At 47.0% G+C, this 56,761-nt stretch carries 50 protein-coding genes, 5 tRNA genes and 1 rRNA gene; 41 read left to right on the top strand and 15 right to left on the bottom strand.

Annotated features, from left to right (window positions below; all coding sequences use genetic code 11):
- The 9 genes from rrf to ASG89_RS25865 all read left to right on the top strand — a co-directional run.
- Nucleotides 1-90, top strand: a 5S ribosomal RNA gene (gene rrf / locus ASG89_RS25905); the annotation flags it as partial.
- A 29-nt stretch (nucleotides 91-119) separates the two neighbouring features.
- Nucleotides 120-196: transfer RNA gene (locus ASG89_RS25900), tRNA-Met, on the top strand.
- A 7-nt stretch (nucleotides 197-203) separates the two neighbouring features.
- Nucleotides 204-279 (top strand) — tRNA-Lys (locus tag ASG89_RS25895).
- A gap of 19 nt (nucleotides 280-298) precedes the next feature.
- Nucleotides 299-378, top strand: a tRNA-Leu gene (locus tag ASG89_RS25890).
- Nucleotides 379-463: 85 nt separating this feature from the next.
- Nucleotides 464-540, top strand: a tRNA-Arg gene (locus ASG89_RS25885).
- A gap of 17 nt (nucleotides 541-557) precedes the next feature.
- A tRNA-Pro gene (locus ASG89_RS25880) sits at nucleotides 558-631 on the top strand.
- A gap of 36 nt (nucleotides 632-667) precedes the next feature.
- Nucleotides 668-1,963: an MFS transporter gene (locus ASG89_RS25875; protein ID WP_082593616.1), complete on the top strand. Its 1,296-nt coding sequence runs from the start codon at nucleotides 668-670 to the stop codon at nucleotides 1,961-1,963.
- A 68-nt stretch (nucleotides 1,964-2,031) separates the two neighbouring features.
- Nucleotides 2,032-2,910 carry an aldo/keto reductase gene (locus ASG89_RS25870; RefSeq protein WP_057313910.1) on the top strand — a complete coding sequence of 293 codons (879 nt, stop codon included), beginning with the start codon at nucleotides 2,032-2,034 and terminating at the stop codon, nucleotides 2,908-2,910.
- Between the two features lie 118 nt (nucleotides 2,911-3,028).
- Nucleotides 3,029-5,053, top strand: coding sequence for a transglycosylase domain-containing protein (locus ASG89_RS25865; protein WP_235549923.1), 2,025 nt, complete (start codon nucleotides 3,029-3,031; stop codon nucleotides 5,051-5,053).
- A 98-nt stretch (nucleotides 5,054-5,151) separates the two neighbouring features.
- Here ASG89_RS25865 and ASG89_RS25860 read toward each other — a convergent pair whose 3' ends face one another.
- Together ASG89_RS25860 and hprK are read right to left on the bottom strand one after the other, a co-directional pair.
- The gene (locus ASG89_RS25860) at nucleotides 5,152-5,964 is read right to left on the bottom strand and encodes a hypothetical protein (RefSeq protein ID WP_057313909.1); all 813 of its coding nucleotides are present in this window, start codon (nucleotides 5,962-5,964) and stop codon (nucleotides 5,152-5,154) included.
- 84 nt (nucleotides 5,965-6,048) lie between these two features.
- A complete protein-coding gene (hprK, locus tag ASG89_RS25855) occupies nucleotides 6,049-6,963 on the bottom strand; it encodes an HPr(Ser) kinase/phosphatase (protein ID WP_057313908.1) in 915 nt (304 codons plus the stop codon).
- Between the two features lie 192 nt (nucleotides 6,964-7,155).
- Between hprK and ASG89_RS25850 the strand changes: the two genes are divergently transcribed.
- The gene (locus ASG89_RS25850; RefSeq protein ID WP_057313907.1) at nucleotides 7,156-7,425 is read left to right on the top strand and encodes a zinc ribbon domain-containing protein; all 270 of its coding nucleotides are present in this window, start codon (nucleotides 7,156-7,158) and stop codon (nucleotides 7,423-7,425) included.
- Between the two features lie 75 nt (nucleotides 7,426-7,500).
- On the opposite strand, the gene ASG89_RS36695 is transcribed toward ASG89_RS25850, so the two are convergent.
- From ASG89_RS36695 to ASG89_RS25835, 4 genes are all read right to left on the bottom strand, one after another.
- A complete protein-coding gene (locus tag ASG89_RS36695) occupies nucleotides 7,501-7,671 on the bottom strand; it encodes a hypothetical protein (protein WP_155993910.1) in 171 nt (56 codons plus the stop codon).
- Between the two features lie 160 nt (nucleotides 7,672-7,831).
- On the bottom strand, nucleotides 7,832-9,217 hold the full coding sequence (locus tag ASG89_RS25845; RefSeq protein ID WP_057313906.1) for a DUF4129 domain-containing protein: 1,386 nt from the start codon (nucleotides 9,215-9,217) through the stop codon (nucleotides 7,832-7,834).
- A complete protein-coding gene (locus ASG89_RS25840; RefSeq protein WP_057313905.1) occupies nucleotides 9,198-10,331 on the bottom strand; it encodes a DUF58 domain-containing protein in 1,134 nt (377 codons plus the stop codon). Before ASG89_RS25840 ends, ASG89_RS25845 begins: the two co-directional genes overlap by 20 nt.
- Nucleotides 10,332-10,338: 7 nt before the next feature.
- The gene (locus tag ASG89_RS25835) at nucleotides 10,339-11,295 is read right to left on the bottom strand and encodes an AAA family ATPase (protein WP_057313904.1); all 957 of its coding nucleotides are present in this window, start codon (nucleotides 11,293-11,295) and stop codon (nucleotides 10,339-10,341) included.
- Between the two features lie 439 nt (nucleotides 11,296-11,734).
- Between ASG89_RS25835 and ASG89_RS25830 the strand changes: the two genes are divergently transcribed.
- The 13 genes from ASG89_RS25830 to ASG89_RS25770 all read left to right on the top strand — a co-directional run bounded on the left by ASG89_RS25830 (nucleotide 11,735) and on the right by ASG89_RS25770 (nucleotide 27,044).
- Nucleotides 11,735-13,393, top strand: a complete 1,659-nt coding sequence (locus tag ASG89_RS25830) for a response regulator (RefSeq protein WP_057313903.1) — start codon at nucleotides 11,735-11,737, stop codon at nucleotides 13,391-13,393.
- A 68-nt stretch (nucleotides 13,394-13,461) separates the two neighbouring features.
- The gene (locus ASG89_RS25825; RefSeq protein ID WP_082593617.1) at nucleotides 13,462-15,216 is read left to right on the top strand and encodes a sensor histidine kinase; all 1,755 of its coding nucleotides are present in this window, start codon (nucleotides 13,462-13,464) and stop codon (nucleotides 15,214-15,216) included.
- A complete protein-coding gene (locus tag ASG89_RS25820) occupies nucleotides 15,213-16,181 on the top strand; it encodes a substrate-binding domain-containing protein (RefSeq protein ID WP_235549922.1) in 969 nt (322 codons plus the stop codon). Before ASG89_RS25825 ends, ASG89_RS25820 begins: the two co-directional genes overlap by 4 nt.
- A gap of 117 nt (nucleotides 16,182-16,298) precedes the next feature.
- Complete coding sequence (locus ASG89_RS25815) at nucleotides 16,299-17,375, top strand: galactose ABC transporter substrate-binding protein (RefSeq protein WP_414813287.1); 1,077 nt, start codon at nucleotides 16,299-16,301, stop codon at nucleotides 17,373-17,375.
- A 147-nt stretch (nucleotides 17,376-17,522) separates the two neighbouring features.
- Nucleotides 17,523-19,040: a sugar ABC transporter ATP-binding protein gene (locus ASG89_RS25810; protein WP_057313900.1), complete on the top strand. Its 1,518-nt coding sequence runs from the start codon at nucleotides 17,523-17,525 to the stop codon at nucleotides 19,038-19,040.
- A gap of 17 nt (nucleotides 19,041-19,057) precedes the next feature.
- Nucleotides 19,058-20,089, top strand: coding sequence for a galactose/methyl galactoside ABC transporter permease MglC (gene mglC, locus ASG89_RS25805; RefSeq protein ID WP_057313899.1), 1,032 nt, complete (start codon nucleotides 19,058-19,060; stop codon nucleotides 20,087-20,089).
- A gap of 86 nt (nucleotides 20,090-20,175) precedes the next feature.
- Nucleotides 20,176-21,909, top strand: coding sequence for a methyl-accepting chemotaxis protein (locus ASG89_RS25800; protein ID WP_057313898.1), 1,734 nt, complete (start codon nucleotides 20,176-20,178; stop codon nucleotides 21,907-21,909).
- 276 nt (nucleotides 21,910-22,185) lie between these two features.
- Nucleotides 22,186-22,548: a type II toxin-antitoxin system RelE/ParE family toxin gene (locus ASG89_RS25795; protein ID WP_057313897.1), complete on the top strand. Its 363-nt coding sequence runs from the start codon at nucleotides 22,186-22,188 to the stop codon at nucleotides 22,546-22,548.
- A 43-nt stretch (nucleotides 22,549-22,591) separates the two neighbouring features.
- Nucleotides 22,592-22,891 carry a helix-turn-helix domain-containing protein gene (locus ASG89_RS25790; RefSeq protein WP_057313896.1) on the top strand — a complete coding sequence of 100 codons (300 nt, stop codon included), beginning with the start codon at nucleotides 22,592-22,594 and terminating at the stop codon, nucleotides 22,889-22,891.
- 39 nt (nucleotides 22,892-22,930) lie between these two features.
- Nucleotides 22,931-23,185 carry a hypothetical protein gene (locus ASG89_RS25785; protein ID WP_057313895.1) on the top strand — a complete coding sequence of 85 codons (255 nt, stop codon included), beginning with the start codon at nucleotides 22,931-22,933 and terminating at the stop codon, nucleotides 23,183-23,185.
- Nucleotides 23,186-23,431: 246 nt separating this feature from the next.
- Nucleotides 23,432-24,172, top strand: coding sequence for a hypothetical protein (locus ASG89_RS25780; protein WP_057313894.1), 741 nt, complete (start codon nucleotides 23,432-23,434; stop codon nucleotides 24,170-24,172).
- A gap of 16 nt (nucleotides 24,173-24,188) precedes the next feature.
- The gene (locus tag ASG89_RS25775) at nucleotides 24,189-25,874 is read left to right on the top strand and encodes a vWA domain-containing protein (protein WP_057313893.1); all 1,686 of its coding nucleotides are present in this window, start codon (nucleotides 24,189-24,191) and stop codon (nucleotides 25,872-25,874) included.
- 30 nt (nucleotides 25,875-25,904) lie between these two features.
- Nucleotides 25,905-27,044: a toxic anion resistance protein gene (locus ASG89_RS25770; protein ID WP_057313892.1), complete on the top strand. Its 1,140-nt coding sequence runs from the start codon at nucleotides 25,905-25,907 to the stop codon at nucleotides 27,042-27,044.
- A gap of 286 nt (nucleotides 27,045-27,330) precedes the next feature.
- Here ASG89_RS25770 and ASG89_RS25765 read toward each other — a convergent pair whose 3' ends face one another.
- From ASG89_RS25765 to ASG89_RS25750, 4 genes are read right to left on the bottom strand one after another with little or no spacing between them, the layout of a single operon-like run.
- Complete coding sequence (locus ASG89_RS25765; RefSeq protein ID WP_057313891.1) at nucleotides 27,331-27,795, bottom strand: RidA family protein; 465 nt, start codon at nucleotides 27,793-27,795, stop codon at nucleotides 27,331-27,333.
- 47 nt (nucleotides 27,796-27,842) lie between these two features.
- A complete protein-coding gene (locus ASG89_RS25760; RefSeq protein ID WP_057313890.1) occupies nucleotides 27,843-29,447 on the bottom strand; it encodes an N-acyl-D-amino-acid deacylase family protein in 1,605 nt (534 codons plus the stop codon).
- A 46-nt stretch (nucleotides 29,448-29,493) separates the two neighbouring features.
- Complete coding sequence (locus tag ASG89_RS25755) at nucleotides 29,494-30,600, bottom strand: alanine racemase (protein ID WP_057313889.1); 1,107 nt, start codon at nucleotides 30,598-30,600, stop codon at nucleotides 29,494-29,496.
- A complete protein-coding gene (locus ASG89_RS25750) occupies nucleotides 30,597-31,265 on the bottom strand; it encodes a transcriptional regulator (RefSeq protein ID WP_057313888.1) in 669 nt (222 codons plus the stop codon). The genes ASG89_RS25755 and ASG89_RS25750 overlap by 4 nt, the downstream gene beginning before the upstream one ends.
- A 203-nt stretch (nucleotides 31,266-31,468) precedes the next feature.
- On the opposite strand from ASG89_RS25750, the gene ASG89_RS25745 reads away from it, so the two are divergent.
- From ASG89_RS25745 to ASG89_RS25725, 5 genes are all read left to right on the top strand, one after another.
- On the top strand, nucleotides 31,469-33,265 hold the full coding sequence (locus ASG89_RS25745) for a sensor histidine kinase (RefSeq protein ID WP_057313887.1): 1,797 nt from the start codon (nucleotides 31,469-31,471) through the stop codon (nucleotides 33,263-33,265).
- Complete coding sequence (locus ASG89_RS25740; protein WP_057313886.1) at nucleotides 33,262-34,815, top strand: response regulator transcription factor; 1,554 nt, start codon at nucleotides 33,262-33,264, stop codon at nucleotides 34,813-34,815. Before ASG89_RS25745 ends, ASG89_RS25740 begins: the two co-directional genes overlap by 4 nt.
- Before the next feature lie 132 nt (nucleotides 34,816-34,947).
- Entirely contained in the window at nucleotides 34,948-36,294 is a 1,347-nt protein-coding gene (locus ASG89_RS25735) for an extracellular solute-binding protein (protein WP_057313885.1), read from the top strand.
- Between the two features lie 75 nt (nucleotides 36,295-36,369).
- Entirely contained in the window at nucleotides 36,370-37,245 is an 876-nt protein-coding gene (locus tag ASG89_RS25730; RefSeq protein WP_057313884.1) for a carbohydrate ABC transporter permease, read from the top strand.
- A gap of 72 nt (nucleotides 37,246-37,317) precedes the next feature.
- Entirely contained in the window at nucleotides 37,318-38,172 is an 855-nt protein-coding gene (locus ASG89_RS25725; RefSeq protein WP_057313914.1) for a carbohydrate ABC transporter permease, read from the top strand.
- A 604-nt stretch (nucleotides 38,173-38,776) separates the two neighbouring features.
- Here the strand turns inward: ASG89_RS25725 and ASG89_RS25720 are convergent.
- Nucleotides 38,777-39,628, bottom strand: coding sequence for an SDR family oxidoreductase (locus ASG89_RS25720; protein ID WP_057313883.1), 852 nt, complete (start codon nucleotides 39,626-39,628; stop codon nucleotides 38,777-38,779).
- A 266-nt stretch (nucleotides 39,629-39,894) separates the two neighbouring features.
- Between ASG89_RS25720 and ASG89_RS25715 the strand changes: the two genes are divergently transcribed.
- Nucleotides 39,895-40,350: a GNAT family N-acetyltransferase gene (locus ASG89_RS25715; protein WP_057313882.1), complete on the top strand. Its 456-nt coding sequence runs from the start codon at nucleotides 39,895-39,897 to the stop codon at nucleotides 40,348-40,350.
- Between the two features lie 351 nt (nucleotides 40,351-40,701).
- Here the strand turns inward: ASG89_RS25715 and ASG89_RS25710 are convergent, their stop codons facing one another.
- Nucleotides 40,702-41,499 (bottom strand): Cof-type HAD-IIB family hydrolase, encoded by a 798-nt coding sequence (locus ASG89_RS25710; protein ID WP_057313881.1) that lies wholly within the window; start codon nucleotides 41,497-41,499, stop codon nucleotides 40,702-40,704.
- Between the two features lie 118 nt (nucleotides 41,500-41,617).
- Here ASG89_RS25710 and ASG89_RS25705 point away from each other — a divergent pair, with 118 nt between their 5' ends.
- The 8 genes from ASG89_RS25705 (at nucleotide 41,618) to ASG89_RS25670 (ending at nucleotide 49,726) form a co-directional block, all read left to right on the top strand.
- Complete coding sequence (locus ASG89_RS25705; RefSeq protein ID WP_057313880.1) at nucleotides 41,618-42,313, top strand: DNA alkylation repair protein; 696 nt, start codon at nucleotides 41,618-41,620, stop codon at nucleotides 42,311-42,313.
- An 86-nt stretch (nucleotides 42,314-42,399) separates the two neighbouring features.
- On the top strand, nucleotides 42,400-43,410 hold the full coding sequence (locus ASG89_RS25700; protein WP_057313879.1) for an ABC transporter substrate-binding protein: 1,011 nt from the start codon (nucleotides 42,400-42,402) through the stop codon (nucleotides 43,408-43,410).
- A gap of 14 nt (nucleotides 43,411-43,424) precedes the next feature.
- Nucleotides 43,425-44,465 carry a FecCD family ABC transporter permease gene (locus ASG89_RS25695; protein WP_057313878.1) on the top strand — a complete coding sequence of 347 codons (1,041 nt, stop codon included), beginning with the start codon at nucleotides 43,425-43,427 and terminating at the stop codon, nucleotides 44,463-44,465.
- A 12-nt stretch (nucleotides 44,466-44,477) separates the two neighbouring features.
- Nucleotides 44,478-45,506 carry a FecCD family ABC transporter permease gene (locus tag ASG89_RS25690; RefSeq protein ID WP_057313913.1) on the top strand — a complete coding sequence of 343 codons (1,029 nt, stop codon included), beginning with the start codon at nucleotides 44,478-44,480 and terminating at the stop codon, nucleotides 45,504-45,506.
- 225 nt (nucleotides 45,507-45,731) lie between these two features.
- Entirely contained in the window at nucleotides 45,732-46,769 is a 1,038-nt protein-coding gene (gene add / locus ASG89_RS25685; RefSeq protein ID WP_057313912.1) for an adenosine deaminase, read from the top strand.
- A 456-nt stretch (nucleotides 46,770-47,225) separates the two neighbouring features.
- Nucleotides 47,226-47,681 (top strand): NUDIX hydrolase, encoded by a 456-nt coding sequence (locus tag ASG89_RS25680; protein WP_057313877.1) that lies wholly within the window; start codon nucleotides 47,226-47,228, stop codon nucleotides 47,679-47,681.
- A gap of 233 nt (nucleotides 47,682-47,914) precedes the next feature.
- Nucleotides 47,915-48,895 carry an NPCBM/NEW2 domain-containing protein gene (locus ASG89_RS25675; protein ID WP_057313876.1) on the top strand — a complete coding sequence of 327 codons (981 nt, stop codon included), beginning with the start codon at nucleotides 47,915-47,917 and terminating at the stop codon, nucleotides 48,893-48,895.
- A 69-nt stretch (nucleotides 48,896-48,964) separates the two neighbouring features.
- Nucleotides 48,965-49,726, top strand: a complete 762-nt coding sequence (locus ASG89_RS25670) for a (S)-benzoin forming benzil reductase (RefSeq protein WP_057313875.1) — start codon at nucleotides 48,965-48,967, stop codon at nucleotides 49,724-49,726.
- Nucleotides 49,727-49,756: 30 nt separating this feature from the next.
- On the opposite strand, the gene mscL is transcribed toward ASG89_RS25670, so the two are convergent.
- Both mscL and hisC read right to left on the bottom strand, forming a co-directional pair.
- Nucleotides 49,757-50,221 (bottom strand): large conductance mechanosensitive channel protein MscL, encoded by a 465-nt coding sequence (gene mscL, locus ASG89_RS25665; RefSeq protein WP_057313874.1) that lies wholly within the window; start codon nucleotides 50,219-50,221, stop codon nucleotides 49,757-49,759.
- A 126-nt stretch (nucleotides 50,222-50,347) separates the two neighbouring features.
- Entirely contained in the window at nucleotides 50,348-51,466 is a 1,119-nt protein-coding gene (gene hisC / locus ASG89_RS25660; protein ID WP_057313873.1) for a histidinol-phosphate transaminase, read from the bottom strand.
- A gap of 149 nt (nucleotides 51,467-51,615) precedes the next feature.
- On the opposite strand from hisC, the gene ASG89_RS25655 reads away from it, so the two are divergent.
- Nucleotides 51,616-54,303: an ATP-binding protein gene (locus ASG89_RS25655; RefSeq protein WP_057313872.1), complete on the top strand. Its 2,688-nt coding sequence runs from the start codon at nucleotides 51,616-51,618 to the stop codon at nucleotides 54,301-54,303.
- A gap of 58 nt (nucleotides 54,304-54,361) precedes the next feature.
- Here ASG89_RS25655 and ASG89_RS25650 read toward each other — a convergent pair whose 3' ends face one another.
- On the bottom strand, nucleotides 54,362-54,640 hold the full coding sequence (locus ASG89_RS25650; protein WP_057313871.1) for a hypothetical protein: 279 nt from the start codon (nucleotides 54,638-54,640) through the stop codon (nucleotides 54,362-54,364).
- A 154-nt stretch (nucleotides 54,641-54,794) separates the two neighbouring features.
- Between ASG89_RS25650 and ASG89_RS25645 the strand changes: the two genes are divergently transcribed.
- The 3 genes from ASG89_RS25645 to ASG89_RS25635 all read left to right on the top strand — a co-directional run bounded on the left by ASG89_RS25645 (nucleotide 54,795) and on the right by ASG89_RS25635 (nucleotide 56,287).
- Entirely contained in the window at nucleotides 54,795-55,016 is a 222-nt protein-coding gene (locus ASG89_RS25645) for a hypothetical protein (RefSeq protein WP_057313870.1), read from the top strand.
- Nucleotides 55,017-55,083: 67 nt separating this feature from the next.
- On the top strand, nucleotides 55,084-55,476 hold the full coding sequence (locus ASG89_RS25640) for a VOC family protein (RefSeq protein WP_057313869.1): 393 nt from the start codon (nucleotides 55,084-55,086) through the stop codon (nucleotides 55,474-55,476).
- A 70-nt stretch (nucleotides 55,477-55,546) separates the two neighbouring features.
- The gene (locus tag ASG89_RS25635; protein ID WP_057313868.1) at nucleotides 55,547-56,287 is read left to right on the top strand and encodes a YwmB family TATA-box binding protein; all 741 of its coding nucleotides are present in this window, start codon (nucleotides 55,547-55,549) and stop codon (nucleotides 56,285-56,287) included.
- Nucleotides 56,288-56,761 lie beyond the last annotated feature (474 nt).

Below are 56,761 nucleotides of genomic sequence, written 5' to 3'. Positions count from 1 at the left end.
CGCGTTCCCATCTCGAACACGACCGTTAAGCCTTCCAGCGTCGATGGTACTTGAACCGCAGGGTTCTGGGAGAGTAGAACGTTGCCAAGCAGTTTCCCTAACGGGAACTTTAGTACTGACGCGGGGTGGAGCAGCCCGGTAGCTCGTCGGGCTCATAACCCGAAGGCCGCAGGTTCAAATCCTGCCCCCGCAACCAATCATTTGAGTCATTAGCTCAGTTGGTAGAGCACCTGACTTTTAATCAGGGTGTCGTAGGTTCGAATCCTACATGACTCACCATTTGCCTTATTTACAGCATGCGCGTATGGCGGAATTGGCAGACGCACTAGACTTAGGATCTAGCGGGTGACCGTGGGGGTTCAAGTCCCTCTACGCGCATCAAACATCCCCAAGTCGTAGATTACGGCTTGGGGATCCCTATGCGGAAGTGGCTCAGCGGTAGACTTCCGCTCCAAAGTTTTATGCGCCCTTAGCTCAGCTGGATAGAGTATTTGACTACGAATCAAAAGGTCGGGAGTTCGAATCTCTCAGGGCGCGCCATCTTATCACAATTGTATCGGGACGTAGCTCAGCTTGGTAGAGCACCTGCTTTGGGAGCAGGGGGTCGCATGTTCAAATCGTGTCGTCCCGATTCAGAAAGAAAGCATAGACTGTCAGCTTCGCGCTGATGTGTCTATGCTTTTTTTGTGCATCCGTGTCTACTAATAACAACTGGGATTCAAGTTTCTCTTGGTGTATAGTAGACAAGGAGGAGGGCTACAAGATGGAACTACGCTGGAGACGGAATCTATTTATTTTATGGATTGGGGCATTTTTTTGCGCGATGGCGTATACACTCTCGATCCCGTTTATCCCTATATTTTTGCAAGAGGACTTGGGTATACATAGTGGTTTGGAGGCATGGTCGGGGATCACGTTCTCTGTGAGCTTTCTCGCAAGTGCGGTTATCGCACCCTTTTGGGGGTCCTTAGCTGACAAATATGGCAGGAAACCGATGCTGCTTCGTTCAGGGCTGAGCTTAAGCGCAGTCTATTTTCTTAACTATTTCGTTAATGATCCGTATACGTTTATTGTTGTTCGTGTGCTGCAGGGACTTATGGCGGGCTATATCCCCGCATCAATGGCTTTAGTCAGTACGAACACACCTGAGAAGCACGTTGGTTATGCCTTAAGTGTCATGTCAACAGCGACGGCTGCTGGGAGCATTCTGGGCCCATTGTTCGGGGGTATGCTAAGCCATTGGGTAGGGACAAGAGAATGTTTTTTGGCATCTGGATTCGTCGTACTCATTTCGGCAGTAATCGCCGTAGTTGGCGTGAAGGAAGTACATCACAAGAAGGCGGGGGCGCGTCCAAGTGTGCTTCAGGATATTAAGCAAGCGACGGCTAATAAGCAGTTATTATCCATTTTTGGATTAACCATATTAGTGGCAACTTCGGTGATGATTTTGGAACCGCTTTTAACGATTTATGTCGTGGAAATCGGCGGAAGCGCCAAGGGGGCATCCTTGAGCTCGGGCATTATTTTCTCCGCTGCAGGTGTGGCGACTGTCATCATGGGCTCAAGATGGGGCATTATTGGGCAGCGAATAGGCTATGACAAAACACTGCTCATTGGCTTAATCGGTGGCGGTATTGGAAATCTGCTGCAGTTAGCTGCGCACAATTTGATCGCTTTTGGTGTGCTTCGTTTTAGTTATGGGTTATTTTTCGCGGCGGTCTATCCGGCGCTGAGTGCACTTATTGTGAAAGCGTCTGATGCTGACTTCCGAGGGAGGGCAATGAGTCTTAACCAAACGTCGAATCAATTAGGGATGATGATTGGTCCTTTAATTGGCGGATTCCTCGGGGGCTTAGTAGGGATTCATTCCGTATTTTTATTAACAGGGTGTGCGTTGCTGTCAGCAGCTGCAGTGTTACAGCTCAATATAAGAAAACAAATGAAACAGATATCTGCGGACTGAGGTTTTAATGTGATTAGATTTGTAAATAAAGAGTTATATATCTGATGACAGAAGGAGCAAATCTAAGGATGTTGAAGAGAACAGTAGGCCGATTGAATAGGGAAACCTCTGTGTTGATGTTTGGTGCAGCTAGTCTTGGACAGGTCACACAAGAGGAGGCTGATGCCTCGATCGCGTATGCGTTGGCACATGGCGTGGATCATTTTGATACGGCGGCGAGCTATGGAGACGCAGAAGTGCGGATGGGCCCGACGATAAGCCGGGTGCGAAATGATATCTTTTTAGCTACCAAAACAGGGCAAAGAACGAAAAAGGAAGCAAAGGAAGAAATCTATCGCTCCTTGGAGAGAATGAAGGTAGATTCCGTCGACTTGTTACAACTGCATGCGGTGGGATCGATGGAGGAATTAGACCGCTGCACGGCAAAGGGTGGATCACTGGAAGCGGCATTAGAAGCGCAACGCGAGGGCATTGTGAAGGAAATCGGGATCACAGGTCACGGGCATCAAGCGCCGGCGGTTCATTTGGAAGCGCTACGTCGGTTTCCTTTTGCCACCATACTCTTCCCACTGAATTACTATATGTATGGGTTGCCGGACTATCGTGAGGCTGTAGATGCACTGATGGAGGAAGCGAACAAGGGGCAGACGGCGATTCGGGTGATCAAAGCCATTGCGAAGGCACCTTGGATTGAAGGGGCGGAGCGGCCGTATGCGACGTGGTATGAGCCTTTTGATCAGCAGGAGATTATCGATGCCTGTGTGCACTTCGTGCTATCGTTCCCGAGCGTATGCGGTTTTGCGAGTGCGGGGGATGTGCATTTATTTCCCAAAATTGTGGATGCCGTTGAGCGCTATGGTACGATGAGCAACGAGGATATGGAACGAATTCTGAGCAGGATTAGTGGATATACGAGTGTTTTTGGAGCACCGACGTCGATTGCTTAATAGGATAAGCCTTCATCCTCCTTGTGGGTTGAAGGCTTTTTTGTGTCTTCCTGAGCTCATACGACACTTACTGGAGGTGCCATACGAATAACTATGAGATAGGTTAGGAGGCATGGTTATGTTTAAAATGAAGGCAGTACCTCGTAGGTTTTGGCAAGTTGGTGTTAGCGCAGTCTTATTGGTGAGTGTTGGCGCGGTGTTCATGAGCTATTTTTACATAAAAGGACTTGATGTATCTCTCTTGAATCAGCCGCTTCCAGAAGCATCCATTGTGCTCGATAAGAATGGTCAAATGGCCTCACAGTTGTCGGCGTCAAAGATCGATGCGGTGAGTTTTAAAGAAATCCCACAGGTGTTGGTTGATGCCATTGTCGCGGTAGAGGATAGACGGTTCTATGAGCATAAGGGGGTAGATATGAAGTCGATCTTCCGTGCTGTAGCCCGTGACGTGCTCAAAGGAAGCTACTCCGAAGGGGCCAGTACCATTACGCAGCAGTTAGCTCGTAACCTTTTTCTTACTGCGGATAAAACGGTGGGGCGTAAATTACGGGAAGCGGCTTATGCCATCCAAATCGAGAGCAGCTACAGTAAGGATGACATTCTGGAAATGTATCTGAACAAGATTTATTTCGGGGAAGGCAGTTGGGGGGTGCAGGGGGCTGCGAAAACGTATTTTAATAAAAATGTGTCAGACCTCACCTTGCCAGAAGCTGCGGTGTTAGCGGCTTTGCCGAAGGCACCTAGTCATTACTCTCCTTTTCAAAATGAAGATCAGGCGTTGGAGAGAAGGAATACTGTCCTAAAGCTGATGCAGAAGGAAGGTAAAATATCTCAAGAGGATTACGATAAAGCAGCTGCTTCAGCACTTGGAGCCGTGAAGACGGTCAATATAGATGAGGCCAAAGGGAGAAATCGGGCTTATGTGGATGCAGTGATTGATGAGGCTGTCACTCTCTACGGGTTTACGGAAGAACAATTGCTAACCGGTGGGTTGCGTATCACCACAGAGCTAGATCCTACGGTGCAGAAAGCAGTTATCGATGTGATGAACAATAACAGTCTGTTCCCAGAAAGCAAGCCAGATCAGCTTATACAGAGCGGTGCTGCTATTGTCGATCAGAAATCAGGTGGAGTTAGAGCGTTAGCCGGTGGACGTGGAGAGGGGGTATTCCGGGGCTTCAGTCGTGCGACGCAGTTAAAAAGGCAGCCAGGATCCTCTTTTAAGCCAGTTGCTGTGTATGGCCCTGCCCTGGAGGTAGGCTACAAGCCTTCAACCATGCTGTTTGATGGGCCGTTGAATATCGAAGGCTATCAGCCACAAGATTGGGATCACCAGTCAAGGGGGCAAGTATCAATGCAAGAGGCTATCACTTCATCCTGGAATATTCCTGCTGTATGGCTTTTACATGAGATTGGCATTGATAATGGCTTGAAGTTCGCGAAATCTTTGGGGATAACGCTGCCTGCACAAGACCGTCAGCTAGGGATCGCGCTTGGCGGGCTTTCTGAGGGTGTATCTCCGCTGCAGATGGCGCAAGCCTTTAGTGCTTTTGCTGCGAAGGGCATCTTAAATCCCGCGCATTTGATCACCAAAATCGAGACAAATGACGGACATCTGCTTGTACAAGCGAAAGGGAAGGGACAATCGGTGATGCGCGCTGAAACGGCTAATGCCATGACAGCGATGCTGCAGACGGCCGTAGTGCAAGGTACAGGGAAAAATGCGGCCATGAACCGTCCCGTTGCTGGAAAATCAGGTACGACGCAACTGCCGGCGACGAAGGAGTTTGAGGGGATTGGCAGCGGAAGTGCCAAGGATGCTTGGTTCGTTGGCTATACGCCGGAATTGACGGCAGCGGTATGGGTTGGTTATGACCGAACAGATGCGACGCATTATTTAACAACTTCAGGCGGGGCAGTGCCTGCTGTATTATTTCGTGAGATGTTGAGTCGTGCGTTAGCTCAAACAGCTGTTGTTCCTTTTGATATTCCGCCGTTGAGTGTCGAGCAGCCTCAGAAGGAAAGCTCTTCCTCGAATGAATCACCATCGAAGAAGGACAAAGAGAAGGAGAAGGAGAAGGAGAAGGAACAGCAGAAGCAAGCGGAGCAAGGGCATGGACATGGGAAAGACAAGCGAAAATGAACTCTGTAGGGCGTCCATCCCTCAAAGTGAATTCTCGGTACAGACACCTGCAAAAAAACCAGTTAGCATCCGCACAATCGGGTGCTAACTGGTTTTTCTTAATCGTCACGTTTATCGCTGTTACCGCGCTTTTTCTCATTCTTTTCTTTGTCGGCATTTTTATTTTTGACATGAAACTTCAACTTGCCAGCATCTAGATCGTATTGTTTGGCAAGTCGCTCGCTTAGTACTTGCTGAGCACCAGGTGCGCTGAGGTCAACAGATCCAAGGAGTTTGGAGATCCAAGCTTGGGCTTGAGAACCTGTAAGATGAATTCTGCCGGCATGAGGTGACTGGATGCTCAGATCAAACTGAGGACCATTTGCTCCCTTGGATTGCTTCAGATGAAAGTTGAAATGCTGCCCTTCTACGCTAACCTCCACATCCTTCAGGTCAGAACGACTATCTGGTGGGGAAGCTTCTGGTCTATTTGCTGCCTTCGTAGGAGAAGCGGTTGGCCCCACAGTTGGGCTGGGAGCTGCCAAATTAGGAACAGGTACAGGTGATTCGCTTGGTACGGGAGAGACGGGCTGTGGGGATTCAGAAGCGAGTGCGGTTTCTGAAGATCCCTTGACATAGGCGGCTTGCTTTTTGTTATTCAATATGACTTCAATCTCATCTCCAGTGTGTAACTCGCTTAACTGTGCTTTCTCGTCATTCATGTACACCCAGACGGATGAAGCCAAAGGAACGGTTTGATCACCAGTATCGGTATGTAAAGTAATCGAATCTGCTGTCAGGACCGTAAGCTTACCTTGGATGGATGTAGACGTTGTCTCACTGGATGAAGTTGTAGCATATGCAGTCCAACCACAGAGCATCAGGGTAGCTATGACAATAGCAATAATCGTTATTTTTTTTCTTTTGTGCATCCTAAACACCTCCGTTAACAGCTTTCGAGCCGAAGGGAGGTTTTAGGACGGTATACGTAAAACTACTTAGTGAGAGATAGCAGGCTAATCGGTGTCGGATTGCAGGCGTTGCATGAATTCTTCTGCTGCACTGTAGCCTTGTTGACGCAGATACCAGCTGTTGGCAGCGGCTTCGATAAGACCGGCTACATCGCGTCCGGGCTGTAGCTGAATCTCAATATGGGGAATTGAAATGTCCATATAATCGGTGAAAGTAGGCTCTAACTCTAAATCATTGTTAAGAGCATGTTCCTGCCACTTCGTCAGCTCGATATCGAGTACGATGCGTGTTTCATCTTGAAAAGCTTTGCGGCCATAAAGCCGTGAGACATTGATGAGTCCAACGCTGCGCAGCGCGAGGAATTCCTTCGTTTTGCCATTGTGCGTGCCAAGCAGCGTTTCAGGGCTAATCTTCTTGAGCACCACGATATCATCGGCGACTAAGCGATGCCCTCTGCGGATCAGTGTGTGGGCGGTCTCGCTCTTGCCAACACCGGATTTCCCACGCAGCAGGACGCCGATCCCCGAAACATTGACGCATACCCCGTGAACGGCGATCTCCTGAGCAAGAGATTTACTCAAAAATAAATCAACTAAGTCTTGGAATTTGCTCGTATGGGCACTCGTACGGAGAAGGGGGATCTTCTCTTCTTCGCAGTACTTCTTTAAGTATTTCAAGCCTTCTTGGTTTCTCGTTACGACGAAACAAGGCGGGTGATATTTGACGATATTACCAATGTGCAAATTTCTTTCAGTTTCGCTGAGCTTATGCAGATAGGTAATTTCTTTACGACCTAATAGCTGTACATGCGCTTGCGGGAAATATTCAAAATAGCCGACAAATTCCAAACCTGGGCGGTGCGCCTTTGTTTTGGTAATAGGACGGTGAAGCTCCGAATGGCCAGCAAGAATTTCGAGCGAGAAGCGTTCAACTAAATCTTTTACAGTGACGGACTTCAAACAGGTGATCCTCCTTCGAGTTGATCATAAGGTCGTTCACTACTAGATTCTCTTTCCTATAGGAACAATCCTTTAAATGATGGCGTATGAGCCTTCTGAACATTGGTTTTACAACGATTTCTATGGTTTCCATTGCTTTTGCAAGCTAAGTTGGTATGATTGTAGGAAAAGTGGTAAGGGGATCGAACGAACATGGATGTAACTTATAAGAACTGTCAAAGCTGCGGGATGCCTCTCGCTCGGGATGAGCAAGGCGGCGGTACGGAGAAAACGGGTATTAAAAGTAAGATGTACTGCAGTCATTGCTACCAGAACGGTGCTTTCACATCGCCTGATCTAACGGTTGAACAGATGAGAGAACTGGTAAAAGGGAAGTTAGTTGAGTTCGGTTTCCCGCGATTTCTAACAGGGCTATTCACGAAGAATATTCCCAAGTTGAAAAGATGGTCATCCAATAAGTAAAAAATAACGCTCTGCACCCAAGGTGTAGAGCGTTTTCTAATGACTTGCATTCCGTGTCTCTGTATGTAAAAGCAGCTATCTGTGAAAGCCGCATTTTTTGGCAAGTGTTGGCCATGTCGAGAGAAACATGCTTTCCCACCTGTCTTCAGGTAATACGAGGATCCATCTAGCGATTTGATCCAAGCCCATTTCGTAAAGCGTGTGAAGCACTTCTTCTTTTTCTGATCCGGTTTTTAATGCTAACATCTCAAAACCACCTCAATCGGTTGTATTCAAACAATTATGTATATGCGAAGTTTTGAAAATATGTGACGGTATTTTCAAAAAGCTTGTTCATTCGCCTAAGAATAAGCATATTGTTTATACCACTTAGCAATTAAGATGGAAGATTTAGGGTAGGCTTATCTCATTTCAACTGATTCCGAATGTTCGGATCAAGGCTTTGGAGCACCTGAGCAAGCTCCTCGTCTGTGACTGTCTCTCTTCCATATCGCACCCGATTATAAGCTGTGGTAAGCGCGTGAACGGAACCTTCTGCAAGTTGTGTTTGATTCGTGAGCTCCCAGCCTGTTTCGTTAGGGGTTAATGTGCGTTTGAAAGTGTAACCGCTTTTGCTCGCCTGCCTAATCAACACACGGTACAGATAGCGGATGCGTTCCTGATTGTTCGGCAGCTGTGACCAGGATAGCCCGCGTGCGGAAGAAGGCCACAGCTTGGAGCTTGCTTTGCGCCACCACAGATTAGGAAGCTCTCTCCAATCGAGCAGGGCTTCTTTCTCATCGGTATAACCGTCGTCAGAAGTATCCCCTTGCTCACGACGCAGCGATCGCTTCCAAAAGCGCCGAATGAAGGAGAGAAGCGCTGGTGCAAGCTTCATCAAGATTAGATAGAGGCAGCCGAGGATGAGTGCAATGATCAACACATATCCAACAATTTGCACAAGATATTGCATGAGAATCCCAAACCAACCTGGTTCATGCGGTTCAACTGGCGGAAGCACCATCGGAGGCGGTGCTGAAGGACTGGCTTCAGGAACTGCAGGCGGTTCTTCGGAAGACATCAATCCCAGCAGCCAAGCAAGGATGCCATGCAGAAGGCGCATAAGGGCTTGCTTGACTTGCTGAAAGTAAGCGACGGCTGCAATAACCCCAATAAAGCCGATTAACCAAATACGGCTAGAACGTTTCACGGTTTGAGACAGCGACGAGGCGGCAGCGCGATGATTCCCTGCTAAGGTAGCGACAAGAAGCTGCGAGCGATTCGTTATGAAGAAGAAGAGGATCAGGGTAGCGAATCCGAGTCCGTTTAAGGCTATTTTGTACGGATGCATAAGCTCTACTCGGGTCATAATGGGAACACCAATGAAGTACATCACACCAGAGATCACGAAAACCCCAGGTGGATAAAGGGAGAACCGTCCATCTTTGGTATACCGAATCCCCCGATAGACGAGTAGTGCACTAATGGCCGCACTTAAAGCAACCAGTAAGGGGTCCATTTGAAAAACAAAAGATAATCCGTAACCTGCGGCTACGCAGACAAGGACCTCGTAGCCTGTGCGAGAGAGCCACTTGAATTGTCCCACATAAACACCAATCACGAAGCAGAGTAACAATTGGATGCAAGTTAGCGCAAGTGCGCTATCGAACACATAAACTTGAGCTAATGTAACGAGCGGTGCAAAGATAACCAGTTCGACGAAGCTGAATAAGAGTGCAAGGCCGCATCCCCGTAGAAAGTAGGATAAACGAGAAGGCGGAGAATTCGTTTGATTAAGCAAGGGCTTGAGCATCGGATGGCGTCGCCTCCTTATCGCTGAGATCAAGAAGATTATGCTGCAAGGGGACTAGGAAGACGGAATGTCCGGATGCTTCAAGTCGTTCGATGCTGCGTGCCATCCCCTCAGATACGAAGGCAGTCAGCAGAATGATATCCAGCGCTTCACCTTCCACCTCGATGCCATAATCAAGAAAATCTTCACAAGAGCGGGCACAAGAGATCGCGAGCTTCGCCATCGTTTGAAAAAGATGTGTGAGCTGCCCCCAGCCGCCTTCAGGCGCACAGTACACGGGAGCACCAGGTTCATTCTGCAGCCAACCGTTGTAGCCAAAACCGACAGGAACACCTCGGCTAACGGCATGTTCGGCTAATGTTGCGGCGTAGGAAAGGGCTATTTCGACCAGTTCAGGGTCGGTTACGGCATCCCACATCGTTTCGGTGACTTGACTATTAACGATGATAAGTAAGCGAGGATCAGCCGTGAATTCTCGGTTGTACACCTGAAGCCGCTGGCTGCGCGCCGTTGCTTTCCAATGAATGCTATTCATCGTATCACCATAGCGGTACTCCCTTGCACCGGATACGAGAAAGGGATCAGGCATGATCCAGCGCTGGACGGTTACATCTCCTTGCCAACGGCTAGACAGGAGTGGAATGTCATCGCGATTCACCAGACGCGGGTAAACTAGAAGCTCTACGTGTATACGGTGCGTAGTAGAAGCTGCTTGCAATCCGACGAAATCACCCATCGTTGCAGCGATGGTTTCCAACTTGTACCAGCCGCGTTTCGCTGCATGAACACCATGGCGCCGCACGATGCGGGTATAGGGCATTAGACTGAATAAACTGCGATGATTTTGAAAAAGGGAGCCGCTGCTCACTTCCAGATTGTTCATTTGCGTGAAGTGGAGTCCCGCATGAATCGTTGACTCTAAGCGCAGCCAGGGAATCGGCGCAAGCTTACGATTCACGATAGTTTCAATCATGAGAATATCATCGCCGACATGGCAATGTGTCGTATTAAAGGTTCGTTCGATGCGAAGTCCGCGAAACCCCCAGCGGGCGAAAAACTGAAACTGGAGTAAGAACAGAGCGGCAGCGATAAGGACAATCCAGCTTATGCTCATCCGTCCGTTACCCCATCTTCACTTCCGTAGGAACGGGGGTAGCGGCAAGTACACTCGTCAGCAGTGCAAGCACCTGCTGATCTTGCTGGCGCGAGCGCGTGCGCAGCAGAATGCGATGCGCCCAGACGGGCGCTACCAGCGCCTTGACGTCGTCCGGCAGCACGTAATCGCGGCCGCGCAGCGCCGCATAGACCTGCGCCGCCTTCATCAAGGCGCGCACGCCGCGCGGGCTGACGCCGAGCGCGGCATCCGCATGCGTGCGCGTCGCTTCCGCGAGCTGCACGATGTAGCGCAGCAGGTCGTCGCTGACGCGCACCTGCGTGAACAGCCCCTGCGCTTCGAGCAGCTCAGCGCAGCTCACGACCGGCAGCAGCCGATCCAGCGGATCTTGCTGCTGGTAGCGCTGCAAGATCAAAACCTGCTCGGCTGTCGTCGGATAGCCGAGTGACAGCTTCATCAGGAAGCGGTCGAGCTGCGCTTCCGGCAAGGGAAAGGTCCCCTGATTCTCGACAGGGTTCTGCGTGGCTATGACGAGGAACGGTGCTTCCAGCTTGCGCGTTTCCCCGTCGATGCTGACCTGGCGCTCCTCCATGCTCTCCAGCAAGCTGGATTGTGTGCGCGGCGTCGCGCGGTTGATCTCATCCGCGAGCACGATGTGAGCGAAGAGCGGACCTGGGCGGAATTCGAACTCGCCCAGTTTCTGGTTGAAGAAATTGATGCCGCTTACATCGGAAGGCAGCAAGTCGGGGGTGAACTGGATGCGCTTCATCGAGCCGTCCAGGGAGCGGGCCAGTGCCTTCGCCAGCTGGGTTTTCCCTGTGCCAGGCACATCTTCAAGCAGCACGTGACCGGAGGCGATCAGTGCGATGACCAAGAGCTCGACGGTGTCGTCTTTGCCTATAATAACGTGACCAACGTTTTCTTTGATAAGGGATGCGATGCGTGCAATAGGTGCGATATTCAAATGATTAACCTCCTAAATAGTGAATGATGCGAATGATTGCTGTGGTTGGCTTGTGGCTTATAGGCTCCCTACGTAGTCAAAGTGGTTCACACGGGTAGCCGAAGTGTCAGGATTTACATATACGTCATCTAATTTTACCACCTGATAGGGGATATTTACCAACTTTTCATTTACGACTAGTAGCAGTGATAGAGTTGGAGTGACAATAGTCCGATTCCACCGAACTAAATGCCCACTTTTCGCGGGAGGATGTCGGTTGGGGCGATTTAGATCGGTCAATTCTGACTAATTGAGGATTGGTAATTTCGGACTATTTAAGAAATGATGGGTTGATCTCGATTTCTATTTGTATATTCGATGGGCAGTGAGTACAATGGTGGTGATTAATAGAAATACGATGAGCGATGTTTCTAAATTGGGGAGTCCTGGGAGGTCAGGCATGTACAAGCTGCTGTTAGTGGATGACGAAGAGGATGTACGCGAAGGTGTCGTCCGTGAAATAAATTGGGAAGCGATTGGCTTTGAAGTTGTCGACAAGGCAGAGAACGGGAAAGAAGCGCTAGAAATGGTCGAGCGTCTGCTGCCGGATGTGGTTGTAACGGATATTCAGATGCCTTTCATGAATGGCTTGCAGCTTGCTGAAGCAATTAGAGAGCGCTTTCCCACGATTAAGCTCATCATTCTGACAGGGCATGATGAATTTGAGTACGCCCAACGGGCGATTAAGCTGCATATTGATGAATATGTGCTGAAACCATTTTCCGCACAGGAGCTGGTGAATGCCCTTTTGAAGGTAAAAGGACACATCCAAGAAGAGGTTGCGCATCGTAAGGATGTGCAGCTGCTTAAGGAGCATTACCGCAAGAGCATGCCGGTGCTGAAGGAGAATTTCTTAGCGACATTAATGAATCGGAAGCTCCCGCGGGACGAGGTATTTGAGAAGGCAGCGAACTATGGGATTGCGCTTAGCGGAAATAGCTATGTAGTTGCCGTTTTGAGCATCGATGGGGTCTTTATTTCGGAAGAAGATTTGGAGAATCGGGAGGAACTGTCGAAGTCGATTTCTCTGAAATACTCTGAGGATCAGGCGTTGAAATATTTCGCCCTCTTAAATATTACCGAAGAAATCGCCAATAAGCGTGGACTAGGCCTCGTTTTCATGCATGATGATCAGGTTGTCTTGTTAGCGGCCAGAGAGAGTAAGGATAAGGAAGCGGCGCTGCAGGAAACGATGAGGGTTCTGGAAGAAATTCGGCAGAGTGTGGAAAAATATTTGAAATTCACCCTTACTGTTGGGGTGGGCAGTGTGATGAAGGACGTTACGAAAATCAGCTATTCGTATGAAGATGCCGTGCTTTCCCTCGACTATCGTCTCATTCTGGGCAGCAATCGCATGATTTACATTGATGATGTAGAGAAGCGCAACGTGGATAAGATTCGATTCGACGATGTGAAGGAACATGCGTTGACCCGTTGTATTAAGGTAGGCACGACGCAAGAGATCCGAGAGACGATTGATGAACTGTTTCAGGGCATCGAGGCCGGTGTGTCGGTGAAGGATTATCAGATTTATTTACTTGAAATTCTTACTTGTATTCTGAAAGCAGCCAAGGACTCGAACCTGAATGTTGACGAGGTATTTGGCGAGAGTTTCGTTCCTTTTACCGAGATTAATAAATTCACCTCATTGGAGGAAGCGAAGCATTGGTTGGCCGAGCTCTGTGCGAGCATGATGAGTCATATTGCAACGGATCGTCAATATACGTATAAAAACCTCGTGGATCTAGCCAAGGATTATACAAAGAGCCATTATCATGAGGGGGATATCAATATTAATAAGGTGTGCGGACATCTGCATATCAGTGCGGGTTATTTCAGCTCCATTTTCAAAAAAGAAACCAAAATGACCTTCGTTAACTATTTGAACCACATTCGGATGGAAGCAGCGAAAGAGCTCCTGCGTTCTACGGATATGAAGGCGCTGGAAATCGCTGAGAAGGTGGGCTATGCGGATGCGAATTATTTCAGCTTCTCCTTTCGCAAAAATGTGGGCGTTTCCCCGAAGGAGTATCGCAATAACAGCGTCAAGGGGCTGTAGGGACTAGAAGGGGGAGAGTTGCTTTGAAACGCAGAGTGAGTACGCTGCTGAAAGCTTTATATAACGTTATGCTCGATACGATGCGGGTAAAAAGTATTCAGTTTACAATAACGATGTCATTCATTCTTATTACCGTAACCGTCATGCTTGTCGTCTCCTTGGTGCTCTATAATAAATTTGCCAAAACAGCGGAGGAGAGCGCCTTTCTGAGTACAGCCCAAGTGATTGAGCAGGTGCAATTCAATCTGGAGCAGTACATCAATGGGATGGCGGATACGTTTGAAGTCGTAGATGCCAAAATTGCCAAAAGCCGCGGCATCCCGTCGGACAAGCTGCTCGAACAACTAGACACGATCGCGAGTACGCGTGAGGACATTGTATCTATTCATCTATTTACCGCGGATGGCGGGTTGGTTACCGGTGTGCCCAAAACAGAGATGCGCAAAAATACACGGCTGCTCGAGCAGCCGTGGTTTCGGTCTGCCCTTGATAACCCGAACCATCTGACCTTTTCCTTACCACATATCCAAAACCTATTCAAAGATCCCTATAAGTGGGTGGTATCCATGAGTAAAGGGGTCACGATCGAGCAGAATGGAAACTTGGTGGATGCGGTTATTTTGGTAGACATCAATTTCAAGACATTGGACGATGTGTTTCGTACGGTTTCTCTAGGTAAGAAGGGTTATGTCTATATCATTGACGATTCAGCAGGCAGTATTGTATATCATCCGCAGCAGCAGCTTATTTATATTGGTCTGAAATATGAGAATGTGGAGCAAGCGCTCAAATTTTCGTATGGCCGATATATGGATGAGAGCGAAGGGGAGTCGCGGTTAAACGTTGTGCGGACGGTCAATAACATCGGATGGAAAATTATCGGGGTCTCTTATCTCGATGAAATTATGACGACGCGCAAGGAAATTTCGACGTTCATGATTTGGTTGTTAGTGATCGTCCTGTTCTTCATTTTGTTGATTTCCTCGTTCATGTCCGCGCGTATTTCACAGCCGATTAAACGACTGAAGAAGTCGATGGAGATGGTGGAGAAAGGGCATTTCGACACGTATATTCATGTGCGTGGAGCTGATGAGGTCGAGCAGCTTTCGCGGCGCTTCAATCTGATGGTGTCGAGGGTTCGCGAGCTGATGGATCAGAGTATCGAGGAGCAAGAGATTAAGCGAAAGAACGAGCTGGAGGTTCTCCAATCGCAGATTAATCCGCATTTTTTATACAATACACTCAATTCGGTCGTTCGTATGGTTGGCAACGGGAGGAATGAGGAGGTCGTGACCACGATTACGTCTCTGTCGAAATTTTTCCGGATATCGCTGAGCAAAGGGAAGAGTATTATTACGATCGGGGAAGAGATCGAGCATATTCGTAACTATTTGATCATCCAGAAAATGCGCTATAAAGATAAATTTGAGTACGAGATTAACGTCTCAGAAGAGGTGCTTCCCTATAAAACACTCAAGCTTATTCTTCAGCCTTTTGTGGAGAATGCGCTTTATCACGGGATCGAATATATGGTGGATGAAGGGTTGATTGAGCTCATTGTCACGATGGATAAAGGAAAGATACTCTTCGAGATTCGAGATAATGGTGTCGGGATGTCAGAGGAAACACTGAAGAGTATTATGACCGGTCAGGTGAAAAGTGAAAAGGGCTCCGGTGTGGGACTACGAAATGTGCATGAGCGGATTCAGCTGTATTTTGGGATGGAGTATGGGGTCCACATTGATAGTGAGCTCGAGGAAGGAACGACCGTCCGCATTGCGATTCCAGCCTTATTAGATAACGAAGGGGGGAGTGAAGGGTGAGAATAAAACCGATGTTGATCGCCGTCCTGGTCGCTCTTCTCTCGCTGTCGTCCTGTACAGAGCGTGTGGAAACCTTGCCTACGGAGCAGAAGAAACACTTAGAGGTCGTTCTCCGCAGTCAAGAAGGTGACTATTGGAAAACAGTTAAGTTGGGGGCAGAGGTCGCGGCGAAGGAGTTTGATGTGACGTTGGACTTCCGAGCACCTGGTGATGAGGCCGACGTGAAGGGGCAGATAGCCTTGATGGAGCAGTCTATTGCAAGCTTGCCGGACGCGATTGTCTTAGCAGCTAATGACTATAAGGAGCTTTCTCCCATCGTGGATGAAGCCGGTAAAGCGCATATTCCCGTTATTACGGTTGATTCTGAGGTGGAGACGAAGAATGTGCGTAGTTTTATTGGAGCGGATAACTATGAAGCAGGTCAATTAGCAGGACGACAACTGATTAAACTGATTGGCAAGAGTGGGCAAATTGCTATTATGAGCTTCCGGAAAGGGGAGCGAAATACGGAGCTGAGGGAAAAAGGGCTATTGGACGAAATATCGAAGTTTCCCGACGTACAGGTGATTGATACGGTATACAGCCTAACGGATCGGGAGCTTTCTGCCCAACTCACGCATGATGTCATCGACAAACATCCCGAGCTGGATGGGATTGTGGCGCTGAATGAAATTTCATCGATTGGTGTTGCCAGTGCGGTACAGAGTCGGAATTTGAATGAAAAGGTGAAAATCATCACGTTTGACAGTACCTCTGAGGAGTTAGAGCTGCTCCAAGAGGGGGTCATTCAAGCAACGATTATTCAAAATCCGTTTAGCATCGGTTATTTGGGCGTGAAAAGTGCGGTAGACGCTCTTGAGGGAAAAACGGTGCCAAAGCGCGTGGAAACGGGGATTAAGGCGATTGATTTGACTAATATGTTCTGGTCAGACAATCAAAAATTGCTATTCCCATTTATTAAGTGATACAAAGTGATGAGAATTTCGATAGAAGACATGAGGATATTGCATTTGTTTATGTGCTTTGAACCATTATAGTAAGGAATGTAAACAAACAATATACCTTTTAGGGAGGGTCTTATCTTGAAAAAATTACTTACACTTGCCGTAGCAGGCGCTTTAGTTGCAACCGTTGCAGGTTGTGGAAATAAAACAGAAACACCAGCAGCTAGTACAGCTCCAGCAGCTTCCACAGGTGCAGCAGCAACGACAGCTCCAGCAGCTGGCAAAAAGCCAACAATCGGTGTTGCCATCTATAAATTCGACGATACGTTCATGTCTGGTGTTCGTGCAGCGATCGCAGATGCGGCGAAAGATAAAGCGAATGTTGATATCGTAGACAGCCAAAACTCCCAACCAACTCAAAACGATAAAGTTGACCTTTTCATCACGAAAAAAGTAAATGCACTTGCGATCAACGCAGTTGACCGTACAGCAGCTGGCGTTATCATCGATAAAGCCAAAACAGCGAACATTCCAGTTGTCTTCTTGAACCGTGAGCCGCTTGATACGGACATGAAGAAATGGGATAAAGTTTACTACGTAGGCGCTAAAGCTGAGCAATCCGGAACAATGGAAGGCCAACTATTGGTTGACTACTTCAAAGCTCACCCAGAAGCTGACAAAAACAAAGACGGTAAAATCCAATACGTTATGCTTAAAGGCGAGCCAGGACACCAAGATGCTGAGCTTCGTACGAAATTCTCTATCCAAGCCATCACGGATTCCGGTATGGGTGTAGAAAAAGTTGCAGAAGATACAGCAATGTGGGATCGCGTTAAAGGTCAAGAGAAAATGGCAGCATTCTTAGCTTCCAGCGAAAGCAAAATCGAAGCTGTTCTTGCGAACAACGATGATATGGCGCTTGGTGCAATCGAAGCTTTGAAAGCAAAAGGCTATTTCAAAGACAACAAATTCCTTCCAGTAGTTGGTGTAGATGCAACTGCTCCTGCTCTACAAGCACTTAGCGATGGAACGCTTCTTGGAACAGTTCTAAACGATGCGAAAAACCAAGGTGCTGCAACAACTAGCGTAGCAACAGCTCTTGCGAATGGTTTGGTACCAAGCAAAGAAACAACTGGCTATGATATCACTGATGGTAAATACGTTTGGATTTCCTACAAAAAAATCACAAAAGCTAACATGAACGAAGCGAAGTAATTGTGAGAATGGGCAAGAGATGCGATAACCGAGTAACAATCGCGCTTTTGCCTTCCTTTTTTGGAAACCCGTGAAGATAAAGAGAAATAAGCTTCGAATAAAGGCTTCACTTTGTGGGGATTATCGTGAGCTGTAGGGGGAGTTACCATGACTGTACATGACTATTTATTGGAAATGAATCAAATCTCCAAAGAGTTCCCCGGCGTCAAAGCGCTGGATAATGTCACCCTCAAAGTTCGTCCAGGAAGCGTACATGCGCTGATGGGAGAGAACGGTGCGGGAAAATCGACGCTTATGAAATGTTTATTCGGCATTTATAAGCCCGATGGTGGAGAAATTAAGCTAAATGGAGAAGTTGCTTCAATTACGAGCTCCAAAGATGCTTTAGCGAACGGTATTTCCATGATTCACCAAGAGCTTCACCCTGTTCCACATCGCAATGTGATGGAGAACATTTGGTTAGGTAGGTTTCCGCTAAAAGGTATCGGACCTTTGAAATTAGTGGATCACAAAAAAATGCGTACAGATACAGAAAGTTTGTTCAAACAACTCCAAATGGATATTAAGCCGGATACACTGGTCGGTACCTTATCAGTATCTAAAGTGCAATCTATTGAAATCGCCAAGGCTGTTTCTTTCAATTCGAAAGTCATTGTTATGGATGAGCCGACTTCATCGCTTACGGGTAACGAAGTTGAGCAGTTGTTTCGCATCATTCGCGATTTGAAGAGTCGCGGTGTTTCGATCATCTATATTTCACATAAAATGGAAGAGATTTTGGAAATTTCGGACGAAGTCACGATTATGCGCGATGGTACCAAAATTGGGACATGGGCATCTTCCGAGCTTACGACAGATATGATCATCTCAAAGATGGTTGGACGTGATTTGAAAGAGCGTTTCCCTGAGCGCAGTAATGTGCCAGAAGGCGTATTGATGAAGGTTGAGGACCTGACTTCGGTCGCTCCTAAATCATTCAAGAATGTGTCTTTTGAGCTGAAAAAGGGTGAGATTCTCGGTGTTGGCGGCCTTGTTGGGGCACAACGGACGGAGTTGATTGAATCCCTGTTCGGGATGAGAGGTATTGCTTCAGGAAGCATCTCCATTCACGGGAAACCTGTGAAGCTGAAATCGCCGATGGATGCGATCAAGCAGAAGATTGCTTTGCTGACAGAAGAGCGCCGCGTAACCGGTATTTTCCCAGTGTTATCGGTTTTGGAGAACACGGTCATCGCTAATTTGGGACGATACATGAATCCTTTAGGCTTCATTCAAGAAGCGAAACGTAAAGCAGAAGTGAAACAAAGCATCGAGATGCTACGCGTGAAAACGCCGAATATGCATGCGCTCATTAAGAACTTGTCCGGTGGTAATCAACAAAAGGTTTTGCTGGCCAGATGGCTGTTAACTGAACCTGAAGTACTTCTTCTCGATGAACCGACTCGGGGAATTGACGTAGGAGCGAAATTTGAGATTTACTCCATCATTGCTGACCTTGCGAAGCAGGGGAAAAGTATTATCATGATCTCTTCTGAAATGCCCGAGCTTCTTGGGATGTCAGACCGAATTATGGTTATGTGTGAGGGACGTCTTACGGGGATTGTAGAAGGAAATAAAGCAACAGAAGAAGAGATTATGCGCCTTGCTGCACAGCATATGGCATAATGGAGGGGGCCTAGAACATGACTACCAAAACAGAAACATTAAAATCCAGAGACCTTAGCGGGTTCATTACCAAATACGCCATCTACATCGTACTAGTTGTTCTAGTTATTGGAATCGCTATTTATGATCCACGCTTTTTATCGGTAAGTATCCTACGTGATATCTTATTGCAGTCTTCCACACGCGTCATTATCGCGTTAGGTGCCGCATTCATTCTGATCACGGGCGGAACGGATTTATCCGCAGGGCGAATCGTTGGTTTATCCGCGGTTATCTCCGCATCGATGCTCCAAACAGAGGAGTATGGCAGAAGATTTTTCCCAGACTTACCGCAATTGCCAATGTTTATTCCGATTCTAATTGCTGTTGTAGCGGGTTTAATCGTTGGGTTAATTAATGGGATTGTCGTTGCTAAATTCAAAGTCCCGCCATTCATTGCGACACTAGGAACGATGGTTGCCGTGTACGGTGCGAACTCCTTGTATTTCGATATGAAGCCAAACCAATCACAACCAATCGGTGGTCTTCGTCCGGATTTCAGCAGTCTGGGAACTGGCGCAATTGGATCTAGCTCAACGTACTCGATTCCTTATATCGTTATTTTCGCGATTGTCGTCTCGGTTATTGTGTGGATCGTATTTAATAAAACAAAGCTTGGCAAATATATGTACGCAATTGGCGGCAACATTCACGCCGCTGTCGTTTCAGGGATTAACGTAAATCGTTACTTGATCTACATTTATGCGATTGCGGGTGCGCTTTACGGACTTGCAGGGGTATTGGAAGCGGCAAGAACGGGTGGCGCAACGAATAACTATGGTAACATGTACGAGCTTGATGCGATCGCGGCTTGCGTTGTCGGCGGTGTATCCACTTCAGGCGGTATCGGTACGGTACCAGGTGTTCTTGCAGGGGTATTGATTTTCAGCGTTATCAACTACGGTCTGACGTTTATCGGGATTAGCCCATACTGGCAGTTAATTATCAAAGGTGTGATCATCGTTGCTGCGGTAGCGTTTGATATGCGCAAATATATGAATTCGAAGTAGGTTATGGAGGCTGTCGATATTCTCGGCAGCCTTTTATAGTCGAGACCGTTGTAAGCGTTTACGGAGTGGCTGAGGGGAGTAGAACAATGCATACAAATCATAATAAATCGGACTGGAAGAAGCGACTCCTATTTGTTTCGTTACAAACCAAGTTGGTGGGGGCCTTTGTTCTCGTTTCTTTGCTGGTTGGGATCACGAGCGGTTTATCTTACATGTATATAAAGAAAGTGGACAACTCCTACACGGAGTTGCTTGATAAGAATGTGAGATTACTTCAGGACGTTGCAGAAATCAAAGAAAAAACACAGATGCAAACAAGTTTATTATTTGGCTATGTGCTGGATCCGACGAAAGACAGGGAAAAACGTCTTGTCGAAATGAACACAACACTCTCCACGATCATTTCAAAGATGCAGGATAATGGAGGTAACGAGGATGAGAAATCCGCTGTTGGATCTATGCTGGAGGCGAATCAAACTTTTGCTAGGTTAGTTCAAAAGGTGGTTGCATACGGTGAAAAAGGCGATGCCACCTTGGCTAAGGCGGAAGCCATGCAGTGGGCAATTCCAACAACGGAAACATTGACGCAAGCGGCGGCTAAAATAGAAGAACTTGAAGCCATCATTCAGGCAGATGCTTCTGAACAGAATCATCAGACTGTTTCGACGACGATTAAGACATTGATTTGGGTGAGTGGAGCGGCATTAGTATTCGCGTTAGTAGTAGGTCTCTTGGTATCGCGAAGCATTGTTACGCCAGTGCGCTCCATGGTGAGAGCGTCAGAGCGAATCGCGAATTGCGATTTATCCGTAGGTGATATTGGGGTGAACAGCCGCGATGAACTGCAGGATTTGGCGACAGCCTTCAATCAAATGAAAGGCAATCTGCAGGGCTTGATTCGCCAGGTGGGCAGTAGCAGCGAGCAGGTTGCTGCGGCTTCGGAAGAGCTAAGTGCGAATTCCAATCAGGTTAGTGAGTTATCGGAGCGGATCACGGGAACGATTCAAATCATATCGCAGGGCACTGATGCACAGGTAGGCAGTGTGCATCAAGGTGTTGCGATCATGGAGGAAATGTCAGCGGCGGTTACGCAGATTGCTAGTGTCACGCAGACAGCGAATAAGCAGTCTTTGTTAGCGCAGCAGGAGGCGGGGGAAGGCACGGCGGCAATAGAGACTGCGATGCTGCAAATGAAGGCTATCCATCGGAAGATGGATGAGTTGGCCGTCTCGGTCGATCGCTTAAGCGGCCGTTCGGAGAAAATCGTGGACGCGAACGCGATGATCGCAGGTATTGCGCGGCAGACGAATATGCTGGCGCTCAATGCTTCGATTGAAGCGGCACGTGCAGGCGCCGCGGGCAAGGGGTTTGCTGTGGTTGCGGAGGAAGTCCGCAAGCTGTCCATGCAGACCGGCGCAGCGGCGGAGGAAGTGGCTTCTCTCGTGACGAGTATCCAGGAGGAGACGAGGGACGTTATGCGCTCCACCGAAGCGGGCAGCCGCGAGGTGGAGACGGGTCTTGAGGTCGTCAGCGAAGCGGGAGCGACGTTCCGGCGCATTCGTTCGGCGATGGACGAGGTCGCTCGGCAGATCGAGGAAGTAGCGGGCTGCTCGGAGGCGATCTCCGAGAAGACGCTCGTCGCCGTAGGCGTGATTCGCGCCATCGACGAGGTGGCGGGGCAGACGGCTGCGGGCGCGAAGAACGTCTCCGCCAACATCGAGGGGCAGTACGCGAGCATGGAGGAGATTGTCTCGTCCGCGACGGTGCTGAGCAGCATGGCTGCGGAGCTGCAGGGGTTGATTGGACGGTTTCGGGTGTGAAAAAATACTATCCATAATTTTTACATGTGTAGTATAGTGAAAGTAAGAAATTGGCGGTGAAGCACACCCCTGACTGGCAAGCGTAGTTTATACGCCTGCTGGTCAGGGGTTTTTGCATTCATCTGCCGAAATAAGGAGGAAGTAGAAAGTAAATGGTGTTTGTTTAATATTGTGTTATACTATTTGAGTTTTATGCCGAATATGATATAATAAATATCATATTCGGCATAATTTATTGCGTATAAGGAAATTGCAATAAAAGAGCCAAACCAACAAATGTACAAAGTAGAAATTTATGAAGATGAATATGGAGATTCAGAGTTGAAAGATTGGCTACGTGAACTCAAACGTCGAAAAAATCATGGAATAAAGGAAGCCAGAATCGTACTTAATCAGATACACTATTGCATTGAACGGATAAAATGGGAGGGAACATACGTCCCGGGGCAAATTGCCAAGCACATTGTTGATGACATTTGGGAACTGCGTCCAGATAAATATAGGGTCATGTTTTTCCAAGTCAAGGAGGGGAGATTTATTTTGTTGAATCACTTCCGCAAAGAAACACAGAAAACCCCGCCTAAACAAATAAGAAAAGCTATACAGTTAAGGGATGACTGGAATAAGCGTAATCATTGAATTATTCAAAAAAACTTGATGGTACCGTTGGGGAGGAAATTCGATGAAATTCGAAGATTTTATGCATGAGATTGGCGAAAATACAATTGAAACGGAAACTACACGACAGATTGCTCGGATGGTTTCTGACATTGTTAAGCGTCGAAAAATACTTGGATTAACTCAAATCGAAGTTGCGAAAAAGGCTGGTCTTTCTCAAGCACAGATCGCACGATTAGAAAACAGTACGCAAATTCCGAGAGTAGACACTTTGATCAAAGTAGCCATAGCCCTAGGCATGAACATGCAATTGAATGAGACCGATGAGCATGCAGTCACTGGAAATCAATTGGCACATGTTTAGCATATAATTACGGTACGGATATTAGTAGGAGGTGATGAGATGCGCTGGGAAGAAGTGCAAGAGAAGTTCCCAAATGAATGGGTTGTTTTAGAAGCAACAAAGGCACATTCTGAAGAAGGTAGTCGATTTATTGAAGCAGTTGTGGTAATTGACAAGTTCGATGACTCAATGGCAGCAATGCGTCGATATAGTGGATTGCACAAGCAAGATCCACAACGTGAGTACTGCTTTTTTCATACTTCTCGGTCAACACAATGCAAGTCTTCGCTTTTAATCATGCTAAAGAATAATTAATTAACCCTATAGGGGCTGTCCTCAAGTAGTCAATCTACTTCGTGGGACAGCCCGTTGTCATTTTAGTGACAATAAGCTGGCTCTGTGACATCTTTCCTTGCACTTTGACCAACAGAAAGCAGATATGTCCTATAGGTCCTGCATATAATTCTATATCAGCATTCTTAGCTCGGTAACGTAAACGAATAAAAATCACCTGTTGAATTCGGGGAGTTGAAATTGCGAAGAGAGGAGTTTGTCCCTTTGATGGAAGCCGCAGGTAAAATAATGAAATTAATTGCGCTAACGAGCGGTGTCGCATTGTTTGATATTGTCATGCTTTCACCGGGATTTCTAGGGATAGGAATCGGACACAGTGCGTTGCAAACGGCATTCACCGTTTCCATTCTGCTGGGGAGCACCCTAGTATTGCTATTTGGCATTTACAGCATAGTCATGAAGCCAAACCTTCGACTCCCAGCGAAACAGATGAAGAGCCCCGAAGATTTGGAGGGTGCTTTGAAACAATGCAAAGGCGTCAAATCCTTAGCACAGGAAATTACGCTTGGCCTGCACCAATTGGAGCGAATGCGCAAAAAACAAGAGACCATACGAAGTGTCCTCATCCAGAGATTTGAACCGAGCGGACTTAGCTTTCAGAAATTTGCTTCTACGACGCAAGAGGTGGAGAAGTTATTTTTTCACAATATACGGAGTATGATAAACCGTCTCCATGTATTCGATGAAGAGGAGTTTCAAAGTATCTCCAAACAGACTACGAGCCAGTTATCTCCCGAACTTTTGCAAGAAAAAAGAACTGTGTACAAGGCACATATGTCGTTTGTTAAAACCGCCTTACATATAAATGAAGAAATTTTGCTTAAATTGGATAGGTTGCTGTTAGAAATTTCTCAACTGGATAGCATGGCGATGGGTGATATTGGGCAAATGCCAGGTATGCAAGAGATTGATGCTTTGATCAAGCAAACACAATTCTACAAACCGTAGAGGTGGTGCTCTTAACATGAATAAAACGAAGTTTTTCTTTATCTCGCTTCTGATTGTGATTATTGTATTTATCGGTGTCTATGCTGGCGTTTCCTTCACCGCCAATTTGGGTAAATCCCAAAATCAAGTGACAGCGGAGAGTGCTGTAAAGCAGTTGAACAAGTTATACGAGAAAATCTCAGTTGTGAACGGAACACCAGTCAAAGGACAGATTGATATTAATCCAGCCGATGTCGCTTCATCGCTGCCTGATATTTCGAAATTTCCAATTACAGTGAATAATACGACGGATTATTTTGTAGAAATTTTCTCCTCGACGGAGAAGTCCGGCAGTGGCGTGGATGGTTGGCTAACGGATGTAGCAAATGAATTTAATAAAGCGCAGATTATGGTTAACGGGAAGACGGCCTCGGTGAAAATTCGCAATATTGCTTCTGGGACGGCGACGGACTATATCAAGTCAGGGAAATATGTGCCGGATGCTTTTACACCTTCGAATGAGTTATGGGGAGAGATGATCAAATCTGGCGGTCCGAAAGTACAGCTAGTCACCAAAAGTTTGGTAGGAAATGTCCCTGGTATTGTGATTGCGAAGAAAAAATATGATGCCCTTGTTGCCAAATATGGTTCCATCAATGTAAATACCGTAACGCAAGCGATTTCAAATAATGAATTTGCCATGGGCTATACCGACCCTTTCGCAAGTTCTACCGGTCTTAATTTCCTCGTTACAGCTTTAAGTACATGGGATAATAAAAACCCAATCAGTGAGAAGGCCGTTCTAGAATTTGAGAAATTCCAAACGAACGTGCCCTTTATCGCATCTACAACGATTCAAATGCGAGATGCTGCGAAGTCAGGGATGCTGGATGGCTTCGTGTTGGAATACCAGACATACCAGAATGCGGCGGAGCTTACGAATGACTATGTATTTACACCTTTTGGATATCGACATGACAGCCCACTCTATGCTCTTGGTGATTTGCCGATCGTGAAGCTTGATGTGATTAAGCGATTTGCAGAATTTGTTGCAGGGGCGAAATATCAACAAACAGCCAAGGATAAAGGGTTTAATGGGCTAGAAAATTACAAGAGTGAGCTCCCTGCGATAGATGGAAATACACTTTCTTCTGCTCAGAAGGTTTGGAAAGAAAAGAAGAATGGAAGCAAGCCTCTTGCCGCTGTTTTTGTTACGGATGTATCTGGCAGCATGGATGGTAAACCTCTTAGTCGATTGAAAGAATCCCTGCTCAAAGGTCAGAAATATCTTGGTAAAGAAAATAGAATTGGTCTCGTATCCTACTCGAACGGGGTGACGATCAATCTTCCCATTGCTAAGTATGATACCAATCAGCAATCGCTGTTTGTAGGTACCGTAGGTACGCTCCAAGCAGGGGGAGGCACAGCGACGTTTGATGCCATTGCAGTTGCCATGAAAATGCTGCAAGACTACATGGCAGGGGATCCGAATGTGAAACCGATCATCTTCGTATTGAGTGATGGAGAAACCAATGCAGGACATTCTTTGAAGGACATTCGAGGATTGATCGAAACGTTGCAGATTCCCGTCTATACGATTGGTTACAATGCGGATATTGCGGCGCTGCAGAGCATTTCGAGTATTAATGAGGCAGCGAGCATTAATGCGGACACGGATGATGTTGTTTATAAAATAAGTAATCTGCTTAACGTCCAGATGTAGGGTTAATTTACCTTTTGAGGGGGAGTTAGGATGTCATTTTCGTTGGAGATTGCTGGCGACGAGGTGCTTAAAGCCGTTGTAGAGGAACAAGTGAAGCCTGTTCCAGAGGAAGTTGTCAAGCTGAAGGCACAAGCGGAACAGAATGTACAGACGATCATGGAGATCGATCTCGATTCGCTGGAGAAACGCAAAAATATTCTAGCTGCGGTAGAAAACTTCGGCATCGAGACCATGCGAGCATCCTCCCAGAAAAATGCTTTACTCCAAGTAACGGTAGGGCAGCTATCGAGGGCGGGTGATGAGGGGGGAATCGTTGCCAAGGGACTCGGGGAGCTGCAACTCCAAATGAAGGACCTCGATCCCAGCGGGATCGACTTCGTCAAACGCGGGTTCCTGGGGAAGTTTTTTAACCCGCTAAGGTCCTACTTCCATCAGTTTGATAAAGCGGATATGGTCATTGCCGAAATTATCGAAACGCTGAATAAAGGCAAGTTAGGCTTGAAGGATGACAATACGACACTTCTTCTCGAACAGCATGCCCTGCGTGATCTTACCAAAAAACTTCGTAAAGAGATCCAGCTAGTTTCCTATATGGATGAATCCATCGAAGCACAAATCGCGCTTGCCAAAGCCCGAAATGATGATCCGGAGAAGATTCAATTCATAACCGAAGAGGTGCTTTTTCCACTTCGTCAGAGGACGCTCGATATGCAAGCAATGATGGCCGTCAATCAACAAGGCTTCATCACCTTCGAGGTTGTTATCCGGAATAATAAGGAACTTATTCGTGGGGTGGATCGGGCAAGTACCGTAACGGTTGCAGCTCTGCGTGTCGCTGTTACAGCGGCAAGTGCGCTAGCCAATCAGCGGGTGGTGCTGAAGCAACTGAATGCTTTGTATAATACGACCAATACGTTCATTGAGCATACGGGGCAGATGTTGAAGCAGCAAGGTGTGGAAATTCAAAAAGGGGCGATTGAGGCCAGCATTTCAGCAGATTCGCTCAAGAAAGCATTCGCTGACAGCTTTGAAGCCTTGCAGGCGATCAGTACCTATAAGCAAGAAGCGCTTCCCAAAATGCGCGAAACGATTACTCAATTCCGTGAGCTAGCGGAAACAGGTGAGAAGCAGATTCTGCGGCTGGAAAGAGGCGCGGCTGTGGGGTTATAAAGAAAGGAACCTTGGACTTAGTAAAGTCTGAGGTTCCTTTTGTTTGTGCGCCTCTTGCAATAAATAACTGTATTTCCTGTAGGTAAATCGGTGAGAATAGACCCCGGATGCCGAATAACTGTATTTCCTGCAGCTAAATACTAGGAATTTACGAAATTCGGGCACAAGAGGATAAATTAACTACCAATTTTCCATGTAAACTGAAATTTCGGGGAGTTTCCTCCAGAATAGATGTACATTTTCCAGTTAATTGGAATCAAGTGTTCGCGGAGCACTATACCTTGACTTAGTCGCGGATCTCAACGATCAATTCAATTTCCACAGGCGTGTGGAAAGGCAGATCGCTCGTGCCGATTGCGGAGCGGGCATGCTTGCCGTTTTCGCCAAAGATTTCAACGAGCAGGTTGGATGCACCGTTGATCACATACGGCTGGTCGCCAAAGCCGGATTCGCTGTTGACGAAGCCGAGCATTTTGACGATTTTGACAACACGGTCTAAATCGCCAAGATACCCTTTCATTACCGCTAGGCAGTTGATGATCGTTTGACGAGCTGCCTCTTGGCCTTGCTCAATCGTGACTTCACGGCCGAGTTTGCCTTCATACATAAGCTCTCCGTTGATACGACAATCTTGGCCGGACAAGTAGATCAAATTCCCTGTTTGATTACAAGGAATATATGTGAAACGCGGCTCTGGTGAAGGGGGAAGGGTGATACCAAGCTCTTGCAAACGTTGTTCAATAATGGACATATGAATGACCTCCAAGTCAAAAGTTAGGTTTAGGTTATATTAGAAAATTAGTGCTTGCAGCAATGCTGTGCGCGAATGAAGCTGCCTTCACGCGCTAGCGTATGTTGACCGCCGGTCAATGATAAAGCGCCATTCACCACGACATGAGAGATACCATCCGGATACAGCCTCGGATTCTCGAATGTCGCATGATCCTGAATGGTATCTGGATTGAACACCGTCACATCAGCGATGTAGCCAGGAACAATCAGCCCCCGCTTACCCAGCTTGAAGCGCTGAACAGGGAACGATGTCACTTTGCGTACCGCCTGTTCCAAGGTCAAAATGCGATGCTCGCGGACATACTTCGCAAATACACGAGGGAACGTCCCGTATAAGCGGGGGTGCGGCTTCCCCGTATCACAAGTGAGACTATCTGACGCGATGAGCGATTTATCGTAAGCAATAACCTGCTTCACATCCTCGTCAGACATATGGAAGTAGACGATGGAGATACGGCCTTCTTCTTCCAAAAGGAGATCCATCATACACTCCGCTGAATCCTGCCCGCGAATTTCGCTAATCTCGGCAAGGTGCTTGCCTTCGAGATGGCGATTGCGCTCCGTGTGCATGGCAGAAAGAAACACACTTTGCCAGCCTGTGGAACACACCAAGTTGTCCCATGTCGTCTGCTCGTGACTCAACTCTTCGCGAACACGGGCACGAAGCGAAGGGTCACGGAGCACCTCAAGCGCGCTTTCGATCCCGCCTTCAAGTACCCAAGGAGGAAGGATCGTCGTTAAGCTGGTAGAGCCCGCATTATACGGATACACATCGCAAGTGACATCCATGCCACGAGAGCGCGCATCCTCAATCAACTCCAGCGCATCATTGATTTGCCCCCAGTTGCGTTTGCCGGCAGCTTTGAGATGAGAGATATGCAGCGAAACGCCGGCCCTCTCCGCAATCCAGATGACTTCCTTGACGGACGGCAACAAATTGTTCCCCTCACCACGAATATGCGTAGAGAACAGGCCGTTATACTTTGGCAAAACGGAGCAGAGTTCCGCAATTTCTTCTTTGCTCGTATAGCTGCCTGGCGCATAGAGCAGCCCGATGGAGAAGCCAATCGCACCGGCCCGCAGGCCATCTTCAAGCATCACCTTCATCTGTGCGATTTCCGGCCCAGTGGCTGGACGATTGGCGAAGCCCATCACGGAAATTCGTAGTGCGCCATGAGCCACATAGGTTGCCATATGCTCAGAAGGACGCGAATTCGCGACGGCGTCCATATACTCAGCAACGGTTTCCCATGGCCATTGCCATTTGGTTTGACCAAGCACCGGCTGAACATAACTTTGGAGAAGTTCAGCTTGGGAAGGGACGAAGGGAGCAGGCGCAAGTCCGCAGTTGCCGACGACTTCGGCGGTTACACCTTGACGCATTTTGATTTCACTATGCGGATAATCGAAGATCATCAGATCGGAATGGCAATGACCGTCAATGAAGCCAGGCGAGATCACTTGCTTATTTACATCGATCACCTTCAATGCATCCTCATGGAGTTGACCAACAGCAACAATTTTGTTGCCTTGGATGCCGACATCACCAGCAAACCAAGGATTACCAGTGCCATCGACGATGCGTCCGTTTTTCAGTAGTAGATCCAACATGATGGGGCACCTCCCAAATTTATTTCAGCCATTTCAGCGATTCCAGCTATTCCAACATGCCTCGTGCAAGCACAGGCACGCGTTCAAATGTGTCTCCACGCTGCATCGCAACATGATTGTGCAGGTTAATCGTACTGCAAATATGATTCGGAATAATGCGCAGCTGGTCGCCGACTTTCAAATCAGCGGCTTGAGCTAGAGGGCCAAGTTCGACCATGCCGTGCTCCTCGGTCATCCGCACGAGAAGTGCATCTTCCAGGCCATGAATATGGCCGAAGCCGCGCAACTGCAAGGGATGTGTACCTGGCTGCACATCGGTCGCGAAGGTCTTGCTGCCGCCGTCGACGATCGCCAGATCCGCCGAAGTCCGGCTCACGACGGTGACCAGCACGCTGCCGGCACAGTCCTCGAGCTCGCAGACGCCTAGCTGCGCCTGCATCCGGTCTTGATAGACGTAGGTGCCGGGACGAACCTCCGTCACCCCTTCGACAGCCGCGGCATACAAAGCCGTCGGCGTCGAGCCCACGCTGACATCCGCGACAGCGATGCCAGCGGCTCTAAGGTGGTCAGCGAGGTCAACCATCAGCTGACCTTCTTCCCAGCCGGCGGCCGCCACGTCGAGCGTGGGCTTGCCGGCATGCAGGGCGCCGCGGAACGTGTAGATGCCGGTCAGCCGCAGATGCGGCATACCCGCAATCTCCGTGGCAAGCGCGGCGGCCTCTTCAAACGGTACACCGGTTCTGCGCAGCCCGGTGTCAATCTCTAACCGAACCTGCAGCGTATGCCCATGCTTGGCCGCGGTCTGCTCCATCAGCTTGGCGCCGGCCAAACTGTCCACGCCAACGATCAGCTCGATCTGCTCGCTGATGCGAATCGCACGTTCAATTTTGCTCGCGGTTACCAACGGATACGCGATAAAGATATTAGGAATCCCGTGCAAAGCCATCACTTCGGCTTCCGATACTTTGGCCACAGTGATGCCAACAGCACCCGCGTCGATTTGAAGCTGTGCAACAGAAGGGAGCTTATGTGTTTTGGCATGCGGACGCAGATTAACACCATTTTGTCGCACTCGTTCTGCCATACTTGCTATATTTCGAGCCATAATATCTGTATCAATGATGACGCAAGGCGTTTCTAAGGAGATGGTCATAGGGATTCACTCTCACTCTCTTTTGCGTTACTTTTGCCCTCTTCCAGATGGCTGTATAGGGTGTATTTGGAGATGTTGAGATATGTGCAAATTTTCTCGCCGCCTTTTTTAATGAGAAAAGCACCTTTGGCATCGAGAAGCTGAATCATTCGCATCTTATCTTCCTTGGTCATAACGGCAACGGGCTTGTCGATGAGCTCTTGCGCTTCTTGAATCAGAGCATCGAGGAGATCGCTTACACTCGTGACGAACGATTCCTTCACCTCAGTTTGCTCACCAGCCGGGTTAATGAGGTTTTTCAGTGTTTTCTCGGCGACCATGAGATCCGTGATGTCCGTGTTAATGCAGAGAGAACCGATAATTTTGCCAACTTTGTTTTTCATATAAATCGAGCTGGAGCGCAGAATGCGGCCGTCCTTCGTTTGGGTCAAATAGTTGAACTTGTTGCCGTTTACATGATTGCCTCGCAGCAGTTCAAGACCTAGATTTGTGCCAGGATCTCCGACTTTGCGTCCCGTGATGTGACCGTTGGCAATGGCGACGATGGTGCTCTCATATGACCCCGTCAAATCGTGCAGCACGACCTCGCAGTTCTCGCCGAATTGAGCAGCAAGGCCAGTCACCATATCGGTCAAAAATACGAATTCATCCTGAATGGATTCCATACCGGTTATCCCCCTCACAGCTTGTAGGTTATTCTGAGCAAAATGGTAACACAAACTTTTTGAATGTCAAACAAAAAGTTTGTTGAACTAAAAAAAAGTATGATTTTCCAGTATCCCTCATGATACTATGGTAAAAAGATCATGGTATGAGGAATGCTAAGTGTTGTCAGAAGATGGAACGGCAGAAGAATGGAGGAACTCCCATGAAGCGGTGGTTTGCCAAATCACTCAATCGCAAGCTCTCATTGCTCATTTTATTCGCAGTTGTATTACCTTTACTAACGATGGGAACCGTCTCTTATCGGATTGCAACCTCGGTCACGGAGGATAAAGCGAAGCAAGCAGGGATGAATACGCTGAAGCAGATGACAGATAAGCTTGATTTTGTCATTCAAGATGTTGAGAACATGTCGATCTTCCTGATCGGGCAGAAGGACGTACAATCTTACTTGGATAAAGAAGAAAGCGATATCAATCTATATTCACAGCTTATCGGGACCTTATGGAACTTATCCTATTCCAAAAAGTATATTGCCAACATCACGATCACACCTAAAAACAGCAATCCCGTATTATTTACAACGACAATAACGAATTCAGGCTTAGCGCCGCTTTTGCAGCAGTACGAAACTGTGTATAAATCAGCACCCAAATGGTGGTCACCGCTCTATGACATTCAAACCTCGGACGGTTTGCGCAAGGTGATTTCACTGGTCAGACCGATACGGGATTTCAGCCTATTTAAAACGTTGGGCATCTTATCTTTTTCCCTGGATCAATCAGAGATTGAGCATTATTTGACGGATGCAGGCTGGGAAACGAGCGGATTTGTCGTCTTGGTCGACGCGAATAATCGGATTATTGCTGGAGGCGATTCGAAGTGGCTGATGAAGGATATGTCCGAGGTATTCTCCAACCTGCAGGGACTTACAGAAACAAGCGGCGTGTCGAATGTGCTGCGAGGGATGCATCCCTATACCGTACTCTATAATGGACTTCCACGTGTAGGTTGGAAATTAGTCGGGTTCATTCCGACCGAGATTTATCAAAAGCAAAATGGATTCGTCCTGACCGTAACGGCTGTCACGATCCTCATTGCGCTCTTGCTGGCGATGGCGCTGGTCATTTATTTCTTGCGATGGGTCACGAATCCGCTCATGAAATTGACTAAATATCTTAAAGATCTGAATCCTGACGAGATGATTCCAACGTTTGAAGTGAAAAGCGTGGATGAGGTCGGCCTGCTCGTTCACAGTTACAATAAGCTGAGTGACCGAATCAGCCGTCTGAAGGATCAAGTTCAGCTGGGCGAAGCGATGAAGAAGGAAGCGGACATTATGGCGCTGCAAGCGCAGATTAATCCGCATTTTTTGTACAACACCTTGTCGTCTATCCACTGGATTGCTTTAATGAATAAGGATCGACAAATTGCCGAGATGGTCGGTGCGCTCAGTGATTTCTTGCGTTTTAGCTTAAATAAGGGGGAGGAGTTCTGCGTCGTTCAGCAGGAGGTTTCCCATGTACGCAACTATGCGTACATTCAGGCAATTCGATTTCCGGATCAGTTTGAGATTGAATTCTTTGTCGATCCTGAGATGATGCAAAGTGTCATGTTGAAGCTGCTGCTCCAACCTTTGATTGAAAATAGCTTGATTCACGGTATTCAGAAAAAGAAAAGCAAAGGGCACATTTATGTGCACGGCGAGCTGCGTGAGCATGATATGAAATTTATTGTAGAGGATACGGGGATCGGGATGGATGAAGTGAAGCTCAGAGATATTCATGGACAGTTGGCTTTGGCTAACCAGAAGCTGGGTATCCGAAGTGAAGCGGATGAAGAGAGGAAGAAGGTTGTGACCAGTTATGGACTCATTAATGTGCATCGCAGGTTGCTGCTGCATTACGGTGCAGGTTCTGGCCTTGTTCTGGAGAGTACGCTGGGTACAGGAACCCGTATTACATTCCTAATTCCACGTGAGAGGGGAGAGTCGTCGATATGAGAATTCTGATCGTGGATGATGAGGTTATTATACGAACGGGCTTATGTACCGTGATCGATTGGAAAGAGCTTGGCTTGGAGCTGCTGCCTGCCGCTTCGTCCGCAGAAGAGGCTTTGGAGCGCATTCCGCAGGAGAAGCCGCATATTGTTTTGACCGATATCCGGATGTCAGGGATGGACGGTATTGAACTTGCCCGGGAAATAAAGCTAATTCTACCAGATACGGAGATCGTTATTCTCACGGGATACGATGATTTCAACTATGCGCAGCAGGCTTTACGGGGTGGTGTGACAGATTATTTGCTCAAAACTAGCCGTCCGGAGGAGATCATCAAAGCGGCTTTGAAAGCGAAGCAGAACATCATGGATAAATGGGAGTCGGTTAAGCAGGATAATCGTAGACAGGCCGCGCTGCGTTCACAATTGCTCGACAGGGCTTTGAATCGTGGCTTACACGATGATGAGGAGGCTCGTACACAGCTTCATCTGTGGTTTTGTAATAATGGCGTCGACACCTCAGCGGAAGATGGTTCGGAGATTGCAAGACAGGTGCTTCTCGTATCCTGCTCGGGCTGGGTGACGTTCGCGGAGCTGCTGCAGGGAGCGGCTGAGAATATACTGTACGAGCTTTTGCCTTGTGTAACGCTGATGAATAAGGACCATTTCGTCATGGTCGTTCGATATGAAGCTGGGATTACGGATGCCGCGGGGCTCCATAAAGCGCTCCAACGTGTCACGGAAACATTGAAATGTGCGGTTTTTGCATCGCTAGGACCTGTTGCACACGATGATGAGGGGCTACGTATGTCCTATCGTGCTGCGAAGGAAGTGTTCGCCTACCAGGGGTTGCTCGGTTCAACGGGGCTATACACACTCCAGGATATCCAAGATCGAAGCGGGAGCCGCACGGTTTGCACGGAGAAAGAGGAGACAGAGCTTGCTGCGATCCTTATGAATGATAACGCGACAGATCTCAGACATTGGGTCAATCTAAAGGTTCGTACACAGCTTGAGGACACCGCGGCTACACCGCTTTCCGTCCAAGGATATTTACAATCGATGGTGGTGGCCGGACATCGTTGGTTAGAGAGAGCTAGTACTGCGCAGCAGGACTTGTCGGTACTAAGCGCATTGTCCAAGCTGGAAGGGGAGGGCCGGCCTGAAGAAGAGGTGTTCAAGGTGCTTTCAGCGATTATGAGCATTTTCCACCAGGGACTCGATCAGAATAAGTATGCGTACATCCATAAGGCGATTGCCTACATTCGGGATAACTTGCATCAACCTATTTCGCTCCAGCAAGTTGCAGGTTTCGTCCATATCAATCCCAATCATTTCAGTGAGGTGTTTAAGCGGGAGACTGGTTGTACATATCTGGAGTTCGTTACTCGGGAACGTATGAAGCTGGCAACAGATCTTGTGCAGAGTACGCAATTGAAAGTCAGCGATATAGCTAGACGCGTGGGTTATGAGGATATCAAATACTTTACTGGGCAGTTCAAAAAGCACACAGGAAGAACGCCGTCCGAGTTTCGACAAGGAAGTAAAGACTGACAAATGTCCCCCTTCGTGCCGAAGTCTCTCCCGTACCTCTGCAAAGGAATGTCCCCTATACTAAAGGAGTAACGAAGAACGCTTGCAAGTCGAGGAGCTAGTTGCTACGAAACTTTTAGGAGGTCCGAACGAATGAAAAAGTCATTTATCGTTACACTGGCGGCTGCGATGTCACTTTCGTTGATGGCAGGTTGTGGGTCGAGTGGAACTACAGATGGAGCGAAAGATAGCACCGCACCAGCTAAAACAGAGACAGCGAAGCCTGGTGAGAAAGTGAAACTTTCCATTTGGCATAACTACACAGGCGAAGATCTGCGTGCCAAAACCATGCGCGAATATATGGAAAAATTCAAGAAGGATCATCCGAATGTGGAGTTGGATATTCAAGGGATACCACCCGATGGGTACCGCCCTCGCCTTAAAACCGTAGCAGCAGCGAATGAAATGCCGGATCTGTTCGTTATGTGGCCAGGTGTCATGACGAAAGAGTTCGTCGGCGGTGACTTGATTCAACCGATTAATGAACTTCTAGACAGCAAAACAGAGTGGAAAAACAACTTTATGCCAGGGTCGTTTGATGATTTCTCTATCGCTGGCAAAACGTATGCAGCTCCAATGGCCTTATCGCCAACATCCATCCTTTATTACAACAAAGAAATCTTCAACAAATATAATGTACAGCCGCCAAAAACATGGGACGATATGATGAAGTTGGTGGACACGTTCAAAAAGAATAACGTAACGCCAATTGCGCTCGGTAACAAAGCGGCGTGGGTGGCACAATCCAGTATCTTAAGTTCATTGGCTGATCGTGTGACAGGAACGGAGTGGTTCTTGAAAGCAGTTGATCAAAATGGTGCGAAATTCACGGATCCAGAATTCGTTCAATCCTTGACGTACCTGCAACAGCTAGGTAAAGCCGGTGCTTTCCAAGAAGGCTTTAACAGCATTGATAACACGCAGATGGAGCAAATGTTTGCACAAGGTAAAGCAGCGATGATGATCGACGGGGGCTGGGCATTGCCTAACCTCGCAGCGAACGCTTCTAAAGAAGCTTTAGCGAACATGGCTGTTACGGTATTGCCTTCTGTACCGAATGGTAAGGGCGATCCGAATACCTTATCGGGTGTTGTTGGAACAGGGTTAGGCATGAGTAAAAAAGTAACTGGCGCACAAAAAGCAGCTGCTTATGAATTGATCTATGCCTTGTCAGGTCCAGACGCACAGAAAGCGATTCTGGAAAGCAATCAGCTTGTGAGCTATAAAGTTGCTTTGGATACAACGAAAGTATCCTCCTTGTTCGCAGAAGTTTACAAAATGATGGGCACCGTGAAAATGACGCCGGTATATGACGGCAGACTGAGCTCATCAAGCGCAGATGTCGTAAACAATGGACTTCAAGAGCTTCTGATGGGCGGTAAGCCAGAGGATATTGCTAAGAAAGTGCAAGAGGCGCAAGCGAAAGCGCTTGGCAAATAAGGTTATGCACAAAGGACTCCAGCCTCAGCTCGGCTGGAGCCTTTTTTCCAAAAAAAGCTTACAAGGAGGGGCATCATGAACGTGTCCGCAAGAATGAGAGGATTCATTACATTAGGTCTCCTTCCAGCCTTAATCATCTATTTGTTTTTTGTTGTTGTTCCACTGTTTTGGTCGGCGTACTACGGCTTTTTTGACTGGAAAGGCATTGGCGCAGCGAAGTTTATTGGGATGGATAACTATATCGAGGTATTTACAGATCCGATCTTTTGGAAAGCTTTTAAAAATAACATGCTTATCGTTGCCGCTTCCGTCTTCGGGCAGGTTCCGATCGCGATGATCCTAGCGCTTCTCTTGATGCGCAGCACACCTTTTCAACGTATCATTCGAGCTTCCGTCTTTATGCCCATGGTATTGTCATCTGTCGTTGTCGGGATTATCTGGGGATACATTTACCACCCGCAAATCGGTATTCTGAACTTCTTGCTAGATGGCGTTGGTCTTGACAGCTGGAAGAAAGCTTGGCTCTCCGATCCGAAAGTATCGATGTTCGCGCTGATGGTGCCGATCATCTGGAATTATATTGGTCCTTATATGATTATGTTTATTGCTGCCTTACAAAATATTTCTCCTGAAATTGAAGATGCTGCCCAACTGGATGGTGTCGGACCCGTGCGTAAACTATTTGCCGTCACATTGCCAATGATTTGGGATACGGTGAAGGTAGCGATCGTCCTCTGTATCTCGGGCTCATTGAAAGCATTCGATCTAATCTACGTCATGACAGGCGGCGGCCCTGCACATTCCACCGAATTGCTGGCTTCCTATATGTATAACAGTACCTTCAATGTGTATCGTTTCGGATTCGGTAGTGCGCTATCTACGGCGATTATTATTCTTAGCTTGCTGCTGATCGTGGGCAGTCAATATTTAATGAAACGAGACTATCGTTAGGCAGCACAAACAATTATCGTCATTCATCATTCATCTCATGTAGGAGGGACATCTATGAAGCAGGTTGTAGCGATGCCAACGGTTTTTCCCGTTGGAACCAAGCAGCGTAAAATATGGACGCGCGGTGCAATCAATGCCGTTCTTTCCTTATATGCACTCGTCACGTTGTATCCATTAATATGGTTATTTATTAGTGCCGTTAAATCCAATGAAGAATTTTTTTCCAGGCCTTTTCTATTGCCGAGCGTCTGGAAGTGGGATAACCTTACGCGCGCCTGGAAAGTTTCAGGTATGGGGCTCTCCTTGTGGAATTCCACAGTTGTCACGGTGGCTTCCTTAGTACTGACGCTGATTCTAGGCGCATTGGCGGCCTTTGTAATCGCGCGGTTTGAGTTTAAATTGAAGGCATTTTTTACTGGATTGTTCCTGCTAGGCATGCTCATTCCGATTCATAGCACACTCGTACCTCTATTTATTATCATGAAAAAAATAGGGCTGTTGAATACGTACGGCGCACTCATTTTGCCTTATGTCGCATTTGAGCTGCCATTAGCAATATTCATTGTAGCTGCGTACTTAGTCAGTATTCCAAAAGAAATCGAAGAAGCCGCGCTGATTGACGGTACGGGCTACTGGGGCATTTTCTTCCGCATGATGCTTCCGCTAAGCGTACCAGCGCTATCCACGGTAGCCATTCTCGGATTTCTCCGGTTCTGGAATGACTTCGCTTTCGCGCTTGTCTTCATTAGTAAGCCTGCACTCAAAACCGTACCGCTCAGCTTATCTGCCTTCGCCACAGGCTACATGACCGATTACGAACTGACGATGGCTGCACTAGCGATTGCGGTGCTTCCGACGATTGTTGTGTTCCTGCTGTTCCAAGAACAGATCATGAAGGGCATGACGGCGGGTGCTGTGAAGGGGTAGATGCTACCCATAGGGGGAATTCGTCAAAGGCGGAAGCACTAGCCTCCTGGTAAGTTTGGCAGTGTTCGGAGTCCCGTGGCCGGAGTCAGAGCAGCCCGAAAACCCGTCAACCCGTCAACTCAGCAACCCGTCAACTCAGCAACCCAGCAACCCAGCAACCCAGCAACCCAGCAACCCAGAACAACACTCCCTCGGCGTCAGCTCGACCAAACCTAAAAAACCAATTTAATGATGTGAAATAGACTTACAGGTGCAAGTTTTGCATCTGTAAGTCTATTTTTTGAAGAAGTGTGCAAATAAGTGGGAGGACATCAGTGGAGAAGAGTAGAGTAGAATAGAGTAGAGTAGATCCCCCATCAGCGGAATAGATGGAAAATATCCAGCTAATTCTACCTAATTCCATCGAAAAAGGAAGATAACTGGATTTTCTCCATCTATTTTTAACTATTTTCAAAGAAACTCTAATATTCCTCAAAATTAGATGTACATTTTCCATCTATTTCATCCCGATAGCCGAAATATATGAAATTAGATGTAGTTTTTCCAGTTAATCCATCAAGAGCGAGTTGCAGCAACACTCGCAGCTGCTTCCTGCTGATTAACGCTACGATTTCCCCTTGCGGGTCATCTCCGCAAGCGAAACCCACTGCTCATCGGTCACCTCGAGCAGGTCGTTGAACTGCCCGGCGCCTTGCAGCCACTCGCCGCCGTCAATCGTGATCACTTCGCCGTTAATATAGGCGGCGAAGTCCGAAATCAGATAAGCGGCGAGGTTCGCCAGCTCATCTTTCTCCCCGACGCGCCCCAGCGGGACGCGGTGCAAGAGCTTCTGCGACAGCTCGGGCGTGGGAGCCAGTCGGCTCCACGCGCCGTCGGTCGGGAACAGACCCGGCGCGATCGCGACTTGCCGGATCCCGTACCGCGCCCACTCGACGGCGAGCGAGCGGGTAAGGGCAAGCACGCCGGCCTTCGCGGCGGCGGAAGGCACAACAAAGGCGGATCCGGTGGAGGCGTAGGAGGTGACGATGTTCAGCATCGTACCGCCTACGCCTTGCTCGATCCACCTTTTGCCCAACTCCAACGTGGTGTAGAACGTCCCGTGGAGCACAATATTCAGCACCGCATCGACGGCTCGCGGTGATAGGTGCTCGGTCGGGCTGGCAAAGTTGCCCGCCGCATTATTGATCAGCACGTCGATGCGACCGAAGTGCTGCTCCACAGCCGTGATCATGGCAGCAACCTGCTGCGGATCACGCACATCGCAGGGATGGTAGAATACATCCCCGCCATTCACTCGTATTTCTGCTGCGGCTTTCGCTAGCACCTCTTCACGCCGACTCGTGATAGCCAACTTTGCGCCGAGCGACAGGAATTTCTCGCCCATTGCGCGGCCAAGTCCCGTGCCGCCACCAGTAATCAGTACGACTTTATCCTGGAGTAATGCGCCATCGAACATAGGATACACGCTCCCTTTTTACCTCATAGGTATGGATATTAATCTCATAAAATCTTTATGCCCTTAATGATATAGATAACGCTTACATGAATACGGATAACTCATGTTCTCATACCAGTAACCATGCTGTCTAGTACCTATAGATGCATTGTCACAGTGCACAATGAGTACTCTCCATGTTGTGCAGCATCCCAAGAGTGGTTGTAATTAACCGTTGTAATGTTGTATTCTAGTGATTAAAAATTAGAGACAGAGGAGAGGCCATTATGGAGATTAAAGTAGACGATTTATCCGGTCCTGAAGTGAGAACGCTCATTATGGAGCATCTTTTACATATGCAGTCATTATCCCCGCCTGAGAGTACACATGCCCTAAATCTGGATGGATTGAAGAAACCTGGTGTGACATTTTGGAGTGGTTGGGAACAAGGGGATTTAGTTGGTTGCGGAGCGCTCAAAGAGTTGGATAGTCAACATGGCGAGTTAAAATCCATGCGAACTTCCGCAGCACATCATAGGAAGGGCGTTGCGAAGCGAATTCTTGAACACATTATTAATGAAGCGAAGCAACGCGGCTATACACGAATCAGCTTGGAAACAGGCTCGATGGAAGCATTCGAACCCGCTCGAAAATTATATGAGAAATTTGGATTTACCTATTGTGAGCCGTTCGCGGATTACACGGATGACCCGCTAAGTTCATTTATGACGTTGGATTTATAAGATCAGTATTGTGGAGACCTTCAGGAAGGTTGTTGGAGGCCTCTTTTTCATTGTAAAGGAAACGATATACTGCTCGATATTGTGGTGTTCGGACTCTCCGCATTCCGAATAAAGCGATGGGGGAGCGCTATTTGCAAGAATGAATCATGTAGTGGGCAAATAAGGTGATACTATCAGCTTACGTCTTTGCTTCAGATGATGCCCTCTGCATATCTGAAAGATTATGTTCGTATATGGAGGCTCGATCTGATTTGTAACCTAAGGGTACCCATGAAATCCATCCCCTTTACCCGCAAAATGCAAAAAAGAGGTCCCCAGGGACCTCTTTATCTCATTCCTTTTTCCCATCCATTACTCCGCCAAAACAAACTTCTCCAACACATGCCTTACGCCATCCTCGTTATTGCTCTTCGTCACGAAGTTCGCTAACGCTTTGAGCTCAGGCAGAGCATTCTCCATGGCAACACCGAGGCCTGCGACTTCAAGCATTTCCCGATCATTCCATGCATCGCCTAGTGCAATTACTTCATCTAATGAGCATCCGATGTGCTCAGCAAGGAACGTGATCGCATGTCCCTTCGTACCTTCCTTATGCATAAACTCCAAATAGTGCGGCTTGGATTTCGTGATATGAAGCTTATCGCCTAGTAAAGGGAGCAGTTCCTCGCGAATTTGGTCACAAACCTCTGGTGTATCCACGATCAACAGCTTGGGCTGCGGAATATGGATCCATTGACGCAAATCACCAATGATATAAGGTGTCTTGGACAAGCTCACGTATTTTTTGATCTTATCGTTATCCTCAGCTGCATAAAGCTCATCCCCATGGTAAAGCTGAAGATGATAGTTGTTCTTTTCGCAGTAATCAAGCAGGAAGCGGGCACTTTCGACAGGGACAGTACGCTCGTAGAGGACTTTTTCGTCTAGCAAGTTTTTGATCAAAGCCCCTTGATACGTAATGATGGGAACGTTGAGTCCGATACGATTGGCAATTTTGGCAGCAGAAGGGAAGCTTCTTCCTGTGGCGATGGTGACCGTTACCCCTTTGGCAACAGCTTGATGCATAGCCTCAACCGTCTCTTGTGAAATCGTCAAATCATCACGCAACAGTGTATCATCCAAGTCAGCAGCAACTAATTTATACGTCATGTTTTCTCACCGATCCTATTCATCATCTCTATTAAAATTCTGCTAATAGCATACCCGAATTGCTAGCGAATTGCTACAATAAGTGCATATGAGTTAGCTAAAAGGAGGTACTTTCACGATGACATCCCCATACACGAATGACTTGGAGAAATGGCTTAGATCGCATGCGAACAAGGAAAATGCAATAAGCATGGAAGCTTATATGAAGAATCATTTTCCATTCCTCGGAGTTCGTAATCCAGAGCGCGTTGCGCTGACCAAACAATTCACGAAGGAGCATGGCTTCCCGAAAGGGGAGGAGGCAGTTCGCGTCGCCCAAGAGCTCTGGGCATTACCAGAGCGGGAGTTCCATTACACGGCCATTATGATGCTTCTGCAAGTTAGAAAAACAGTGAATGCTGAGCACATCGACGTGCTGGAGTCTTACATCGTAACCCAATCCTGGTGGGACACGGTTGATACGATTGCGGACCACTTGATCGGTTTCCATCTCCAGCGATTTCCCGAGCTAATTCCCGTTTATGTGGAGAAATGGTTAGTTTCTAATAACATGTGGCTGCAACGAACCGCTATTCTTTTTCAATTAAAGTACAAAAAGAACACTGACGTACCGCTGTTGTTTCACTGCATGACGACGATGGCTGATTCGAAGGAGTTCTTCATTCGCAAAGCGATTGGATGGGCATTGCGCGAGTATTCCAAGACGGATGCTGAAGCGGTACAATCTTATGTTGCTAGCCATGATTTATCCCCCCTAAGTGTAAGAGAGGCACTGAAGGTCATTCACAAAAAACAAACTATAACTGGGATCTAGTCGAAACTGTTGACATTGATAATCATTTTCATTATTATAAATGAGAATCAATATCATACATAAATAGATACTCAGGAGGGTCCACCGTGGCACGTTTCAATACAACTAAAACTACTAAAGTTACATTCACTGTCCTTTCCGTGTGTATGGCAGCGTTCCTCGCAACAGCTTGCGGAAGTAACCAAGATGGGGCAAGCACAACTACACCAGCAACTTCAACTGCTCCGGCAGCTACTGCAGCAGCGACAGCAACACCTGCGCCTGCTGTTGATAAAGTTATTAAAGATGGCATGGGTCATGACGTGAAAGTACCCGCTAGTCCGAAAGCAGTCATCGCTTCCTATTTGGAGGATCCGCTTCTCACACTAGGCATTAAACCGATTGTTCAATGGTCTGTTAAAGAAACAAGCGTGCAAGATTATTTGCAAACACAGCTAGCTGGTGTTCCTACCATTGCGTCCACGCTTCCTGTGGAATCCATATTGAAAGCTACCCCGGATTTCATGATCGTTGGCAATGAGTCAGCGGTTGAGAAAGGTCTATATGAGCAGTACTCCAAAGTTGTACCGACATTTGTGCTTGGCAGCGAAGTAATAGGGGACTACCGTAAGACGCTTTTGAAAATGGGCGAAATTCTTAATAAGACAGATGCGGCGAACGCAGCTCTAAAAAAATATGATCAAAAAGTAACAGATACAAAAGCAAAGCTTGCTCCAATTATTGGAGATAAAAAGGTTGCCATTCTGTGGGTAACGAATAAAAACTTTTATGTCGTTAACGGTAAAGTAGCAAGCGGCGCGGTTGCTTACGGAGATCTTGGTTTGAAATTGCCTAATATTTTGGCTGTATTACCGGAAGCCAAAGCCAATTGGGTGCCAATTTCTCTAGAAAAGCTTGCTCAATTAGACGCAGATTACATTTTCTTGGTTAACAGCGATAAAGGTCAAGCAGGCAACCTGGAAGATCCTCTGTGGAAGAACGTTCCCGCTGTGAAATCAGGTAAAGTATTTGAAATAGAGAAGTCAAGCAGCTGGTTGTACAACGGTGTCATCGCTGGCGAGCGCGTGATGGACGATATCGTTAAATTTATTAAATAATTGGGGGTTAGGGTATGACGGGGTCAAAAAGCCAAGTCCCCGCAATCCATCCTCCATTGAAATCCCGTCCTCTCACTGCATCAGCCATTATTTTTGGTGGGCTGGCTTTGTTGCTGATCAGCCTGATTGCCTCTATTTCGGTTGGGGCAGCTGATATCTCCTTCGGCGAGGTATGGCAAGCCATCTTTCAATTTAATGGGGATTCGACTCAGCATTTGATCATCCAACAATTAAGACTTCCACGAGCAATAGCTGGAGCTTTAGTGGGGGCTGCTTTTGCTGTGGCAGGGGCGATTATGCAAGGTGTTACACGCAATCCGTTATCGGACCCAGGTATTCTCGGTATCAACGCAGGTGCAGGCTTTATGCTTGCCCTGTGTTTTGCCTTTTTACCGCAACTGCCGTTTCATTATGTCATTCTATTCTCATTCCTCGGTGCTGCAATAGGAACGGGGCTTGTCTATGGCATTAGTGCGTTGGCTAAGGGTGGCGTAACACCTGTTCGAATCGTTCTGGCGGGGTCTGCTGTCAGTGCCTTACTTCTGGCGCTCAGTGAAGGGATTGCGATTTCCTACCATATTGGTCAGGATCTCGCTTTTTGGTTTGCGGGAGGAGTTGCGGGTACGAAGTGGTTGCAAGTTGATATTATGGCGCCTTGGATTATCGTTGCTTTACTCGGGGCAATGTTCATCTCACCTTGGATTACGCTGTTAAGCATGGGAGAAGATGTTGCAACAGGTCTCGGCTTACGGACGGGGCTCGTGAAGCTAGCGGCCTTTGTACTGGTTCTAGTCCTCGCAGGTGCAGCAGTGGCAACAGTAGGAGCTATTGGATTCATTGGTCTTATTATTCCGCACGTTGTTCGTTATCTCGTGGGTGTTGATTATCGTTGGATCATTCCGACATCTGCCGTATTAGGCGGGTTGTTGGTTGTATTGGCGGATATCGGAGCTCGCATGGTCAATCCACCATTTGAGACACCGATAGGTTCCATTATTGCTCTAATTGGCGTGCCCTTCTTCCTCTATCTAGCGCGTAAAAAGGGGAGGGATTAGGAAGTGGCATCCATGCAACCCGGAAGTATCAAGAAACCGAGATTGGCTAAAGCGATCGCGGTGATGTCGATTTTAATGGTCCTTATTATTATCGTTTTTATTATAAGTATGAACACTGGCGTAATTCGTTTGAGTCCGCTTGAAGTGCTACGAACATTTTTTGGAGGCGGGACTGCCAAACAAAGCATCATTCTATGGGATTTTCGACTTCCACGTATCGTGATTTCGATCCTGGTTGGAGCGGGGTTAGCGGTTTCTGGGGCCATCTTACAGGGGATTTCACGAAATATGCTAGCTGACCCAGGTATTCTGGGCATTAATGCAGGGGCAGGTCTTGCGATCATACTGGTCGTATCCTTTTATCCCAATAATGTCGGGGCACCGTTGTTCTTCATGCCGATGATCGCTATGGTAGGGGCTGGCTTGGCCGCTTTACTGATCTATACGCTTTCTTATGTCAAAGGAAAAGGGATTTCGTCATCCCGCCTGCTCCTTGTGGGTATCGCGGTTTCCGCAGGTATTGCTTCACTGATGATGGTTCTTAGCATTCGCTTGGATCCGACCGATTTTCAGTTCGTTCAGATCTGGTTAGCGGGAAGTATTTGGGGAACCAACTGGAAGTTTGTTCTCGCTTTATTACCGTGGATCGTCGTTCTCATTCCTTACGTCATGTTCAAAGCGAATGTACTGAATGTGCTGAATCTGGGGGAGATGACGTCCATTGGACTCGGGATAAGAATGGAACGGGAACGACTTGGATTGCTAGCCGCTGCTGTCGCGCTTGCAGGCGCATGTGTCGCAGTCGGTGGTGGAATTGGCTTCGTAGGATTGATAGGTCCACATTTGGCACGTAGGTTAGTTGGACCCAAGCATCAATACTTACTTCCAGCTTCGGCACTCACGGGAGGGCTGCTGCTGATCATCGCGGATACGATTTCTCGGGGAATGTTTCAGCCCACAGAGGTTCCGACGGGTATTGTGGCCGCTGTTATCGGAGCGCCATACTTTCTGTACTTATTAGTTCGAACGAGGGCCTCGTAAGAGGACAAATATAGAGATCCACAGTAGGCTTAGCGGCCTGTTGTGGATTTTTCTCATTTTACATGTAAAATAGGAAATGTTAGATAATATAACGCATATGCTAATAAATGAATGTAATTGTTATGTATATTGACATAATCATTACATTCGATTAAAGTAATTGAAATTCTTCTCTAGCGCGCTGGCGCCTACGAGAGGCAAAAGGAGAGATGGGAGATGGCTCACATGCGAACAAATGATTTGTTAGCACGATTACCGAAGGTGGATCTTCATTTGCATTTGGATGGAAGTGTGAAGCCCGAGACGATTTTGGAGCTCGCTCTCGAACAAGGCATTTCACTCCCTGTCTATGACAAGGATGGGCTGATCCCGCATATGCGAGTGACGGACAATTGCGGCAGTCTGATTGAATACTTAGGGAAATTCGATTTTACGACACGCTTCCTACAAACAGGTGCAGCCTTAGAACGTGTGGCTTATGAAGTCGTTGAGCAATCTGTGGAGCATAACTGTCGTTATGTGGAGGTCCGCTTTGCACCTCAACTGCATCGCAACATGGGGTTAACCTTGGAAGAGACGTTCCACTATGTCACGCAAGGATTAAAGCGTGCGAGGCGCGATTATGGAACGAGATTTGGTGTTATTGCCATTTGTATGCGGAATCACCCTTGTGCAGATAATTTGGAAGTCATTGAAGCAGCTGCCAAGTTCCTAGGGAAGGGTGTAGTTGCAGTTGATTTGGCTGGTGATGAAGCGAATTATCCGCCTGAGTTTTTCCGAGAAGTGTTTGCTAGATCACATAAGCTAGGCATACCGGTTACCATTCATGCCGGTGAGGCAGCTGGTGCGGTTAACGTCTACGAGGCGGTCACACATCTAGGTGCTACTCGAATCGGGCATGGGGTAAGGCTTCGGGAGGATGCCGCTATTCTGGAACTGATCAAAGATCGTCGTATTCCACTAGAAATGTGTCCAATCTCCAATATCCAAACGAAGGCTGTGGCTTCGTGGGAGACGTATCCGATTCGCGAATACTTGGATCAAGGTTTGATCGTCACGATCAACACCGATAATCCTAGTGTGTCGGGAACCGATATTACGAAGGAGTATCGCACAATTGCTGATCGATTCGCTTTTACAACACCAGAGCTAGTGAAGTTGATCATGAATGGCGTGGAGGCTGCTTTTATGGAAGAACACGATAAAGGGATATTCAGAGGAGAGATGGAAGCTGAACTTAACAGCTTAGGCGTGTATAATTAAATGAAGGTGGAGGAGGATCTGTTGCGAGTGTGCAGCAGATTTTTTTTGTTCACACGCCAGAATTTACACGTTTTTGGGTCAGTGAAGCATCCTGGTCAATCGAATAACTGGATTTTCTGCAGCTAATTCAAGCGAAATCTCAGCATTTTGCATAATAACTGGATTCCCTCCCGTTATTTTCAGGCTAATTTCGTCAAACGGGACATTTCGAGCAATATTAGATGTAGAAAATCCAGTTAAACTCCCCAAAGGCTAAATTTACCCAGAAATAGATGTAGGAAATCCAGTTAATCCCCCAAAAGCACCCCAGCCTGGGAACACAAAAGAAATCCAGCTTAGGAAGTTACTAATGTCCCTTCCCCCAACGAATAGCTGGAAGAAGGTGTAACAGCAACATGATTATTATGTTAAAATAAGGGATATTTTCAAATCCTTGCGGTCGGGGGTAAGCTTATCATGGAGTACTATAAGCAACTAAGACAGTTCGTTGGACATCGTCCCATCATTTTGCCTGGAGCTGTTGTGATTTTGGTTAACGAGAAGGGACAGGTTCTCCTCCAACAAAGGCCGAATGAGACCTGGGGCCTGCCAGGAGGACTTATGGACTTAGGTGAGTCCTTAGAGGATACAGCTCGACGCGAATTTCTGGAGGAAACGGGTCTGACAGTAGGTGCCTTGGTATTAGTGGGTGTGTTTTCTGGGCCTCAGTATCATTATACGCTTTCCAACGGAGATGAATTTTACGCAGTAACTACTGCATATTTGGCAAGTGAAGCTACAGGGGAGCTAGTCATGGAAACGGCTGAAACCCGAGATTTGCAATATGTTGATTTGCACGATCTACCAGAGACGATGGGTCAAGTATATAGGGATAGTATACAGGCTTATTTACAACGCATTTCAAAATGCTAGAAGGTGAACATCGTGATAGTTTCGTCCTAAATAAGATATTTTGCATTACTATATGGCTGATGGTAGAGTCGATCAATTCGAGATTTTCGTTAGCGGGAAGGTAGATGTACCGAGAATTACAGGCCATAAGCGAAAATTGGGGAGCTCGTTAGAGGAAGTTTTGGTAGAATGGAAGTCCATAGGGAGTATCGCCGTTCACAGAATATAAATAAAAAAGGGGTCTCATTCACATTATGAAAAAAATCGTCATTTCTGCTTTGTTCCTCTCGACGCTTGGGCTTGGTGTTGGTGTAGGAGGTTATGCCGCTGCGAATATCGAGCAAATTCAGGCGTTCCTTAATCATGAGATTAAGTTTACTTTAAATGGAAAATCATGGTCGCCGACAGATCCTGATGGCAAGGCATTAAGCCCGATTATTTACGATGGGTCTTCTTATGTTCCTTTGCGAGCGGTAGGTGAAGCGTCTGGACTTATGGTGGATTGGGATCAAACAAGTAAAACGATCGTTTTACAAAGCAAAACTACTGAAGTAAGCACGCCGGATGGTGTTCCATATAAAGATGCCAAGGATTATAGCAGTGTACCAACACAGGCACCCGCCTCTACGCCGAAACCAACCCCCCACCCAGTTAATGCTGTGCCTACACAAGCGAATGATTTAGAAACAAACTATTCTACCTATAATGTTCATACGAATACCACAACGGCTGAATATAAGGCGGAAATGGAAGAGGCTGCGCGAGAGGGGGCTGTTTATTTAACCGAATTACCGTATTCGAAAATCGTGGGTTCTAACGTGTTGAAACGTGTTCGCATTGATGCAAGTTCCGTGGATTCCGAAGTGTACCCGTTGCAAAGAGAGGGCAAGCTATACGCACATGGTATTGGTGCCAAATTAGATGGTCAACACTCACAGCAATCCATTACTTATGATTTAGGTGGAAGCTACAAAACGTTTGCATTCAACTATACATTTGATGATAAAAACAGTAATTTGTATCGCCCTGCTAAATTGACGGTTTACGGTGATGGGAAGCTGTTGGCGACTAAAACGGATTTTGTTGTAAATAATGGTAAACTCCCCTATGAAATCATGGATATCAGTGGTGTGAAACAGCTTCAAATCAATTTCGAGCTCGTTCTATATGAAGGCAAAGAGAATGGATACACATCCGTACTTGCCATCTATAAGCCTAAGCTTTTCAAAAATTAAAGCGAGGCTTTCACTTACACCTACTCTCACAGAGTAGCTATATATCTAAATAAGAGGGAGGCATACCATATGGATGATACATACATCATTACGGGCGGTTCCAAAGGCCTGGGCGCTGCCATCATCCGGCAGCTGCTAGAGCAAGGAGCTGCGGTTCACTGCATTTCCCGCAGCGAGAACGAGACCTTGCGCCAAGAGGCGCTGCGCATGGAAGGTCAACTGACCTTCCATGCTTACGACTTGGCGCAAACCGAAGGCATCGATTCGCTCATGGAGCGAATCCTCGCGCAACCAGATGGCGTGGCTTCCGTCACGCTCATCAATAACGCGGGCATGATCGAGCCGATGGTCTCGATCGGCCGAGCAGCCCCAGACGACCTGCAGCGCAGCCTGCAGGTCAATCTCGTCGCACCTGCGGCGCTGACGAACAGCTTCATTCGGCTCACGCAGGCGTGGCCGATTGTGAAGCGTGTCGTCGGCATCTCCTCTGGTGCGGGGCGTAAGCCCTACCCCGGCTGGGGTGCCTACTGCACCGCCAAAGCCGGGCTGGACATGCTGACGCGCTGCGTCGGCGTCGAGCAGGTGCAACAGCCACACCCGGTGCTGATCTGCAGCGTGGCACCGGGCGTGGTGGACACGGATATGCAGCGGGAGATTCGCGCTGCTTCGGAAGAGGACTTCCCGCAGGTGGGCCGTTTCGTCCAGCTCCAAGAACAGGGGGAGCTGCGCTCCCCTGAAGATACCGCGAAGCAGCTGTTGCACCTGCTGCAAGCGAATGCATTCGAGCAAGGCGAGGTCGCCGACTTGAGAACGAAAGAGCCCGTGTCGTAATCCGACACGGGCTCTTTCTATCACAACGATCTATTGAATGCTGCCGCTAACCTTACCCCCAGATGAAAGTTCAGAGGTACAGAACTTACAGCGTGAGGCTTGCGCGGGAATTTCAGATAAGCAATGAGGACAGTCTTTGGTTGTTACCGCTTTTTCCTTCGGTGCTTCCTTCTTACGGAACTTGCCGATTTGACGAACAACCATGAAGATCACGAATGCCACGATCAAGAAATCTAAGAAAGTTGATAGGAATTGTCCGTATCGAAAGACAGCGGTGCTCTTGGCAGCATCACTAAATGTTTCGTAATGCTTCCCATCCAAGGCAACATACAAATCATTGAAATTCACTTTGCCAATGAGCAAACCAACGAGTGGCATGACCAAATCATTTACAATGGAAGTAATGACTTTACCAAAAGCCCCTCCGATAATAACCCCGACTGCAAGGTCGAGCATGTTCCCTTTGAATGCAAAATCCTTGAATTCTTTTAACATGATGTACCCCCATGAGACTATGATTGATAGCATTGTACCATAGTTGATAGAACCCAAACAAATACGCTCTCATCAGCTAAGTGGATGTTTTTATCTATAGGCAGGGGGGCTTTATCTACAACGTATCTATGCCTTTACGACGATAATTTCCTTCAAAGCCTGAACAAGAACCGCATTCTCTTCGGAAGTTCCAATCGAAATCCGCACATGATTCGGAAGATTCCAACCTCCGCCATACCGAACGATAACTCCGCGACTCATTAAATTATCATAGATGGATTTAGCTTGTGTGCCTAGATCGACGAGTACGAAATTACTCATGCTTGGCGTAAAAGGGATGGCAAGCGTACGCAATTCGGTGTATAGCTCTTCCCGCACCTTCCCATTATTCGTACGTGTTGCTTCAAGATGCTGATCATCCTCGAGTGCTGCTGCGGCGCCAACTTGTGCGAGTGTGTTTACGTTGAAAGGTTCTTTGACCTGGCGAATTCGTTGCAGAATACGGGCATCTGCGATGCCGTATCCCACACGTATGCCTGCCAATCCATAAATTTTGGAAAATGTTTGCAATACGACAACAGGGTAGCCTTCTCGCACTAGTGTAAGAGCATCGCAGTAATCATCTGCTGTAACGAAATGGCTATAAGCACCATCGAAGATCACTAGCACATGTGAGGGGAGACTCTTCACAAGTCGATGTAAGTCTGTTTTCGGTATATATGTACCCGTTGGATTGTTTGGTGAGCAAATATAGAGCATTTTCGTGCGTTCCGTGACTGCCTCGAGAATAGCTTCTACTTCATAGCGATAGTTCTCCCCAAGCGGCACGCTAATGATGCTGGCTCCAAGTAAGTTAGCTCCGAATTCATATTCGCTAAACGTTGGAGAGGGCACGATGACATCATCACCAGGCTCTAAGTAAGTTTCGGAGAGCAGCGTAATCAGTTCATCACCGCCGTTAGTAACAAGGACTTGATCAGGCGAGAATCCGCGTTTCTCCGCAATAGCTTCTCTAAGATTTACGGTCTCTGCATCCGGATAGCGATGAATGTCAGATAAATAAGCTTGAATGGCCTCGATAGCAAGAGGGGAGGGGCCTAATGGGTTTTCATTGGATGCTAATTTGGTTACCGTTGTGAGCCCGAATTCACGTTGAACCTCCCAAATCGGTTTACCGGGTGTGTATGGCTTCATTCGTGATAAAATGCTGCGTGGATTGATATTTTCAACACCTGGACCTTTCATGTACACCACTCCTTATCTGAAAATGCTTTATTTAAATAATACATTAACTTGGTAAAGTGGTAAAGTAAAAAGTTTGCATATCTGTGAAAGACAGTTTGGTATATGATACAAATGATAGCGGTTTATTTAATAGAAGGGACGGCAGTAGGATGAAGAAAATGAGATTCGGTATTCGTGCCAAAATTATGATTGGATATGCGTTCATCATTTTCTGCTTAACCCTTTCTTTTGTGCTTGTTAATTATCAGTTAGCTGCCATGCAGCGAGATCGCAATTATGTCATTGAGCATGATTTTGCCGTCAATAGGGAGTCCAATCTTCTTGAGAAATACGTCATGGATATGGAAAACGGGCAAAGAGGGTACTTACTCACGGGGGAAGTTAAATACTTAGAACCCTATACGAGCGGACAGACCAAGTGGAGAGATTCCTTTAACCAACTGAGAGTGTTAACGAGTGATACGCCAGTCCAGGAGAAGAATTTGATCGCTCTCAAGGAATCTATCGAAAATTGGCTTATCCAAACAGGTGGGACCATACCGACAATGAGAAATGGTCTTGAGAATGAGAGTTATTTCAATTTCACTTTCTTTATTACTCATCAAAGTATTCTAGATATTCGTTCGCAATTGAGTCGATTTCGCAGTCTTGAAATGGGATTCGTGAAGGAGCGAGCGGCACACCTTGATGCTCAAAATGAAATGTTGACCAACTCCTTATTTGTCATGTTGGGAGTGGTGCTTATCTTTTCGTTGCTAGCAGCGCTACTTATTTCGAGATCCATTGTTGGGACGATTAAACAGGTTACTAAGAGCATCATCAAGTTGAACTCCATGAAGCGGGATCGTTCGAAGCGTATTCATGTCACGATGAATGATGAGGTGAAGGATCTGGCCGACGCAACCAATGCGTTGCTAGAGAGCCAAGAAGAGATCGAGTGGCAGCAACGGAAGTTGACTGAGGTGGTTCATATGCTGCAAGGTATTTCCGATTTGGGAACGCTAGGGACATCCTTTATTCGCAAAGCGGCGGAATTGTTTGGGGCTTCTTTCGGCGTTTTCTACATTCGAAGTGTACACGAAGCTAATGCTGGCATGATGAGGCTGGCAGCTTATGCGGCAATGGAGGAAAGGGCTGAAGCAGGTAAATCTTTTTTCCATATTGGCGAAGGCTTGATTGGTCAATGTGCGATTGAGAAGCGAATTGTTCATCTCACACATGTCCCTGAAACATATATCCGTTTAAAATCAGGGCTGGGGTCAGCGAGTGCACAAAGTGTCCTCATCGTTCCGATCATCCATAATCAAGAAGTCATTGCCATCATGGAGTTGGCTTCCTTTGATAAATTCACATCGCTTCAGCTGAGTCTGTTGGATGACATCTTAGAGGTATTAGGGACAATCGTGCACAGCGTGCAAACACGTGTCGAGGTTGAACGTCTCCTTCGAGAGTATCAGGCCATGACCGAAGAGCTTCAAAGTCAACAGGAAGAATTGCATCGGACTAATGAACAGCTAGAGGAAAGGAATCGATATGCGGACGAAAGGTCGAGGGAACTCGAATATATGAAAGTCTCCTTTGAGGAGCATGCCATTCAGTTGGAGCTGAGCTCGCGGTATAAATCGGAATTCTTGGCGAACATGTCTCACGAGCTGCGAACGCCGCTTAACAGCATATTGATCCTTTCCCAGATGCTTCAGGAAAACAATAGCAAGACCTTAACGCATGATGAGCAAGAGTATGCTCGTGTTATTCACTCATCGGGAAATGATTTACTACTTCTTATCAATGATATTTTGGATTTGTCCAAGGTTGAAGCGGGTAAATTGGATATTCATATCGGTGAGTTGCGTGCAGACTGGCTCCCCGAGCTCTTGCTAAGTCAGTTCGAGAAGGTGGCAGAACAACGAAAGCTTACTTTTCGGATTGAGATGGATACTCAAGTGCCGAAAATTTTCTACACGGACGAACAGAGGCTCAGTCAAATTATCAAAAATTTGCTTTCTAATGCTTTCAAATTCACGCATGCAGGCTCTGTTCACGTGGAATTTCGCTTGTGCAGCGTGGAACAAATTGTGGAGCTATTGCCTTCAACCAGGCACATGCAGGTTATGGCAATTTCCGTTAAAGATACGGGTATAGGTATACCAACTGACAAGCAAGAAGCCATCTTCGAGCCGTTCCTTCAGGCCGATGGTACAACGAATCGGAAATATGGAGGGACAGGGCTAGGGTTATCGATCAGTCGGGAATTAGCCAGACTCCTTGGAGGTTGTATCCAGATGCAGAGCGAGGAAGGCAAAGGAAGTACATTTACGTTATATGTGCCTTCGTTGCCTCCGTTGCTTGAAGGCGCTACTCATAAGGAGGTAGCAGCGGCAACGTCTAACACGTTCAGTGACTATTTTGTGCGAGAAAACGGTCCAACTATTTCTGCACTCGAGGATTGTAATAGCAATCGATTTAAAGATAGAAAAGTGCTTGTTGTTGATGATGACGTGCGTAACGTATTTGCACTTTGTAACGCATTTGAGCAAGAAGGTATCATTGTGAGCATTGCGCAGAATGGGCAAGAGTGTCTAGAGCTATTGGCGAAGGATTCTAGCGTTGAGCTTATCCTCATGGATATCATGATGCCCGTTATGGATGGCTATGAAGCAATGCGTCTCATTAGAAAAAATAGTCAATATGCGGATGTTCCGATCATTGCGCTCACTGCCAAAGCCATGAAACAGGACAGAGAAATCTGCTTGCAGGCTGGTGCGTCTGACTATATTAGCAAGCCGCTGCATATGAGCCAACTCCTCTCGCTTATGCATGTTTGGCTGAGTAAATAAATCAGAAAGACCTTTAACTTACCTTCCGAGTTATGGAAGTAGTCAAAGGTCTTTTGCTTTAATGGACATTTCGTTCGGTGTGTACTTCAAAATGATAAATCGTGTTGCGTGTCAACACACGGAAATCCAGTCCGTCTTGATCGATCGCTTGCACACGCGTTGTTTTAAATGGTGTATGTTGCCGAACCCCTGATAACGTCATTGGACATCCTACCTCGGTCGGGTTCACTTCACGAAATGTTTGCCCTTGAATCTCATCGAAATCGAATCGATCTGACCGATGCTTCGGGGTAATTCCATCCACCTCATAGATTTGCAGCAGCTTTAACAACCTCATTCTGGCCCCTCCCGTCCTTGGCTTTCGATTTTCATTATACACGGACACCTCATAATTGGCGAAGTCTACAAACCTAACATAAACCTAAAGAAGTCTTCATACTTTCCTAGTTTCCAAAATATACAATTGATCTATCTGAACCGGGGGTGTTGCAATGCTGCACACGAAAGTAATTATTGAGGAAAAAGAAGTTCTTATTTTTTTCGAATCCATATACCAAGAGTATTCATTCCGAGCAGTTGAAGCGATAACGAAGCATTTAAGTAATGCTCAGATCAGGGAAGTGTTTGATAACCTGGGACTCGTTCATGCCACGAATTCAGAGGTAACGCTTTTCTCGTTAAACGGGGAGATGGAGACAATTCCAATGTATTAATTGCTGACTAGCTCTTTCCTTTATTTTTAGCTAAAATGAAGAGATTAGCACAAGGAGGCAGATACATATGACCGTTAAGAAATTAGAGCATGTAGGCGTCATGGTTGCAAATTTAGAAGCGTCTATAGCATTTTATGTTTCTGTAATTGGACTTAAGCACAAAGGAACGCTGCTCCATACGAATGGTGTTATCCGACTTGGTTTTCTTGGCTTTGAAGCCGCGAATGAAACAGAGGTTGAATTAATCGAGGGTTACAATGCGAATTTGCCGCAGGAAGGCAAAGTGCATCACTTGGCTTTTACCGTAGATGATATTGATGCTGAATTCGCAAGAATTCAAGGACTTGAGGTCAAGCAATTGGATACGGAAATTACAACACTTCCGAACGGCTCTAAGTATTTCTTCTTTAACGGGCTAGATGGCGAGCGAATTGAATTCTTTCAATCAACACGTGGATAGGTTTAACATTTGCTAGACAAGGGCATCCTTTTACTAGAGTGATAGATTCTAGCAAAGAGGTGCTTTTTTTATGTCGAAGCGTTGGACACAGATGTTGATTGGCTTAACTATACTAGGCTTATTCTTCGGGTGGATTCGCCATGTGGATGCACAGGCTGAACAAGATGCACAGCTATTACTCAGTGTTGCAAAGCCTTATATGCAATCCAATGAACGCATTACCTTCAAATATACAGGCTATTTCGGTACATGTGACGGTGCGGATGCCAAAGTGATGGATGCGGGTGAACGTTTGTCCAACCAGCTTGGCTTTAAATCTTACACCAATGGGTCTCTTTCCTTAGAAAGCGGTATCTATATGATGAAGTCTGAGGTTGCTGGAAATGCACTCGCTACATTAACTGTTGCTAGTCCAGTGGGACAATCGGCTTGTTATGCGGTATTACGATTAGATGCGCCAGAAAACGCGGACCAAGCCCAGCTTCTGAAGTGGCAGGAGCATATGACCACGCAATTAAATAAACAGGGTATTCAAGGCATGTGGAACGTGATGATACAGGCGAATGCTGTTGGTGTATCACAGAACCCCAAGGAATTCTTAGCTGAGTTAGTTCGAGCGTATAAAGGAAAAGTTGTTGAGCGTTACGAAGATGATACGACTTTCAGCACATCGTTGGCATCATCTGAATTCGAAGCTTCTATACGTAGCGGCAATCAGAAGGTAAATGTTCAAATCGCCCTTCATCTAGACACGACTTCGGGTCTTTGGCGCTTAACGATAGGAACACCGATTATCACAATGGAATACTAAACGCTGAAAAGGGTGCATAATGCATTCTTTTTTTGTGTATTGCTTTTTAGGATGTACTTGTAGGAACAATTCGAAACAATTGCAATAGTGGAACTTTTCCAAAGGGGTTGTAATTGATTTCTTGGCATGGTACATTAGTCCTCGTTGTTCTGAAGCAAACAATCACGACANAATTGCAATAGTGGAACTTTTCCAAAGGGGTTGTAATTGATTTCTTGGCATGGTACATTAGTCCTCGTTGTTCTGAAGCAAACAATCACGACAAGCGAAATTGAAGTGGACTTGCTTTCAAACAATGAGGTATGGTAAGATGACTTTCCGACAGACACCGACATTAATTGACAAGAAAAAAAGTGCTTGCAATTAAGAAACGATCTGTGGTATATTACTTCTCGCTGCTTCGGTAACACGGCAGTGGACGAAAGAAATTGATCTTTGAAAACTGAACAACGAGTGAGTAAGCACAGTCGAGTA

Source organism: Paenibacillus sp. Soil766 (genome assembly GCF_001428105.1).
GTDB lineage: Bacteria > Bacillota > Bacilli > Paenibacillales > NBRC-103111 > Paenibacillus_E.
This window is presented reverse-complemented; position numbering and strand designations above follow the sequence as displayed.

Excerpts from the sequence above, each read along its gene's own strand:
- ASG89_RS25875 (WP_082593616.1), top strand. The coding sequence starts at position 668 with ATGTGTCTATGCTTTTTTTGTGCATCCGTGTCTACTAATAACAACTGG.
- ASG89_RS25870 (WP_057313910.1), top strand. The coding sequence starts at position 2,032 with ATGTTGAAGAGAACAGTAGGCCGATTGAATAGGGAAACCTCTGTGTTG.
- ASG89_RS25865 (WP_235549923.1), top strand. The coding sequence starts at position 3,029 with ATGTTTAAAATGAAGGCAGTACCTCGTAGGTTTTGGCAAGTTGGTGTT.
- ASG89_RS25860 (WP_057313909.1), bottom strand. The coding sequence starts at position 5,964 with ATGCACAAAAGAAAAAAAATAACGATTATTGCTATTGTCATAGCTACC.
- ASG89_RS25850 (WP_057313907.1), top strand. The coding sequence starts at position 7,156 with ATGGATGTAACTTATAAGAACTGTCAAAGCTGCGGGATGCCTCTCGCT.
- ASG89_RS36695 (WP_155993910.1), bottom strand. The coding sequence starts at position 7,671 with ATGTTAGCATTAAAAACCGGATCAGAAAAAGAAGAAGTGCTTCACACG.
- ASG89_RS25845 (WP_057313906.1), bottom strand. The coding sequence starts at position 9,217 with ATGCTCAAGCCCTTGCTTAATCAAACGAATTCTCCGCCTTCTCGTTTA.
- ASG89_RS25840 (WP_057313905.1), bottom strand. The coding sequence starts at position 10,331 with ATGAGCATAAGCTGGATTGTCCTTATCGCTGCCGCTCTGTTCTTACTC.
- ASG89_RS25830 (WP_057313903.1), top strand. The coding sequence starts at position 11,735 with ATGTACAAGCTGCTGTTAGTGGATGACGAAGAGGATGTACGCGAAGGT.
- ASG89_RS25825 (WP_082593617.1), top strand. The coding sequence starts at position 13,462 with ATGCTCGATACGATGCGGGTAAAAAGTATTCAGTTTACAATAACGATG.
- ASG89_RS25810 (WP_057313900.1), top strand. The coding sequence starts at position 17,523 with ATGACTGTACATGACTATTTATTGGAAATGAATCAAATCTCCAAAGAG.
- mglC (WP_057313899.1), top strand. The coding sequence starts at position 19,058 with ATGACTACCAAAACAGAAACATTAAAATCCAGAGACCTTAGCGGGTTC.
- ASG89_RS25800 (WP_057313898.1), top strand. The coding sequence starts at position 20,176 with ATGCATACAAATCATAATAAATCGGACTGGAAGAAGCGACTCCTATTT.
- ASG89_RS25795 (WP_057313897.1), top strand. The coding sequence starts at position 22,186 with ATGTACAAAGTAGAAATTTATGAAGATGAATATGGAGATTCAGAGTTG.
- ASG89_RS25790 (WP_057313896.1), top strand. The coding sequence starts at position 22,592 with ATGAAATTCGAAGATTTTATGCATGAGATTGGCGAAAATACAATTGAA.
- ASG89_RS25785 (WP_057313895.1), top strand. The coding sequence starts at position 22,931 with ATGCGCTGGGAAGAAGTGCAAGAGAAGTTCCCAAATGAATGGGTTGTT.
- ASG89_RS25780 (WP_057313894.1), top strand. The coding sequence starts at position 23,432 with ATGGAAGCCGCAGGTAAAATAATGAAATTAATTGCGCTAACGAGCGGT.
- ASG89_RS25775 (WP_057313893.1), top strand. The coding sequence starts at position 24,189 with ATGAATAAAACGAAGTTTTTCTTTATCTCGCTTCTGATTGTGATTATT.
- ASG89_RS25770 (WP_057313892.1), top strand. The coding sequence starts at position 25,905 with ATGTCATTTTCGTTGGAGATTGCTGGCGACGAGGTGCTTAAAGCCGTT.
- ASG89_RS25765 (WP_057313891.1), bottom strand. The coding sequence starts at position 27,795 with ATGTCCATTATTGAACAACGTTTGCAAGAGCTTGGTATCACCCTTCCC.
- ASG89_RS25760 (WP_057313890.1), bottom strand. The coding sequence starts at position 29,447 with ATGTTGGATCTACTACTGAAAAACGGACGCATCGTCGATGGCACTGGT.
- ASG89_RS25755 (WP_057313889.1), bottom strand. The coding sequence starts at position 30,600 with ATGACCATCTCCTTAGAAACGCCTTGCGTCATCATTGATACAGATATT.
- ASG89_RS25750 (WP_057313888.1), bottom strand. The coding sequence starts at position 31,265 with ATGGAATCCATTCAGGATGAATTCGTATTTTTGACCGATATGGTGACT.
- ASG89_RS25745 (WP_057313887.1), top strand. The coding sequence starts at position 31,469 with ATGAAGCGGTGGTTTGCCAAATCACTCAATCGCAAGCTCTCATTGCTC.
- ASG89_RS25740 (WP_057313886.1), top strand. The coding sequence starts at position 33,262 with ATGAGAATTCTGATCGTGGATGATGAGGTTATTATACGAACGGGCTTA.
- ASG89_RS25735 (WP_057313885.1), top strand. The coding sequence starts at position 34,948 with ATGAAAAAGTCATTTATCGTTACACTGGCGGCTGCGATGTCACTTTCG.
- ASG89_RS25730 (WP_057313884.1), top strand. The coding sequence starts at position 36,370 with ATGAACGTGTCCGCAAGAATGAGAGGATTCATTACATTAGGTCTCCTT.
- ASG89_RS25725 (WP_057313914.1), top strand. The coding sequence starts at position 37,318 with ATGCCAACGGTTTTTCCCGTTGGAACCAAGCAGCGTAAAATATGGACG.
- ASG89_RS25720 (WP_057313883.1), bottom strand. The coding sequence starts at position 39,628 with ATGTTCGATGGCGCATTACTCCAGGATAAAGTCGTACTGATTACTGGT.
- ASG89_RS25715 (WP_057313882.1), top strand. The coding sequence starts at position 39,895 with ATGGAGATTAAAGTAGACGATTTATCCGGTCCTGAAGTGAGAACGCTC.
- ASG89_RS25710 (WP_057313881.1), bottom strand. The coding sequence starts at position 41,499 with ATGACGTATAAATTAGTTGCTGCTGACTTGGATGATACACTGTTGCGT.
- ASG89_RS25705 (WP_057313880.1), top strand. The coding sequence starts at position 41,618 with ATGACATCCCCATACACGAATGACTTGGAGAAATGGCTTAGATCGCAT.
- ASG89_RS25695 (WP_057313878.1), top strand. The coding sequence starts at position 43,425 with ATGACGGGGTCAAAAAGCCAAGTCCCCGCAATCCATCCTCCATTGAAA.
- ASG89_RS25690 (WP_057313913.1), top strand. The coding sequence starts at position 44,478 with ATGCAACCCGGAAGTATCAAGAAACCGAGATTGGCTAAAGCGATCGCG.
- add (WP_057313912.1), top strand. The coding sequence starts at position 45,732 with ATGCGAACAAATGATTTGTTAGCACGATTACCGAAGGTGGATCTTCAT.
- ASG89_RS25680 (WP_057313877.1), top strand. The coding sequence starts at position 47,226 with ATGGAGTACTATAAGCAACTAAGACAGTTCGTTGGACATCGTCCCATC.
- ASG89_RS25675 (WP_057313876.1), top strand. The coding sequence starts at position 47,915 with ATGAAAAAAATCGTCATTTCTGCTTTGTTCCTCTCGACGCTTGGGCTT.
- ASG89_RS25670 (WP_057313875.1), top strand. The coding sequence starts at position 48,965 with ATGGATGATACATACATCATTACGGGCGGTTCCAAAGGCCTGGGCGCT.
- mscL (WP_057313874.1), bottom strand. The coding sequence starts at position 50,221 with ATGTTAAAAGAATTCAAGGATTTTGCATTCAAAGGGAACATGCTCGAC.
- hisC (WP_057313873.1), bottom strand. The coding sequence starts at position 51,466 with ATGAAAGGTCCAGGTGTTGAAAATATCAATCCACGCAGCATTTTATCA.
- ASG89_RS25655 (WP_057313872.1), top strand. The coding sequence starts at position 51,616 with ATGAAGAAAATGAGATTCGGTATTCGTGCCAAAATTATGATTGGATAT.
- ASG89_RS25650 (WP_057313871.1), bottom strand. The coding sequence starts at position 54,640 with ATGAGGTTGTTAAAGCTGCTGCAAATCTATGAGGTGGATGGAATTACC.
- ASG89_RS25645 (WP_057313870.1), top strand. The coding sequence starts at position 54,795 with ATGCTGCACACGAAAGTAATTATTGAGGAAAAAGAAGTTCTTATTTTT.
- ASG89_RS25640 (WP_057313869.1), top strand. The coding sequence starts at position 55,084 with ATGACCGTTAAGAAATTAGAGCATGTAGGCGTCATGGTTGCAAATTTA.
- ASG89_RS25635 (WP_057313868.1), top strand. The coding sequence starts at position 55,547 with ATGTCGAAGCGTTGGACACAGATGTTGATTGGCTTAACTATACTAGGC.